General features: G+C 68.0%; 41 protein-coding genes, 1 tRNA gene and 1 pseudogene (1 of these 43 running past the window's edge). 24 read left to right on the plus strand and 19 right to left on the minus strand.

Features of this window, described 5'->3' with window-relative positions:
• Positions 1-652: pseudogene (locus tag QZM72_RS14410) on the minus strand (hypothetical protein); the annotation flags it as partial.
• A gap of 364 nt (positions 653-1016) precedes the next feature.
• Here QZM72_RS14410 and QZM72_RS14415 point away from each other — a divergent pair.
• The gene (locus QZM72_RS14415; RefSeq protein WP_089469436.1) at positions 1017-1415 is read left to right on the plus strand and encodes a carboxymuconolactone decarboxylase family protein; all 399 of its coding nucleotides are present in this window, start codon (positions 1017-1019) and stop codon (positions 1413-1415) included.
• A gap of 60 nt (positions 1416-1475) precedes the next feature.
• Here QZM72_RS14415 and QZM72_RS14420 read toward each other — a convergent pair whose 3' ends face one another.
• Genes QZM72_RS14420 through QZM72_RS14430 form a run of 3 tightly spaced genes read right to left on the minus strand, consistent with a single transcriptional unit; the run spans position 1476 to position 4946 of the window.
• Positions 1476-2459, minus strand: a complete 984-nt coding sequence (locus QZM72_RS14420; RefSeq protein ID WP_089469147.1) for an alpha/beta fold hydrolase — start codon at positions 2457-2459, stop codon at positions 1476-1478.
• 7 nt (positions 2460-2466) lie between these two features.
• Entirely contained in the window at positions 2467-4047 is a 1581-nt protein-coding gene (locus QZM72_RS14425) for an NAD(P)/FAD-dependent oxidoreductase (RefSeq protein ID WP_089469148.1), read from the minus strand.
• A complete protein-coding gene (locus QZM72_RS14430) occupies positions 4044-4946 on the minus strand; it encodes an SDR family oxidoreductase (protein ID WP_089469149.1) in 903 nt (300 codons plus the stop codon). Before QZM72_RS14430 ends, QZM72_RS14425 begins: the two co-directional genes overlap by 4 nt.
• A gap of 87 nt (positions 4947-5033) precedes the next feature.
• On the opposite strand from QZM72_RS14430, the gene QZM72_RS14435 reads away from it, so the two are divergent.
• Positions 5034-5690, plus strand: coding sequence for a TetR/AcrR family transcriptional regulator (locus QZM72_RS14435; protein WP_089469150.1), 657 nt, complete (start codon positions 5034-5036; stop codon positions 5688-5690).
• Between the two features lie 271 nt (positions 5691-5961).
• On the opposite strand, the gene QZM72_RS14440 is transcribed toward QZM72_RS14435, so the two are convergent.
• Positions 5962-6903 carry a LysR family transcriptional regulator gene (locus QZM72_RS14440; RefSeq protein WP_089469151.1) on the minus strand — a complete coding sequence of 314 codons (942 nt, stop codon included), beginning with the start codon at positions 6901-6903 and terminating at the stop codon, positions 5962-5964.
• Between the two features lie 126 nt (positions 6904-7029).
• On the opposite strand from QZM72_RS14440, the gene QZM72_RS14445 reads away from it, so the two are divergent.
• From QZM72_RS14445 to QZM72_RS14470, 6 genes are all read left to right on the plus strand, one after another.
• Complete coding sequence (locus QZM72_RS14445; protein ID WP_089469152.1) at positions 7030-7674, plus strand: glutathione S-transferase family protein; 645 nt, start codon at positions 7030-7032, stop codon at positions 7672-7674.
• Between the two features lie 37 nt (positions 7675-7711).
• Complete coding sequence (locus tag QZM72_RS14450; protein WP_089469153.1) at positions 7712-9784, plus strand: pyridoxamine 5'-phosphate oxidase family protein; 2073 nt, start codon at positions 7712-7714, stop codon at positions 9782-9784.
• A gap of 120 nt (positions 9785-9904) precedes the next feature.
• On the plus strand, positions 9905-10108 hold the full coding sequence (locus QZM72_RS14455) for a DUF2970 domain-containing protein (protein WP_050014477.1): 204 nt from the start codon (positions 9905-9907) through the stop codon (positions 10106-10108).
• Between the two features lie 626 nt (positions 10109-10734).
• A complete protein-coding gene (locus QZM72_RS14460) occupies positions 10735-12966 on the plus strand; it encodes a TonB-dependent siderophore receptor (protein WP_089469154.1) in 2232 nt (743 codons plus the stop codon).
• 59 nt (positions 12967-13025) lie between these two features.
• Entirely contained in the window at positions 13026-13658 is a 633-nt protein-coding gene (gene pnuC, locus QZM72_RS14465) for a nicotinamide riboside transporter PnuC (protein WP_089469155.1), read from the plus strand.
• Positions 13659-13694: 36 nt separating this feature from the next.
• Entirely contained in the window at positions 13695-14885 is a 1191-nt protein-coding gene (locus QZM72_RS14470; RefSeq protein ID WP_089469156.1) for a phosphotransferase enzyme family protein, read from the plus strand.
• A 163-nt stretch (positions 14886-15048) separates the two neighbouring features.
• Here QZM72_RS14470 and QZM72_RS14475 read toward each other — a convergent pair whose 3' ends face one another.
• Together QZM72_RS14475 and QZM72_RS14480 are read right to left on the minus strand one after the other, a co-directional pair.
• The gene (locus QZM72_RS14475; RefSeq protein WP_089469157.1) at positions 15049-15498 is read right to left on the minus strand and encodes an OmpA family protein; all 450 of its coding nucleotides are present in this window, start codon (positions 15496-15498) and stop codon (positions 15049-15051) included.
• Between the two features lie 15 nt (positions 15499-15513).
• Complete coding sequence (locus QZM72_RS14480; RefSeq protein ID WP_089469158.1) at positions 15514-16230, minus strand: M35 family metallo-endopeptidase; 717 nt, start codon at positions 16228-16230, stop codon at positions 15514-15516.
• A 302-nt stretch (positions 16231-16532) separates the two neighbouring features.
• On the opposite strand from QZM72_RS14480, the gene QZM72_RS14485 reads away from it, so the two are divergent.
• From QZM72_RS14485 to QZM72_RS14505, 5 genes are all read left to right on the plus strand, one after another.
• The gene (locus tag QZM72_RS14485) at positions 16533-17846 is read left to right on the plus strand and encodes a TolC family protein (RefSeq protein ID WP_089469159.1); all 1314 of its coding nucleotides are present in this window, start codon (positions 16533-16535) and stop codon (positions 17844-17846) included.
• A gap of 26 nt (positions 17847-17872) precedes the next feature.
• Positions 17873-19342, plus strand: coding sequence for an efflux RND transporter periplasmic adaptor subunit (locus QZM72_RS14490; RefSeq protein WP_301738449.1), 1470 nt, complete (start codon positions 17873-17875; stop codon positions 19340-19342).
• A gap of 128 nt (positions 19343-19470) precedes the next feature.
• Positions 19471-22683 (plus strand): efflux RND transporter permease subunit, encoded by a 3213-nt coding sequence (locus QZM72_RS14495; protein WP_301738450.1) that lies wholly within the window; start codon positions 19471-19473, stop codon positions 22681-22683.
• A complete protein-coding gene (irlR, locus tag QZM72_RS14500) occupies positions 22683-23366 on the plus strand; it encodes a heavy metal response regulator transcription factor IrlR (protein ID WP_006490455.1) in 684 nt (227 codons plus the stop codon). Before QZM72_RS14495 ends, irlR begins: the two co-directional genes overlap by 1 nt.
• On the plus strand, positions 23363-24787 hold the full coding sequence (locus QZM72_RS14505; RefSeq protein WP_301738451.1) for a heavy metal sensor histidine kinase: 1425 nt from the start codon (positions 23363-23365) through the stop codon (positions 24785-24787). Before irlR ends, QZM72_RS14505 begins: the two co-directional genes overlap by 4 nt.
• A gap of 82 nt (positions 24788-24869) precedes the next feature.
• On the opposite strand, the gene QZM72_RS14510 is transcribed toward QZM72_RS14505, so the two are convergent.
• Positions 24870-25154, minus strand: coding sequence for a DUF4148 domain-containing protein (locus QZM72_RS14510; RefSeq protein WP_089469163.1), 285 nt, complete (start codon positions 25152-25154; stop codon positions 24870-24872).
• Positions 25155-25360: 206 nt separating this feature from the next.
• Between QZM72_RS14510 and QZM72_RS14515 the strand changes: the two genes are divergently transcribed.
• Positions 25361-25690, plus strand: coding sequence for a hypothetical protein (locus QZM72_RS14515; RefSeq protein WP_301738452.1), 330 nt, complete (start codon positions 25361-25363; stop codon positions 25688-25690).
• Positions 25691-25805: 115 nt separating this feature from the next.
• Here the strand turns inward: QZM72_RS14515 and QZM72_RS14520 are convergent, their stop codons facing one another.
• From QZM72_RS14520 to QZM72_RS14550, 7 genes are all read right to left on the minus strand, one after another.
• On the minus strand, positions 25806-27101 hold the full coding sequence (locus tag QZM72_RS14520) for an O-acetylhomoserine aminocarboxypropyltransferase/cysteine synthase family protein (protein ID WP_301738453.1): 1296 nt from the start codon (positions 27099-27101) through the stop codon (positions 25806-25808).
• Positions 27102-27259: 158 nt separating this feature from the next.
• Positions 27260-28555: a nitrite reductase gene (locus tag QZM72_RS14525; RefSeq protein WP_301738454.1), complete on the minus strand. Its 1296-nt coding sequence runs from the start codon at positions 28553-28555 to the stop codon at positions 27260-27262.
• Between the two features lie 62 nt (positions 28556-28617).
• Entirely contained in the window at positions 28618-29769 is a 1152-nt protein-coding gene (locus QZM72_RS14530) for a DUF1176 domain-containing protein (protein WP_301738571.1), read from the minus strand.
• 258 nt (positions 29770-30027) lie between these two features.
• Positions 30028-30843, minus strand: coding sequence for a nucleotidyltransferase domain-containing protein (locus QZM72_RS14535; protein ID WP_089469167.1), 816 nt, complete (start codon positions 30841-30843; stop codon positions 30028-30030).
• A gap of 55 nt (positions 30844-30898) precedes the next feature.
• On the minus strand, positions 30899-32122 hold the full coding sequence (locus QZM72_RS14540; RefSeq protein WP_301738455.1) for an RtcB family protein: 1224 nt from the start codon (positions 32120-32122) through the stop codon (positions 30899-30901).
• Positions 32123-32184: 62 nt separating this feature from the next.
• Complete coding sequence (locus QZM72_RS14545) at positions 32185-33324, minus strand: slipin family protein (RefSeq protein ID WP_301738456.1); 1140 nt, start codon at positions 33322-33324, stop codon at positions 32185-32187.
• A 259-nt stretch (positions 33325-33583) separates the two neighbouring features.
• A tRNA-Phe gene (locus QZM72_RS14550) sits at positions 33584-33656 on the minus strand.
• A gap of 336 nt (positions 33657-33992) precedes the next feature.
• On the opposite strand from QZM72_RS14550, the gene rtcR reads away from it, so the two are divergent.
• Positions 33993-35609, plus strand: a complete 1617-nt coding sequence (gene rtcR / locus QZM72_RS14555; RefSeq protein ID WP_301738457.1) for an RNA repair transcriptional activator RtcR — start codon at positions 33993-33995, stop codon at positions 35607-35609.
• Between the two features lie 34 nt (positions 35610-35643).
• Here the strand turns inward: rtcR and QZM72_RS14560 are convergent, their stop codons facing one another.
• Both QZM72_RS14560 and QZM72_RS14565 read right to left on the minus strand, forming a co-directional pair.
• A complete protein-coding gene (locus QZM72_RS14560) occupies positions 35644-36396 on the minus strand; it encodes a bifunctional 2-polyprenyl-6-hydroxyphenol methylase/3-demethylubiquinol 3-O-methyltransferase UbiG (protein ID WP_301738459.1) in 753 nt (250 codons plus the stop codon).
• Between the two features lie 13 nt (positions 36397-36409).
• Complete coding sequence (locus QZM72_RS14565; RefSeq protein WP_301738460.1) at positions 36410-37036, minus strand: LysE family translocator; 627 nt, start codon at positions 37034-37036, stop codon at positions 36410-36412.
• 163 nt (positions 37037-37199) lie between these two features.
• Here QZM72_RS14565 and QZM72_RS14570 point away from each other — a divergent pair, with 163 nt between their 5' ends.
• The 3 genes from QZM72_RS14570 (at position 37200) to QZM72_RS14580 (ending at position 39651) form a co-directional block, all read left to right on the plus strand.
• The gene (locus QZM72_RS14570) at positions 37200-38000 is read left to right on the plus strand and encodes a helix-turn-helix domain-containing protein (RefSeq protein WP_089469172.1); all 801 of its coding nucleotides are present in this window, start codon (positions 37200-37202) and stop codon (positions 37998-38000) included.
• A 120-nt stretch (positions 38001-38120) separates the two neighbouring features.
• The gene (locus QZM72_RS14575; protein WP_301738461.1) at positions 38121-38540 is read left to right on the plus strand and encodes an ATP--cob(I)alamin adenosyltransferase; all 420 of its coding nucleotides are present in this window, start codon (positions 38121-38123) and stop codon (positions 38538-38540) included.
• Positions 38541-38646: 106 nt separating this feature from the next.
• The gene (locus QZM72_RS14580) at positions 38647-39651 is read left to right on the plus strand and encodes a LysR family transcriptional regulator (RefSeq protein ID WP_301738462.1); all 1005 of its coding nucleotides are present in this window, start codon (positions 38647-38649) and stop codon (positions 39649-39651) included.
• Between the two features lie 52 nt (positions 39652-39703).
• Here the strand turns inward: QZM72_RS14580 and QZM72_RS14585 are convergent, their stop codons facing one another.
• Entirely contained in the window at positions 39704-40624 is a 921-nt protein-coding gene (locus QZM72_RS14585) for a LysR substrate-binding domain-containing protein (RefSeq protein WP_301738464.1), read from the minus strand.
• A 108-nt stretch (positions 40625-40732) separates the two neighbouring features.
• On the opposite strand from QZM72_RS14585, the gene QZM72_RS14590 reads away from it, so the two are divergent.
• Positions 40733-41815, plus strand: a complete 1083-nt coding sequence (locus QZM72_RS14590; protein ID WP_089469176.1) for a tartrate dehydrogenase — start codon at positions 40733-40735, stop codon at positions 41813-41815.
• Positions 41816-41984: 169 nt separating this feature from the next.
• Positions 41985-43295: an MFS transporter gene (locus QZM72_RS14595; RefSeq protein WP_301738466.1), complete on the plus strand. Its 1311-nt coding sequence runs from the start codon at positions 41985-41987 to the stop codon at positions 43293-43295.
• A gap of 77 nt (positions 43296-43372) precedes the next feature.
• Here QZM72_RS14595 and QZM72_RS14600 read toward each other — a convergent pair whose 3' ends face one another.
• Positions 43373-43888, minus strand: a complete 516-nt coding sequence (locus QZM72_RS14600; protein ID WP_301738468.1) for a shikimate kinase — start codon at positions 43886-43888, stop codon at positions 43373-43375.
• 245 nt (positions 43889-44133) lie between these two features.
• Here QZM72_RS14600 and QZM72_RS14605 point away from each other — a divergent pair, with 245 nt between their 5' ends.
• The 4 genes from QZM72_RS14605 to QZM72_RS14620 form a co-directional block, all read left to right on the plus strand.
• Positions 44134-46272: a filamentous hemagglutinin N-terminal domain-containing protein gene (locus QZM72_RS14605; protein WP_301738471.1), complete on the plus strand. Its 2139-nt coding sequence runs from the start codon at positions 44134-44136 to the stop codon at positions 46270-46272.
• Positions 46272-48098: a ShlB/FhaC/HecB family hemolysin secretion/activation protein gene (locus QZM72_RS14610; protein ID WP_301738473.1), complete on the plus strand. Its 1827-nt coding sequence runs from the start codon at positions 46272-46274 to the stop codon at positions 48096-48098. The genes QZM72_RS14605 and QZM72_RS14610 overlap by 1 nt, the downstream gene beginning before the upstream one ends.
• Positions 48099-48109: 11 nt before the next feature.
• Positions 48110-49030, plus strand: coding sequence for a peptidyl-prolyl cis-trans isomerase (locus QZM72_RS14615; RefSeq protein WP_301738474.1), 921 nt, complete (start codon positions 48110-48112; stop codon positions 49028-49030).
• 146 nt (positions 49031-49176) lie between these two features.
• Positions 49177-57671, plus strand: the 5' portion of a protein-coding gene (locus QZM72_RS14620; protein ID WP_301738475.1) for a filamentous hemagglutinin N-terminal domain-containing protein. Its footprint extends 3361 nt past the window's final position; only the first 8495 of its 11856 coding nucleotides appear in the window; it begins with the start codon at positions 49177-49179; its stop codon lies off the right edge, out of view.

Raw genomic sequence — 57671 nt, forward strand, 5'->3', positions numbered from 1 at the left:
CGGAAGTGCCCGACGTGCCGGAAGTGCCCGACGTGCCGGAAGTGCCCGACGTGCCGGAAGTGCCCGACGTGCCGGAAGTGCCCGACGTGCCGGAAGTGCCCGACGTGCCGGAAGTGCCCGACGTGCCCGACGTGCCGGAAGTGCCTGACGTGCCTGACGTGCCGGAGGTGCCTGACGTGCCGGAGGTGCCCGACGTGCCGGAGGTGCCCGACGTGCCGGAGGTGCCTGACGTGCCGGAGGTGCCCGACGTGCCGGAGGTGCCCGACGTGCCCGACGTGCCGGAGGTGCCCGACGTGCCGGAGGTGCCTGACGTACCTGACGTACCTGACGTACCGGAAGTACCTGACGTACCGGAAGTGCCCGAAGTACCCGAAGTGCCCGAAGTGCCCGAAGTGCCCGAAGTGCCCGAAGTGCCGGAAGTGCCCGAGGTACCGGAAGTGCCCGAAGTGCCGGAGGTACCCGACGTGCCAGAAGTACCCGACGTACCGGAACTGCCCGACGTACCCGAAGTCCCCGAACTACCACCCGTCCCGGACGTGCTCGGCTTGATGGTCGGCGGGGTCGTCGGTCCATCGACCGAGCCGCAGCCGTACAGCGCGAGCAGTGACGAGACGGCCATCGTTACCGTCGTCTTCTTGAGGAGAATGTGCATGTTGGCCTCGACATTGGAAGTGTGTCCAAGCCTTCACTGCAAATTCCGAGCCACGACATGTTTCGCGAAACGGTGTCGTGATTTGTTGCGGAAATCGGGAATATCGATGCGATTTAAACGGAGGAATGGCGATTTCGCGCGACAGGCACGCGCGGCGCGCGAGCATCGCGGCCGTGATGTTCCCGTCAGGCGCCGTAACGCGCGACGGGATGTTACGTAGCGCTCGATCGCACGTGACGCGCCCGGCCGCGAATCGAGGCCCGCATCTTTGACGAAACGCGCCGTCCCGCCGAACATGACGCGAACCCCGGCCGCCGGCGCGGCAGCGGCCACGGCCACGACGCCAAATCACCAGGACACCGACATGAGCGAACAGGACAGGGAATATGGCAAGGCGCGGCGCATCGACGTGATGGGCGAGGCGTTCGTCGAGCGCGCGATGAGCGATCTCGACGGGTTCTCCCGCCCGCTGCAGAACTGGCTGAACGAGCATGCGTGGGGCAGCACGTGGCAGCGGGGCGGGATCGACCTGAAGACGCGCAGCCTGTGCACGTGCGCGATGCTGGCGGCGCTCGGCCGCGGCACGGAACTGAAGGGGCATATCCGCGGTGCGCTCAACAACGGCGCGAGCCTCGTCGAGATTCGCGAGGTATTGCTGCACAGCGTGCTGTACGCCGGCGCGCCGGCCGCGGTCGAGGCGTTTCGCAGCGCGCGCGAGGTGCTCTCGGAGCGCGGGCTGTCGATACCCGACGACGAAGCCTGATTGCGTCGCGGCGTTGGCTCCCCGCGACGGAAACCGGCCGCCGCGCTTCGCCGCCGCGAGCTACGCGATGCGCACGGGCTGCGCCGCAACGTCGGCCGGCGCGGCGGCGACTTCGAGAAGCCAGTCGGCCGTCGCTTCGGGCATCGTGACCGGCAGCATGTGCCCGCCCTCGACGACCTTCAGCCGCACGCGCGCCGATTTCTTCGCGAGCGCGTCGCCGTGCTCGCGCCAGTTCAGGATCGGATCGGCGTGGCCGTACAGCACGTCGACCGGCAGCGCGAGCGCCGCGTAGCGACGCTCCATTGCTGGCAGGTCGACGGGCGCCGACAGCAGGTCCGTCGCCGTCGCGTAGAACACGTGCGGGCGCATCCCGAGCAGGCCGCCACCCTTGACCGGGAAGTCGCGCGGCACGTCCTCCGGCGCGAACACCTGGCGCACGGCGCTGCGGCCCGTCAGGATCGTCAGCGGGATCGCGAAGGTCCACGACACGAAACGGCGCACGAGCGGCGACGGCAGCATCAGCGGCTTAAACGGCGCGGGCGGCTCGGTCTGCTCGTGCGACAGCGGCGCGATCAGCGCGAGCCGGCTCACGCGGTCCGTATGGTTGAGGCCGACCGCGAGCGCGATCGCGCCGCCGAGCGAATGGCCGACCAGCACGGGCTTGTCGAGCTTGAGCGCGTCGATGAACGCGGCGACGGTGCGGGCCTGCGCGAACACGTTCGCCTGCGAGGCCGCGCCGCGCAGCGAGCGGCCGGCGCCGGGGCGGTCGATCAGGATCACGCGATGCTGCTGCGCGAGCCGCGTGAGCGGCAGGTACGCGAAATTGCGCCATTGCCCCGCGAGCCCGTGGACGAACACGATCGGCGGGCCGTTGCCGTATTCGACGTAGTGGATACGATCGCCGTCGATGTCGACGAAGCGGCCTTCGGGCGGAAACGCGCGCGTCACGCGACGGGCCACGTAGCCGGAAAACAGCGCGAGCGCGGCGAGCACCGCGACGACGCCGAGCAGCACGTTCTGGATCAGGTGGAGCGTAGGAGTCATGTCGGCCTCAGCGGGTTTCGAGTGCGGGTTCGGCAGCCGGTGCGGTGGCGGCCGCGCCGGTTTTTGCGCGGCGTTCGAAATGCATCGCGGAATCGGCGAGCGTGCTGAACTTCAGCGACGCGAGATCGAGCACGTAGTTCTGGTGGAATTTCCACGGCTTGCGGTGCCCCTGCTTCGGCAGGATGCCGGCCGCGCGCTGGATGTAGCCGGAGCTCAGGTTGACGGCCGGCACGTCGCCGAGATCGCCCGCGCCGAGCCGCGGCACGCACGTGTCGTACCCGTTCGCGCGCATGTGGTTGAGCAGCCGGCACACGTAGCGCGCGATCAACTCGGCCTTCAACGTCCACGACGCATTCGTGTAGCCGAACGACGACGCGAGGTTCGGCACGTCGCTGTACATCATCCCCTTGTACGACACCGTTTCCGGCAGATCGACCGGGCGGCCGTCGACGGTCACGCGCGCGCCGCCGAGCATCTTCACCTTCAGCCCCGTCGCGGTGACGATCACGTCCGCGTCGAGCTGCTGGCCGCTCTTGAGCTGGAGGCCGGTCGGCGTGAAGCGTTCGATCTCGTCGGTGACGATCGATGCGCGGCCCGCGCGAATCGCCTTGAACAGGTCGCCGTTCGGCACGAGGCACACGCGCTGGTCCCACGGCATGTAGCGCGGCGTCAGGTGCTTCGCGACGTCGAAGCCGGGGCCGAGCTGCTTGCTGGCCGCGCGGATGATGAATTGCTTCGTCCGGTCGGGCTTGCGGCGCGACACGTTGTACAGGTACATCGTCAGCAGCACGTTCTTCATGCGCACGAGCCGGTGCGCGAGCCGCGACGGCAGCACGCGGCGCAGCGCGTTCGCGATCTTGTCGCGCGCGGGCAGCGACACGATGTAGGTCGGCGAGCGCTGCAGCATCGTCACGTGCCGCGCGTCGGCCGCCATCGATGGCACCAGCGTGACGGCCGTCGCGCCGCTGCCGATCACGACCACGCGCCGGTTCGCGTACGACAGGTCTTTCGGCCAGTGCTGCGGATGCACGAGCTTGCCTTCGAACGTATCCATGCCTGGCCAGTCGGGCAGGTAGCCGGCGTCGTAGTCGTAGTAGCCGCTGCACATGAAGAGGAAGCGGCAGGTGTAGACGAGCGTGTCGGTCGCGCCGTTTCGCGTGCGCTCGATGCGCACCGTCCAGCGCGCGCGGTTCGAATCCCAGTCGGCCGCGACGACCTTCCGGCCATAGCGGATCGTCTTGTCGATGCCGTAGGTGCGCGCGGTGTCGCGGATGTAGTCGAGGATCGTCTGCCCGTCGGAGATCGCCTTCTCGCTGTGCCACGGACGGAAGCTGTAGCCGAGCGTGAACATGTCGGAATCCGAACGAACGCCCGGATAGCGGAACAGGTCCCAGGTGCCGCCGATCGCGTCGCGCGCCTCGACGATCGCCACGCTCGCATGCGGGCAGCGCTGCTTCAGGTGATACGCGGCGCCGATGCCGGACAGGCCGGCGCCGACGATCAGCACGTCGAGGTCGCGGCGATCGTCACTGTCGTGGCGGGCGTCGGCAGCGGGCGGCGCGTCGCGCCGGTCGGTCGTCGAGGTCATGCGGGGTCCTGGGTCGGCGTGGTCGGGCGCGCGGCCGGAGCGTGGGCGCGTTCGAGGTTGCGTGCGCGGGCGCGGCGCACGTGGCGCAACATCAGCCACTGGTAACCGGCGCCGAGCAGCCGCGCGATCCTGTCGAGCCGGCGCGCGTCGGCGCCGACCAGCACGCGGCGCGCATTGCGCTCGACGCCCGCGAGGATCTGCCGCGCGGCCTCGTCGGCCGTCGTCGCGTTGATCAGGCGGTTCGCCTGGCGGCGATGGGTCGCTTCGTCCTGGCCCGTCAGCGCGTGGATGCTGGTATCGACGCGGCCCGCGTCGACGATGCTCGTCGCGACGCCGCCCGGATGCACGCAGGTCGCGCTCACCGGCGCGCCGTCGAGTTCGAGTTCCATGCGCAACGCCTCGGTGAAGCCGCGCACCGCGAACTTGGTCGCGTTGTACGCGCTTTGCGTCGGCATCGCGACGAGCCCGAACAGGCTCGACGTGTTGACGACGTGGCCGTCGCCCGACGCGCGAAGATGCGGCAGGAACGCCTGCGTGCCGTGCACGACGCCCCAGAAATTGATGCCGACGATCCACTCGAGATCGGCGAGACGCGCGGTTTCGGCGCTGGCGGCCAGCGAGACGCCCGCATTGTTGAAGATCAGGTTGACCTTGCCGTGCTCGGCGCGAACGAAATCGGCCCACGCGAACACCGCGTCGCGGTCGGCGACGTCGAGCCGGCGCGTGCTTACGCGTACGCCGTGCTGCGCGCAGGCAGCCGCCGTGCCGGCGAGGCCGGCTTCGCTGACGTCGGCGAGCGCGACTTCGCAACCGCGCCGCGCGAGCTCGACCGCGAGGCTGCGGCCCATGCCCGAACCGGCGCCCGTGATCGCGGCGACCTTGCCGGAAAACCCCTTCATTCGTCGTCCTCCCGTTCCGCTTGCGCTGCACCGGCGGCGCATCTATTGTGGTGTTGCTCGTCACCACTTTAGTTTTCGGGTGTCCTGATGTCAAATAGCGGAATGGAGAAAGCACTCGAAACGGAAAAAAAGGGCCGGTCGTATGGCGGCGTGGCGCCCGAGGTGCGGGCCGCCGAGCGGCGCGACGCGTTGATTCGCGCGGCGACGCGCGTGTTCGGCACGGTGGGTTTTCGCAAGGCGACCGTGCGGTCGATCTGCCAGGAAGCGAAGCTGAACGACCGCTATTTCTATGCGGCGTTCGACAGCACCGAGGATCTGTTGCGCTGCACCTACCTGCATCACGCGCAGCAATTGCATGACGCGGTCGCGCGGGCGGTCGCCGCGCGCGGCGGCGATTTGCGGGAGCGTGTCGACGCGGGGCTCGCCGCGTTCTTCGCGTTTCTGCGCGATCCGTGCGCGGCGCGCGTGCTGCTGCTCGAGGTGATGGGTGTGAGCGCGGATACCGACATGACGTACCAGCGCATGCTGATCGACTTCGGCAAGCTGATCATGGCGATCGGCGCGCCGGGAGAAGTCGTCACGCCTGCCGAGCGTACCGAGCAGCGGCTGATCGGGCTCGCGCTGGTGGGCGCGATGACGAACGTGGGCGCGGCGTGGCTGCTGACCGACTATCGCGATCCGGAGGCGCAGATGATCGCGAGTTGCAGGAAGGTGCTGCTGGGGACGTTGCGGGAGGCGGGGTAGCGGCAATGCGTGACGTGACGGTTCGCCATCAATCATGCGTTGATACGGGCGGCCATCCGGATCTTGGCCGATTGCAGGCAATGAGCGGTATGTCGTCGATATCGAATCGTCGGGAGCGTCTCAGGCGACGCTGGTGTTGGCGACGCTGCTGTCTTCAGGCGAGCGCGAAATCGAGCAGGGCCGTTTTCGTCCTGTCGAGTGCGTGTTCGCCGATATCGAGGGCTGCGACGAATGAGTCCCGAATGTAACGTCGTCCGGTTCGACTGACACGCTAACGCGTGCGGCGTCGCTTCGCGGGTACGACCACGGGCGTCTCCCCGATCCGCGCCTTCATCGCCTCGATGAACGCGCGCACCTTCGGCGACGGCAGCCGCGTCGACGGATACACCGCATGGATCCCGGCCGGCGCCGTGTGCCAGCCCGGCAGCAGCCGCACGAGCCGGCCGGCCGCGACGTCGTCCGCGGTCGAGAAATCCGTCAGCAGCCCGAAGCCGCCGCCCGCGAGCACGATCGCGCGGCACGCGGTCGCGGTGTTCGACACGACCGGCGCGACGCAGCGCACCGATGCACGGCCGCCCCGCACGTCATCGAGTTCGAGCGTATGCGGCCGCGGCAGCGACGACAGCATCACGAACGGCAGCGCGGCGAGCGCATCCGGATCGCGCGGCAGCCCGTGTCGCGCGACGAACGCCGGGCTCGCGACCAGCCATTTCTCATAGGTGCCGAGCTGCACCGCGCGATAGTTCGAATCGGCGAGACGGCCGATGCGGATCGCGACGTCGAGGTTGTCCGCGACCAGGTCGACGACGCGATCGTTCGCGACGAGTTCGACGGCGAGCGCCGGATGCCGGTCGCGCAGCGCGACGACGGCCGGCGCGACCACCAGCGCGCCGTAGTCGATCGGTACGCTCACGCGCAGCGTGCCGCGCAGCGGCCCGGCGTCGGACGACACCGTGTCGAGCGCGGCTTCGGTGGCGCGCACGATGTCGCGGCACGCGTCGTAGAACACGCGGCCGGCATCGGTCACGCTCAGCCGCCGCGTCGTGCGCACCAGCAGGTTCGCGCCGACCTCGGATTCGAGGCGCTGCATGTGCGTGCTGACGACCGTCTTCGCGAGGCCGAGCCGCTCGGCGGCGGCCGTCAGCGAGCCGGCGTCGACCACCGCGACGAAGATCGCCAGCCGGTTCAGGTTCACGTCGCGCAGATCGGCCATCGTCGATTGTCCTATGAAAGCGGAGAATGTTTCCGCGATTATCCGTCTTCTGGCGACGAACGGCGAGCGTTACGCTGGAGCCGTTCGTCGCCGATCCCCGGCGGCGCGAGATTCCGGAGTGTTTCCATGTCTGCCGCCAGCAAGCCCGCCTCGCCCATTCGCGTCTATTCGTTCCTGCTGTCCGGGCACGCGCATCGTGTCCGGTTGTTCCTGTCGCTGCTCGGGTTGCCGTCCAGGACCATCGACGTCGATCTCGCGGCCGGCGCGCAGCGCGAACCGGCGTTTCTCGCGCTCAATCCGCTCGGGCAGGTGCCGGTGATCGACGACGGCGGCACCGTGATCGCCGATTCGAACGCGATCCTCGTGTACCTCGCGAAGCGCTACGGCGATGCGCACTGGCTGCCCGACGATCCGGTCGGCGCGGCCGTCGTGCAGCGCTGGCTGTCGTACGCGGCCGGGCCGATTGCATCGGGCCCCGCGGCCGCGCGGCTCGTGACCGTGTTCGGCGCGCAGCTCGACCCGGAAGCGGCCAAGCGCACGGCCGGGAAGGTGCTCGACGTGATCGATCGCGAGCTGGCCGGCAAGCCGTTCGCGGCCGGCGCGCAGCCGACGATCGCGGACATCGCCGCGTACACGTACATCGCCCACGCGCCGGAAGGCGGCGTGTCGCTCGAACCGTATCCGCACGTGCGGGCGTGGCTGGCGCGTATCGAGGCGCTGCCGGGCTTCGTCGCGATGCCGACGACGCGCGCGGGTCTGCTCGCCGCTTGATACTCACGGCTGCCGCGCTTGTTCGGGAGAGAACGCGATGAATGCGCCAACCGCCGTCGTACCGGGGTGGGAACTCGATACCGCGCCGTTTCACGCGGGCGAGCTTGCCGTGCAGCAGCGCGCAGGCGTGACGGACGCGGCGAGCGCGGCCGGCCGGCGCGGGATCCGGCGCTTCATGCCGGATCAGCACCGGACGTTTTTCGCGCAACTGCCGTTCTTCGTGCTCGGCGGCGTCGATGCAAACGGCCAGCCGTGGGCGACGCTGCGCGTCGGTACGCCGGGGTTCGTCACGTCGCCGGACGCCCACACGCTGCGCATCGCGGCACCCGCGCTGCCGGGCGATCCGCTGGCCGGCGCGTGGCAGGCGGGCGCGCCGCTCGGCGGGCTCGGGATCGAATTCGATACGCGGCGGCGCAATCGCGTGAACGGCGTCGTGCGCGCGGTCGACGGCGACGCGCTGACGATCGCGGTCGAGCAGAGCTTCGGCAACTGCGCGAAGTACATCCAGGGCCGCAAGCCCACTTTCGTCGCGCGGGACGTCGGAGCGTCCGTCGCGCCCGACGTGTCGGACGCATTGAGCGACGCGGATCGCGCGCTGCTCGCGCAGGCCGATACGTTCTTCGTCGCGAGTGCGAACACGTCGGCGGAGGCGGGCGCGGCGCGCGGCGCGGACGTATCGCATCGCGGCGGGGTGCCGGGCTTCGTGCGCGTCGACGATGCGCGTACGCTGACCACGCCCGATTTCAGCGGCAACCGGTTCTTCAATACGCTGGGCAACCTGCAGCACGATCCGCGCGCGGGGCTGCTGTTCGTCGATTTCGACAGCGGCGATCTGCTGTACGTCGCCGCGCACGCGGAGATCGTGTGGGACGGGCCGCTCGTCGCGTCGTTCGACGGCGGGCAGCGCGTCGTGCGTTTCCACGTTCGGGAAGTGCGGCGCGTGCGGGCCGTGCTGCCGTTCCGGTGGTCGGCGGTCGAGCGTGCGCCGCAGTTCGCGGCGATGGCGACGGCGGCGTCGGCGTCGGGCGGTGCGGCGGCAACGGCCGAACCGGCGCCATCCGCCGCCGTGCCGGCATCGGCTCCCGCATGGCGAACGCTGCGCATTGCGAAGATCGTCGACGAAACGCGCGCGATCCGGTCGTTCCATTTCGAACTGGCGGATGGCGGCGTATTGCCTGCGTACGAAGCCGGTCAGCATCTGACGCTGCGCATCGCGCTGCCGGGGAGCGACGCGCCCACGATTCGCAGCTACACGCTGTCCGACGCGCCGGGCGGCGCGCATTACCGGATCACCGTGAAACGGGAAGGGCGCGTATCGGCGTGGCTGCACGATCACGCGCAGGCCGGCATGACGCTCGACGCGCAGATGCCGCGCGGCCGCTTCACTTTCGATCTCGCGAGCCCGCGCCCGGCCGTGCTCGTGTCGGCCGGCATCGGCATTACGCCGATGGTCGCGATGCTGCGCCGCGCACTGGCCGGCGACGCGCCGTCGCGCCGCGTCGTGTTCGTGCATGGCGCACGCGAAGCGGCCGACCGGCCGTTCGCCGCCGAACTGGCGCGCATCGCGGCCGCCGATGCACGCGTGTCGCTTCACTGGTTCGACAGTCATCCTCACGACGGCTCGGCCGCGCGGGCCGGGCGCATCGACATCGGGCAACTGAAGCGGGTCCTTTCATTCGACGATTACGATTTCTATCTGTGCGGGCCGGCGGCATTCATGCGCGACCTGTACGACGGGCTGCGCGCGCTGAACGTGCCGGACGAACGCATCCGTTTCGAGGCGTTCGGGCCGTCGAGCGTCTCGCGCAGTGCGACCCGCGCGGCTGTCGCGCCAGCGGCGCCGAGCGTGCCGGTCGTGTTCCGGCGCACGGGGCGCGAAGCCGCGTGGACGCCCGCCGACGGCACGCTGCTCGAATTCGCGGAAGGGCAGCGCGTGGCCGTGCCGTCCGAATGCCGCTCCGGTTCGTGCGGCACGTGCGCGACGCGCGTGCTGTCCGGCGCGGTCGACTACGAGCAGATGCCCGATGCGGCGATCGAACCCGGTTGCGCGCTGCTGTGTGTCGCACGGCCCGCGCAACGCGCGACGGAGCCGCTCGTGCTCGACCGCTGACGCGTGTGCGACATGCCGCCGCAGACGGCCTGCTGCGCGAAAAGCGCACGCAACTGCTGCTTTTTTCGAATGCTGTCCGGATCGACGATAGGGTCAACCGATTCGATAAAGGAGCCCATCATGAAACTGCTCGGCATGGTTCGCCTGGTCCTGTGGAGTTTCTTCGGCGTGCGCAACAGCAAGGCGCACGCGAACGATCTCGCGAACGCCAACTTCACGCTGCTGCCGTTCGTGGCGCTGCTGCTCGCGCTGCTGGTCGGCGCGGTCATTTACGGCGTCGTGCATCTGGTTGTCGATCCGACTGTGACGATGCAGGGGTTTTGAGCGAGCGGACGGTGAGCCGTTAGCGGGCCGCCGTTCCCGCTCCCGTTTCCGGCCACCTGACCGGTGCATGACGACGCCGGCATCAGCGCCGGCACGCACGACGCGAATCGCGACCGCATCGTCGCCGTCGCCGCCGTTATCGCGCCGCCTGCACCGTTCGTCCCCGTCCCCGCCTTCCCCGTCTCCCATTCCGCCCGATTCCGCGGCCCTTTGCCGCGCCCGGGGTAAAATGCGCGCCACGCCGCGATGTCGCGCGCGACGGGCAGGCCGCCGTTCCGATGAACGGCCGGCGCGACTGCCCGCCGCCCGCACCGGGGCGTTCGAAGCGTCCCCCGCATGACACGACCGCGCGACGCAGCCGGCCGCCCGACAGGCATCCGACGAACCCGTCGGCCGCTGCGTCGGCTTCCGGCGCGTCATCCGAATCCGATGTCCCATCCTGCGTTGTTCCGACCGGTCGGCCCGCTTGCACGCCGCAGGGTCCGGTTCGTCCGATGAATATCGTGTCGACGGCTCGTGTCCGGCGATGGGCGCGGATGCGGTTGCGGTTGCAAGCGCACGCTTCGCAGCTTCGTAACGGCTTTCGGGTTTCGACAGGTCGAATGGCGAGTTTTCCCTCCAGAACAATGACGGTGAATAGAACAACAGCGGCGCGCGCACGGCGGCGGCGCGCGAAGGTCGGGCTCGGCGTCGGTCTCGGCGTCACGCTTTTCGCGGCGCAGGCGGCCGCGGCTCAGGGCGACACACCTGCGCCGGGCGCCGATGCGACCGCCAGCACGACGCTGCCCGCGATCACGGTGAGCGGCGAGCGCGGCCATGCGTTGCGGGCGCGCGAAGCATCGGTCGCGGGGTTCGACGACGCACCGTTGCGCGACACGCCGGCGTCCGTGAACGTCATCACGCGCGCGGTGATCGACGATCAGCAGGCGAAGCGGCTGAGCGACGTCGTGCGCAACGATGCGTCGGTCGTCAACGACTACGCGCCGGTCGGTTATTTCGAGGGCTTCGCGATCCGCGGTTTTCCGGTCGATCTCGCGAGCGCGATCCGGATCGACGGGCTGACGGTGTCCGGCGAGCAGAACGTGCCGCTCGAGAACAAGGAGCGCGTCGAGATCCTGAAAGGGCTCGCGGGCATCGACAGCGGCGTCGTCGCACCGGGCGGCGTGATCAACTTCGTGACCAAGCGCTCCGCGAACGTCGCGAGTGTGACGGGGGGCGTCGACAGCCGCGGCTCGACGTCGGCGGCCGTCGATCTCGGCCGCCGCTTCGGCCCGGACAACCAGTTCGGGTTCCGGATCAATGCGGCGAAGGAGAACATGCACTCGTATATCGACGGCACGAACGGACGGCGCACGTTCGGCTCGATCGCCGCCGACTGGGACATCAGCCCGCGCGCGAGCCTGCAGCTCAATGCCGAGTTCCAGCAGTGGATCCAGCGTTCCGCGCCTGGCTACCAGTTGCTCGGCGGCACCGTCGTGCCGTCGGTGAAGACGACGTCGAAGGCGCTCGGCACGCAGCCGTGGGCAAAACCGGTGACGACCGACGCGCTGAACCTGAACGCGCGTTTCGACTACCAGTTCAACGACGACTGGAAGGCCTATATCGCTGCCGGCCGCAGCCGCACGATGATCGACGACAACAGCGCGTTCGCGTACGGCTGCTCGTACGCGGCGAGCTGCGCGGCCGGCGCGACGTCGCCGTTTTTCTTCGGCGCGAACGGCGACTACGACGTGTACGACTTCCGCAGCCCCGGCGAATACCGGCGCAACGACGATCTGCGCGCGGTCACGACCGGCAAGTTCGCGACGGGGCCGCTGCGGCACGAGCTGACGCTCGGCGTGAGCGTGCAGCGCCGCGTCGTGCACATGGCGACTGCCGTGTACGACTATGTCGGCAGCGAGAACATCTACGGGCCCGACGTCGCGTTTGCACCGTCGCCGAACACGCCCGGGCCGTCGTATCCTCAGCTCGATTCGTGGCAGTACGGCGTGTTCGGGCTCGACCGCATCAGCCTCGGCGAACACTGGCAGGTGCTCGCGGGCGGCAAGGAAGTGCTGCTGCGCCAGCGCAGCTGGAGCAGCCTCGACGGCGAGGCGACGCATACCGACCGCTCGGTGTTCCTGCCGCAGGTCGCGCTCGTCTACAAGCCGGTGAACGTGCTGTCGCTGTATGCGTCGTACAGCAAGGCGCTGTCGCTCGGCGATCAGGCGCCGGTGCGCGCGACCAACGCGTATGCGTTCCTGCCGCCCGTCGAATCGCACCAGATCGAGGTCGGCGCGAAATACGACTGGCTCGACCGGCTGAGCCTCACGGCCGCGGTGTTCTCGATCAGCAAGCCGTTCCAGTTCGCCGATCCTGACGCGTCGGGCACGAGCTACACGTTCGTGCAGCGCGGCACGCAGCGGCACCAGGGGATCGAACTCGGCGCGGCCGGGCGCGTGACCGAGCGGCTGGGCCTCACGGCCAGCGTCGCGGCGATTCGCGCCCGCGCATACGATTCCGGATCGCCGGCGTACGAAGGGCACCAGATCATCAACGTGCCCGCGCTGCGCGCGTCGCTGTATGCGGACTACGCGGTGCCGGGCGTCGTGGGCCTGAACGTGCTCGGCGGCGTGGAATACAGCGCTGCGCGCAACGCGAACGAGGAGGGCACCGCGCGCGTGCCGTCGTGGTTCGTGTTCAATCTCGGCGCGCGTTATACGACGAAGATCGGCGGCCATCGTACGGTGTTGCGCGTGTCGGTGGACAATCTGTTCAACAAGTTCTACTGGCGCGACGCAGGCGAGCAGCAGGGCGATGCGTACCTGTTCCCGGGTGCGCCGCGCACCGCGCGCGTATCGTTGACCTATGATTTCTGACCGACCGGAGGCAGCCGCGTGACGCGCGGCCCCGGCAGTTCACCAGGAGAGCACAGACGATGTCCCCACTCGAAATCGCCGGCGTGATCGTCAGCGCGCTCGCGATCTGGCTGACCGCGAAGCGGCGCATGCTGTGCTGGCCGGTCGGCCTCGCGTCGGTCGCGCTGTACGGCTGGATCTTCTTCGATGCGAAGCTGTACTCGGACATGCTGCTGCAGGGCGCATTCGCGGTGCTGCAGGTGTACGGCTGGCAGCGCTGGCTCGCGCAGCGCGCGAGCGAGGCCGGCGGCGGCGCGGTGACGGCCGGCGACGTCGCGCCCGTGACCGGCGTGCAGCCGCTCAAGATGCTGCCCGACCTGATCGCGGCCGTCATCGGCAGCGCGCTGCTCGGCGGGATGATGGCGCGCTGGACCGACGCGGCGCTGCCGTTCGTCGATGCGTCGCTGACCGCGTTCAGCCTCGTCGCGCAATACTGGACCGCGCGGCGCTACATCGCATCGTGGGGGCTGTGGATCATCGTGAACGTCGTGTACGTCGGGATGTTCGTGTTCAAGGAACTGTATCTGACTGCCGGGCTCTATGCGCTGTTCATCGGGCTGGCCGTCGTCGGCTGGCGCGACTGGAGCCGCACGGCCGCCGCATTGCGCGCGGCCGCTGGCGGCCCGCTCGCATCGGGCGGCGGCGCGCGCTGATCCGCGCACGGATTCAACCACGGAGCAACGTCGTTCATGTCATTCCCCCTCGAGCCGGACGGCCCCCTGTCGCGCGACGTCGCACCGCCGCAATTCGGCGTGGACGGCGAGCAGGCCGAACGCGACTGGCCGCTGATCACGCACGACGAGGTGGCGGCCGTGCTCGCGCGGATCGACGGCGCGGGCGAGCCGGTGCGGCTGACGTGGCACAGCCCGCGACAGTTCGCGGCAGCGGTGCTCGTGCGAATGGCGGACGGGCGCGGGTTGTTCGTCAAGCGACATCACGCGAGCTTGCGCGATGTCGCGGGGCTCGAGGAAGAGCATCGCTTCATCGCGCATCTGCGCGAACGCGGGATGCCGGTGGTGGACGTGCTGGCCGATCGTCACGGCGCGACCGCCTTTGCGTTTGGCGAGTGGACGTATGAGGTGCACGTGCTCGCGCCCGGCGTCGATCCGTATCGCGGCGTGATGTCGTGGCAGCCGTTCACGCATCCGTCGCACGCGTACGCGGCCGGCCGCGCGCTGGCCGAACTGCATCGCGCGTCGGCCGGCTACGATGCGCCCGCGCGGCCCGTGCGCACGCTGCTGTCGAGTTTTCGCGTGCTGTCGTCCGCCGATCTGGCGGGCGCGCTCGAACGCTGGGTCGATGCGCAGCCGCTGCTCGTGCGTGCGCTCGGCTCGCGCGACTGGCGTGGCGACGTGGCCGAGGCGATCGGCCTGTATCACGCGCGTCTCGTGCCGTTGCTGCCCACGTTGACGCCGCTGTGGACGCACGGCGACTGGCATGCGTCAAACCTGCTGTGGACCGAAGCGGGGCCCGGCGCGCAGGTGCGGACCGTGCTCGATTTCGGCTTGTCGGATCGCACCTGTGCGGTGATGGACCTCGCGCTGGCGATCGAGCGCAATACGGTCGACTGGATGGCGCCGGCCGATGCGCGGCGCGTGGAATACGAGCAGATCGACATGCTGCTCGACGGCTATGAATCGCTCGAACCGCTGAGCGACGATGCGTATGCGGCGCTCGTCGCGCTGCTGCCGATCGTGCATACGGAGTTCGCGCTGTCGGAAGTCGCGTATTTCGGCTGCATCATCGATGCGCCGGCGACCGTGGATATCGCGTACGACGGCTACCTGATCGGGCATGCGCGCTGGTTCGGCGAGCGCGACGGGCGGCAACTGCTCGACTGGCTCGTGCAGCGGCGGCGGGGGAAGCAAGGGCGCGTTTGATTCTCGAAAATGCGCGGATAGCTTCCCGGGTTCGGTGATCGACATATCGCTCGAATCGAACATCGAAATCTCGTTCGGATGGATTCGATGGACCGTCGCACGCGAGCGTTGGAGGTACACGGGTCAACGCAAGCGCGGCGGCGGTAAATGAGCCGATTTCATGTCAATGGCCGGTACAGCAGTTGTCGAGGCAGCCGGGGCTCACTTGAATGGCGACTTCGCGTGTTTCCGATGTCGATCCAGCTGCACTGCTGGCTGGATAAATTTGCGTTTTTATCTGAATCGGTGCGTTTGTCAGACCGTCGTCTATGACGACTTTCGCCGTCTCGGAAGCTCGCTTCGTTGCGAGTCGTTCAGGATCAGCCTCAATCTTGGAAGCGCTGCCAATTACAGTGATCCAGTTTTGTATCGGATAATCGAAATTCATTGCTGAAATCCATCGTCCAATTCGTATTTTCTCGGATTCGGAGATCTCGTGACTGTTGTGGGAGAAGGCCACGAAAAATTGCCGTGACGGCAGATTTTGTGACCCCTGACATTCCGCCGCAGAGCTTGCCGGGAAAAGGAGCAACGTTGCGATAGGCACGATTAGTGACGTGATAAAAATTCTCATGCTGAATTCGGCTCCTTACTCCGCAAATAATTCTTCGCCGTAGATCACGAACCCTGTGAGGGTATCCGCGTTCCTCAATGCCTGGTCGGGATTGGTCCTTGCCCATGCGGCCGCTGTGGGATCGAGCCCGTAACGAGGGTCGCCGCTACCGAAGGTGTCGACGAAGTGAGTGACTTCGTGAATGAGCGTGGATAGGCGGGAATCTCCGAACATATTCTGATCGCGCAAGCCGGTACAAAACTTCATCGCAATGCTGATAAGCCTGCGCTCCGTGTTGGGCCCGCAAACGTGAGCGGCTTCATTCTCGATGTCGATCATGTTCGGAACACAGCCTAACATTCTATCGAGCTTCGGATCGCTTCGAACGAAATGGTGTGGCGTCAGCGTTTTGAGAACGGAGAGATGTCGTGAGAAGCCGATGAGAAGGTATTTTCGTGTATTTTCATCGCATCGATTGAACCAATATATCATTCTGTCTTTGGTTGTTTTGTCATACCGCTTCAGATCGGTGATCCTGCGCTCAACCAGAATTATGGACCACTTAAGCAGCCGAGATACCATGATTCTAAATTCTCGATTGGTCATATTAGGGCAGATGGGTGTTGTGTTGATGTAAACGTCAACCACCGATCCCGGGTTTGTGTTGGTGACGGCCCCGGAGTGAACGAGAAACCATTCTTTGTCTTCGCCGGTGTCAAAGTCGTACTCGTTGTGATCGAAGAGGTTTTTCACTGATTAAAAGTCTCGATTCGCAGGTTTTCAAGGAGGCAGCACGACCGTGATGTCATAAAACAGCATGGTTTTGTTCATGTTGCCGGGACCTTGAACAGTCATCTTTTCGAGCGAATACGTCTATAGAACTAGTTCTAAATTTTGAAACGTATTTTTTATGCTGACGTGACCGGCAGGGCAGATATGCACGTCGATTCGGCGAGTACACCGCGCCCAACATGACGGAAATATCATCTTCGCCTCATGTTCGCACTGCGGCAGGTCCGTAGCATCGGTCGCGAACCGTTACCGCAGAACCGAACATGCTCAAGCTCAACCTCGTCGCGGCCATCGTCCTTGCGATGGCCGCGACGGCTCATGCGCAGTCGTCGCTGTCGCCGGGGCCGATCACGATCGCAGCCAGCAGCGCGACGCCGATCGGCGCTCTCCCCTCCGATACGCTCCCTGCATCGTCATTGACGCTCTCCGATGCGCTCGCGGTCGCGGCCCGCAACAACCCGGCGCTGCGCGGCGCGCGCGCGGACGTCGATGCGTCGGCCGGCGCACTGATGCAGGCCGGCGCCCGTCCGAACCCGGAAATCTCGTTCCTGCAGGAAGGCTTCAGTCGCGCCGAGCGCACGTCCACCGCGCTGATCAACCAGACCATCGAACTGGGCGGCAAGCGCCGCGCGCGGCTCGACGTCGCGTCGTACGGCCGCGAGGCGGCCAACGCGTCGCTCGACGACCAGGGCGCGGCCGTGCGCGCCGATGTGATCGCCGCGTTCTACGGGCTGCTCGCCGCGCAGCGCCAGCTTCAGGTGACCGAGGAATCGGCCGCGATCGCCGCGCGCTCGGCCGATCTCGCGGGGCGCCGGGCGCAGGCCGGCAAGGTGTCGCCGGTCGAGGCGACCAAGGCGCAGGTGGCGGCGGCCGGCGTGCAGATCGAAGTCGTGACCGCGCGCGGCCGTGTCGACGTCGCGCGCGAAAAGCTGAACGCGGTGATGGGCGAAGCGCGCAACGACCGGCTCGCGGTACGTGGCGACCTGGAAACGGTGCCGCCGGTCGAGCCGCTGTCCGCGCTGACCGCGCAGCTCGACGATTCGCCGCTCACACGGATCGCGCGTGCCGAAATGCTGCGCTCGAATGCGGCCGTGTCGCTCGAACGCGCACGGCGTATTCCGGACGTGACGGTCAGCGCGGGCGTGAAGCGCGTGACCACGGGCGGCGTGCCGGACAACCAGGCCGTGGTCGGCGTATCGATCCCGATTCCGCTGTTCAACACGAACAAGGGCGCGCTGCTCGAGGCGACGCACAAGGCCACGCGCGCGAACGCCGATCTCGATCGCGAACGCACGCGCCTGCGACTGGAACTGACGCAGGCATACGCGAATTTCGAGGCCGCCGAGCAGGAAGCGCAGCGCTTGAAGTCCGACATCCTGCCGGCCGCGCGCCTCGCGCTCGATGCGATGTCGCGCGGCTACGAACTCGGGAAGTTCGGCTTCCTCGACGTGCTCGACGCACAGCGCACGCTGTTCCAGGAGCAGTCGCAATACGTGCGTGCGCTCGCCGGCGCCCATGCGGCCCGCGCCGACATCGGCCGGCTCGTCGGCACGCCGCTCGCGGCCGTCGCGCAATAAGCGCTCCTCTTACCGGAAGGATCATCATGTCACGCAGCAGAATCTTCGTTATCGCGGCGGCCGTGCTCGGCGGCGCCGGAATCGTGATCGGCGCGCTCGCCGTCACGCGGAGCGTCAACGGCGCATCGGCGCCGACGGCCGCCGAAGCCGTGCAGCAGGCCGATGGTGCCGGCGCGCGCGGCGGTGTCGTGCTCACGCGCGGCAAGCTGTCCGTCGAGATCGTGATGACGGAAAAGCCCGGCGACGCGCGGCTCGTCGTCTATCCGTCCGTCGACGGCAAGCCGCTGGACAAGGGCGTGACCGTGTCCGGCACGCTGGTGCGGTACGACCACACGCAGGAACCGTTGCGATTCGACGCGGCCGGCCAGAAGTTCGTGTCCGCGCAGTCGATCGCGAAGCCGCACGTGTTCGATGCGACGATCGACGTGAAGGCCGGCAACGATGCGGCGTCGTTCCCGTACGCGCTCGCCGACGGCGCGATCGCGCTGACCGACGCGCAACTGGCGACGTCGAAGATCGCGCTCGCGAACGCCGGCCCCGCGCAGATCGCGACACCGTTCCAGCTTCCCGGCGAAATCAAGTTCAACGAGGATCGCACCGCGCACGTGGTGCCGCGCGTGGCCGGCATCGTCGAGCAGGTGTCGGTGTCGCTCGGGCAGAACGTCGCGAAGGGGCAGGTGCTCGCCGTGATCGCGAGCACCGATCTGGCCGACCGCCGCAGCGAGCTGCTGACGGCCGAGCGCCGGCTGTCGGGCGCCCGCGCGACCTACGAGCGCGAACGCACGCTGTGGCAGGAGCGCATTTCGGCCGAGCAGGACTACCAGCAGGCCCAGGTGCAGTTGCGCGAGGCCGAGATCGCGGTGCAGAACGCGCGGCAGAAGCTCGCCGCGCTGAATGCGCCGGTGGGCGCGGGCGTGCTGAACCGCTACGAACTGCGCGCGCCGTTCGCCGGCACGATCGTCGAGAAGCATGCGACGCCGGGCGAGGCGATTGCCGCCGACGCGAGCATGTTCGTGATCTCCGACCTGTCGACCGTATGGGCCGAAATGGCGGTGCCGGCGCAGCGGCTCAACGACGTGCGCGTCGGTCGCGAGACAACGGTGATCGCGACCGCGTTCGAATCGCGCTCGAGCGGCCCGATCGCGTACGTGGGTTCGCTGCTCGGCGAGCAGACGCGCACCGCGCCGGCGCGCGTCGTGCTGCCGAACCCCGATCGTGTGTGGCGTCCCGGGATGTTCGTCAACGTATCGGTCGACGCGGGCACGCAACGCGTGCCGCTCGCGGTCGCGAGCGACGCGCTGCAGGACGTCGACGGCGCGCCGTCGGTGTTCGTGCGTTCGCCGAAGGGCTTCGTCGCGCAGGCCGTCGAAACGGGGCGGCGCGACGAACGCGCGACCGAAGTGCTGAAGGGGCTCAAGCCCGGCCAGGAATACGCGGCGTCGAACAGCTTCGTGCTGAAGGCGGAGCTCGGCAAGGGGAACGCGGAACATGAGTGAGCAGCAATACGCATGCACCGTGGCGCGACTGGCGGCCCGCCACGCAGCCCGCTTTCCGATTCGCCGGGTGACCGGCCGCGCGGCCCGTCCGGTGCGCTCGACCGTTACCCGTGTCAAGGAATCCCGACATGTTTGAGCGCCTGATCCGCTTTGCGATTGCGCACCGCTGGCTCGTGATGCTGGCGATCGCGGCCGTGGCCGCGTTGGGCGTGTTCAGCTACCAGCGGCTGCCGATCGACGCGGTGCCCGACATCACCAACGTGCAGGTGCAGATCAACACGTCCGCGCCCGGCTACTCGCCGCTCGAGGCCGAGCAACGCATCACCTACCCGGTCGAGACCGTGATGGCCGGGCTGCCGGGGCTGGAACAGACGCGCTCGATCTCGCGCTACGGGCTGTCGCAGGTGACCGTGATCTTCAAGGACGGCACCGACATCTACTTCGCGCGGCAGCTCGTCAACGAGCGCATCCAGGAGGCGAAGGACAAGCTGCCGGCCGGCATCGCGCCGGCGATGGGGCCGACGTCGACCGGCCTCGGCGAGATCTACCTGTGGACCGTCGAAGCCGACGCCGGCGCGCGCAAGCCCGACGGCACGCGCTATACGGCGGCCGACCTGCGCGAACTGCAGGACTGGGTCGTGCGGCCGCAACTGCGCAACGTGCGCGGCGTGACGGAGGTCAACTCGATCGGCGGCTACGTGAAGGAATACCGCGTCGCGCCGAACCCGACGAAGCTGATGTCGTACGGGCTGACGCTCGCCGACGTCGTGCGGGCGCTCGAGCGCAACAACGACAACGTCGGCGCCGGCTACATCGAAAAGCGCGGCGAGCAGTATCTCGTGCGCGTGCCGGGCCAGGCGCGCACCGTCGACGACATCGCGAACGTCGTGCTGACCAACGTCGGCGGCGTGCCGGTGCGGATGAAGGACGTCGGCGTGGTCGACATCGGCCGCGAACTGCGCACCGGCGCCGCGACGTCGAACGGCGAGGAAGTCGTGCTCGGCACGGTGTTCATGCTGATGGGCGAGAACAGCCGGACGGTGTCGAAGGCCGTCGCCGCGAAGATGGAAGACGTAAACCGCACGCTGCCGGCCGGCGTGAAGGCGGTTCCGGTGTACGACCGCACGGTGCTCGTCGAGAAGGCGGTCGCCACCGTGAAGAAGAACCTGCTCGAAGGCGCGGTGCTCGTGATCGCCGTGCTGTTCCTGTTCCTCGGCAACATCCGCGCGGCGCTGATCACCGCGCTCGTGATTCCGCTGTCGATGCTGATGACCTTCACCGGGATGGTCAACGCGAAGGTGAGCGCGAACCTGATGAGCCTCGGCGCGCTCGACTTCGGGATCATCGTCGACGGCGCGGTGGTGATCGTCGAGAACTGCGTGCGGCGGCTCGCGCATGCGCAGTCGGCGGCGGGGCGGCCGCTCACGCGCGACGAGCGTTTCGCCGAAGTGTTCGGCGCATCGCAGGAGGCGCGTCGCGCGCCGATTTTTGGGCAACTGATCATCATGGTCGTGTACCTGCCGATCTTCGCGCTGACCGGTGTCGAGGGCAAGATGTTCCATCCGATGGCGATTACCGTCGTGATGGCGCTCGCGGCCGCGATGGTGCTGACCGTCACGTTCATTCCGGCGGCCGTCGCGTTGTTCATCGGCGAGCGGGTCGAGGAGAAGGAGAACCGGCTGATGGGCTGGGCGCGGCGCGCGTATGCACCGGTGCTCGCCGCGTTCATGACGCGCCCGGCGCGCGTGATGATCGGGGCGGGCGCGATCGTGCTGGTCACGCTCGGGCTCGCGACGCGGCTCGGCAGCGAGTTCATCCCGAGCCTGAACGAGGGCGACCTGGCCGTGGCCGCGCTGCGGATTCCCGGCACGAGCCTGTCGCAGTCGGTCGAGATGCAGAAGTCGATCGAGAAGACGCTGAAGGCGCGCTTCCCCGAAATCGAGCGCGTGTTCGCGCGCACCGGCACGGCCGAGATCGCGGCCGACCCGATGCCGCCGAACCTGTCGGACGGCTACATCATGCTGAAGTCGGCCGACACGTGGCCCGACCCGAAGAAGCCGCGCGAGCAGCTCGTGCGCGAGATCGAGGACACGCTCGCCGAGCTGCCGGGCAACGCTTACGAGTTCTCGCAGCCGATCCAGCTGCGCTTCAACGAACTGATTTCCGGCGTGCGCAGCGACGTCGCCGTGAAGATCTTCGGCGACGACATGGCCGTGCTGAACCAGACCGGCGAGCAGATCGCGGCTGCGTTGCGGAAGGTGCCGGGCGCATCGGAGGTAAAGGTCGAGCAGACCACGGGCCTGCCGGTGCTGACCGTCAACCTTGACCGCGACAAGCTCGCGCGCTACGGCGTGAGCGTCGCCGACCTGCAGGACTCGGTAGCCGCGGCCGTCGGCGGGCAGAAGGCCGGCACGCTGTTTCAGGGAGACCGCCGCTTCGACATCGTCGTGCGGCTGCCCGACGAACTGCGCACCGACATCGAGGCGATCGAGCGGCTGCCGATCGCGCTGCCCGCGCCGGCCGCCGGCGCCAGCGCGCCGCTCGCGGCGGCGCCGTACGTGCCGCTGGCCGAACTCGCGACGATCGACGTGGTGCCGGGCCCGAACCAGATCAGCCGCGAGGACGGCAAGCGGCGGGTGGTCGTCAGCGCGAACGTGCGCGGGCGCGACGTCGTCTCGTTCGTCGCCGATGCGCGCGAGCAGTTGCAGCAGGACGTGCGCGTGCCGGCCGGTTACTGGATGTCGTGGGGCGGCCAGTTCGAGCAGCTGCAAAGCGCGAGCGAGCGCCTGAAGCTCGTCGTGCCGCTCGCGCTGTTCATGGTGTTCGTGCTGCTGTTCGTGATGTTCAACAACGTGAAGGACGGGCTGCTCGTGTTCACCGGCATTCCGTTCGCGCTGAGCGGCGGTGTCGTGTCGCTGTGGCTGCGCGGGATTCCGCTGTCGATCACGGCGGCGGTCGGTTTCATCGCGTTGTCCGGCGTGGCCGTGCTCAACGGCCTCGTGATGATCTCGTTCATCCGCAACCTGCGCGACGAAGGGATGCCGCTCGACGCGGCGGTGCACGACGGCGCGCTCACGCGGCTGCGGCCGGTGTTGATGACCGCGCTGGTCGCGTCGCTCGGCTTCCTGCCGATGGCGTTCGCGACCGGCACCGGCGCCGAGGTGCAGCGCCCGCTCGCGACGGTCGTGATCGGCGGTATCCTGTCGTCCACCGCGCTGACGCTGCTGGTGCTGCCGGTGCTGTACCGCGTGAGCCACGCGGTGTCGTGGCGCGCGGCGTTGCGCGGCGGTTTCGCCGCGGGCATGATGCGCCGGCTGGGTTTCTTCAAGGGTAACGCGTGATGCGAATTCTGATTGTCGAGGATGAACCGAAGACGGGCGCGTATCTGCGCAAGGGGTTGACCGAGGCCGGCTACGTCGTCGATTGGGTCGAGGACGGCATCACGGGCCAGCATCAGGCCGAAACCGAGGAGTACGACCTGCTCGTGCTCGACGTGATGCTGCCCGGGCAGGACGGCTGGACGCTGCTGCAGAACCTGCGGCGCAGCAAGTCGACGCCCGTGCTGTTTCTCACCGCGCGCGACGACGTCGGCGATCGCGTGAAGGGCCTCGAACTCGGCGCGGACGATTATCTCGCGAAGCCGTTCGATTTCGTCGAGCTGACCGCGCGCATCAAGTCGATCCTGCGGCGCGGCCAGCCGCGCGATTCGAACACGCTGCGCGTGGCCGATCTCGAACTCGACCTCACGCGACGCAAGGCCACGCGGCAGGGCGACACGATCCTGCTGACCGCGAAGGAGTTCGCGCTGCTGTGGCTGCTGATGCGCCGCGAAGGCGAGATCCTGCCGCGCGCGACGATCGCGTCGCAGGTATGGGACATGAACTTCAACAGCGACACGAACGTCGTCGATTCGGCGATCCGCCGGCTGCGCTCGAAGATCGACGACGCGTACGAACCGAAGCTGATCCATACGGTACGCGGGATGGGCTACGTGCTCGAAGCGCGCGGCGGCGCGGCCGCATGATCGCGCGCCTGCTGCCGCGGACGCTGCGCGGCCGGCTGACCGCGCTGATCATCCTGTCGACGTCGGTGATCCTCGCGTCGAGCGGCGTCGCACTGTACGAAGCGCTGAGCAACCGCGTCGAAACGACGGCAGCCGAGCAGATGGCCGGCATTTCCGCCGCATTGGGCGCGCATCTGGCCGAGGCGCGCACGACGGACGACGTCGCGCGCAATGCCGATATCTGGATCGACCAGTTGCACGGTCATCCGAACATGGATCTCGCGATCTTCGATGCAGCCGGCACGCGCGTCGTCGGCACGCCCGGCTTCCGCCCTTATACGCCGCTGTTGTCGATGAACGTCGGGCGCGCGCCGTCCGGCGTCGCGCCGCCCGGCGCGCGGCACCAGTATCTGGTGACGACCGTGCCGCTCGCCGGTGCAGGTGCGCCCGTGGTGCGCGTCGCCGTGCAGTACGACCGCAGCGCCGACATGCTGCTGTTGCGCACGCATGCTTATACGATCGTCGTGATCCAGGTGTTCGGCGTGGTGATCGCGGCCGCGATCGCGTACGGCATCGCCGCGCTCGGGCTGAGCCCGCTGCGGCGGTTCGCGGCGCGGGCCGAACAGATGTCGACGAGCCGGCTCGCGCATCCGCTGCCGGAACTCGATACGTCCGGCGAGCTGAAGGAGCTCGAGCATGCGTTCAACGGGATGCTCGCGCGGCTGAGCGAATCGTTCACGCGGCTGAGCCAGTTCTCGTCGAATCTCGCGCACGACATGCGCACGCCGCTGACGAACCTGCAGGCAGCCGCGCAGGTCGTGCTCTCGCAACCGCGCAACGCGGACGAATACCGGAGCGTGATCGAATCGAGCATCGACGAATACCAGCGGCTGTCGCGGATGATCGAGGACATGCTGTTTCTCGCGCGCTCGGAACAGGCCGGCACGTCGATCAGCGTGCGGCGGCTGAATGCGGCGCGGGAGGCGGAGCGGGTGGCCGGCTACTACGAGCCGCTGGCGGAAGATGAAGGCGTGACGGTGAAGGTCGACGGCTACGCGTGGGTCGATGCGGATCTGACGCTGTACCAGCGTGCGTTGAGCAACCTGCTGTCGAATGCGCTGACCTATGCGCCGCGCGGCAGCGTCGTGACGATCGATTGCGTCGAGCAGGGCGGCGCGACGACGATCGCCGTGTCGGATACGGGGCCCGGCATCGCGGCGGAACATGTCGGGCGGATTTTCGAACGCTTTTATCGCATCGATCCGTCACGCCACAATTCGGCGTCGGGCACGGGGCTCGGCCTCGCGATCGTCCGGTCGATCATGGACAATCACGGCGGCGAATGCGGCGTCGACAGCGAGCCGGGCCGCCGCACGACCTTCTGGCTGCGCTTCCCGCGACGGCCGGCCGAGCCCGAACGGCCGGCCGCCATCGGCACCTGACAGCGCGGGCGGATACGCCCGCGCATTCGCCGTCAGGCAGCCCCGCGCGGCGCGTTGCCGGCGGCCGTCTGGCCGCGCATCGTTACTTCGCGGCGAGGTCGTCGTGGTTGTCGGCCGGCGGCTTTTTCTCGCCGCCATGCACCGAAATCACGTGAAGCGCCTTGTTGCGCGCGACGACCTCGGCGGTCGGCGGGTACTGCGTCTTGCTGATCGGCACGATGCCGTCGTGCTGCGCCTGCTTCAGTTCGTTGACGACCTGCGTGCGGGTCTTGCCTTGCGTTTGCGTTTGGGCGAATGCGGCCTGCGTGGCGATGCCGAGCGACAGCGTGGCGGTGACGAACAGTGCTGCGAGTTTTGCCGTTTTCATCGAGTGCTCTCCTTGATCGGGGCCGCCGGGTGGCGAACCATGGACCCAGTATGCGAAAGCAGCCGTGCGTGATCGTGATCGCGAGATGAAAAATGCGTCAGATTTCGGCGCGCGCGGGAGTGCGGGGCGGATTCGATCGACATGACGCAACCGTCATGTTCGCGTCATGGGGGCGATGAGCGGGAAGCGGAACATGCAGTCTGCCGTTGGCTGAGCGCGCCGGCGGAATTCGTGTCGCCCGCGACAGCAGCATCGATAGAGGCGGCGCCGTTCAGACCTTCATCCCGGACCGAAAATTGCGTCGTCCCGCCATTCGTTTCTCCTTGATCGCAGTCCTGATCGTCACGTTGTTCGCGGGCTGTGCATCGACACGTTCCGGCACCACGGCCCTCGCTTCCGCCGCCGCGCGCAAGCCCGTGCCGGCCGACCTGCCGCCGGGCGAGCAGGTCGACTATGCGGGGCATCGTTGCGGCAATCCGAACCTGTATGTGAAAACGCATCCGTGCGTATACCCGCAGCGCAATTCCGCGCGGTGATCGTTGGACCCGCGCGTCGCCCGGCATCAACCGGCGATTGACCACCTTGAAGCCGCTCCAGGGGCAAGCGGTTTGACGCGGGCGCATCGGCGAGTGGCCGGCGCGCCCGTTCCGCTCAAAGCTGCGCGAGCGCCTGGTCGAGATCGGCGAGCAGGTCGTCGATATGCTCGATGCCGATCGACAGCCGCACCGTTTCTTCCTTCACGCCGGCCTTCGCGAGTTCGGCCGGCGACAACTGGCGGTGCGTCGTCGATGCCGGGTGCGTCGCGAGCGACTTCGTATCGCCGATGTTGACGAGCCGCGTGAACAGTTTCAGCGCATCCTGGAACTTCGCGCCGCCGTCGCGGCCGCCTTTCACGCCGAACGTCAAGATGCCCGGCGCACGGCCCGACAGGTAGCGGGCGACGAGCGGATGGTCGGGGTGATCGGGCAGGCCCGCATAGTTCACCCATTCGACGTGCTCGTGGCGCGCGAGATGCTGCGCGATCTTCAGCGCGTTGTCGCTGATCCGCTCGACCCGCAGCGCGAGCGTCTCGATGCCCTGCAGGATCTGGAACGCATTGAACGGCGAGATCGCCGCGCCCATGTTGCGCAGCGGCACCACGCGGGCGCGGCCGATATACGCGGCCGGCCCGAACGCTTCGGTATAGACGACGCCGTGATAGCTGACGTCCGGCTCGTTCAGCCGCTTGAAGCGGTCGGCGTGCTCGGCCCACGGGAACGTGCCCGAATCGACGATCGCGCCGCCGAGGCTCGTGCCGTGCCCGCCGAGATACTTCGTCAGCGAGTGCACGACGATGTCCGCGCCGTGCTCGAACGGGCGCAGCAGATACGGCGACGGCACCGTGTTGTCGACGATCAGCGGGATGCCGTGGCGATGCGCGACCTCGGCGAGCGCGGCGATGTCGGTCACGTTGCCGAGCGGGTTGCCGACCGATTCCGCGAAGATCGCCTTCGTGCGCGCATCGATCAGCGGCTCGAACGACGCGGGGTCACGCGGATCGGCGAAGCGCGTGGTGATCCCGTATTGCGGCAGCGTGTGCGCGAACAGGTTGTAGGTGCCGCCGTACAGCGAACTCGCGGACACGATGTTGTCGCCGGCTTCGGCGATCGTCTGGATCGCATACGTGACGGCGGCTTGTCCCGATGCAAGCGCGAGCGCGCCGATGCCGCCCTCGAGCGCGGCGATCCGCTGCTCGAGCACGTCCGTCGTCGGATTCATGATCCGCGTGTAGATGTTGCCCTGGACCTTCAGGTCGAACAGGTCGGCGCCGTGCTGCGTGTCGTCGAATGCGTACGCAACCGTCTGGTAGATCGGGACGGCGACCGCGCGCGTGGTCGGGTCGGGACGATAACCGCCGTGCACGGCGATGGTTTCGAGACGCCAGTTCGAATGGGCCTGATCGGTCATGGGTGCTCCGTTTGTTGTTGTGAAGGTCGAGGGGGCCTGCCGTCCGGCGATTATAGGAGCACGTGTGCAGGTGCCTTTAGAACGAATCGTGGGTTGCTTATGGGGGCGCGGCGCATAGAATGCGTCTTTCCGCAGACGGCGTGCGGGCGCACCGCACACTAGTTCTTGTCGGGATTCGAGTCGCTGCACTGGTCGGGATCGTCGCGCAACAGGACGCGGCGGATGCGGCCGTTGTCGTAGAACGGCACGTCCGGGCAGAACTTCATGCCGGCGCGCGTCGACGTCCGTTTCCAGGCGACCTTTTCGGTACGCGCGAGCGTCGGCGCGCCACCCGGCGCGCCCGGTTTCCAGATGTCGATATACACCCGCGACATCTGAGGCGAATCGCCTGTCTCGCAGTCCTTCAGCGCGCCCAGCGTCGAGCGCAGCCCGGTATCGGTCTGCTCGATGCGTTGCGGATACTCGATATGGCCGTTGCCGTAGCCGGGCACGACGTAGCAATAGCGACGCGTGTTTCCGTCGAGCACGGGCAGCAAGTAGCTGCTCGCCGAGTCGACCTCCTTCACGTCGTTGCCCTGCCAGCGGTAGGTCGTCACGCCGTGCTCGCAGCAGCTCGCGCGCCAGCTCTTCCAGATGAGCCGGTGGACCGGGTCGAAATCCGGCGACGTGATGTCTTGCAGTCCCTGCGGCGCATCGGCGAAGCGCCGCGTTTTCGGGTTGAAGATCCACGTCTGGTACGGGGTGTTCGGACCGGCCCCCATCGATTGCGCGAGCATCAGGTCGGGCCAGCCATCGAAGTTCGCGTCGGCGAAATCCGGTGTAAACAGGTTGCAGGTGCCCCGCGAATCGGTCTCGAGCGTCTGGACGAGGCGGCCGTGGTCGTACAGGCGGATTGCGGTGACTTCAGGCACGTCGGTGCACGAACCGCCATCGTCCGGCAGATGGTCGGCGACGAGGCGGATGTCGTAGGGGAACGGCCTGCCGTCCTGTTTCGGCGCGAGCGACACGGGCAGCGTACGCTTGCCGTCCGGCGAAGCCCATGTGCCGGCCACCGCGTTGTCGAGGGACGCAACGCGCCACGTGCCCGTCACGCGATCGGCGTCGGCTTTCGCCCCGCTATCGCGTTCCGACAGCGTCGCACCGTGCGCGTCGAGCGTTCCCTTCAATGCGAGCCGATAGCGTTTGTCGGACGTGCAGGGGGCGTAGCAGTACCAGCCCGATACCGTGTCGGCGACGCGCGACAACGAGACTTCGACGTGCCGGTTGCCGATCGTGCCGGCCCAGTTGCGCGACCAGAACGGGATCTCGACCGGCTCGTCGGCGTTTGCCGCGCGCACCGGCATCGACGCGAATGCGGTGATGGCGATCAGCGCGAGCGCAAGCGCGCTGCGCCAGCCGCGCGTGCGCCGCATCGCGGCCGCGTGGCGCGACGCGGTGATGAACGGGTGATGCATGGTTCGGCCCCTCGGTTTGTTATCGGTTATGTCTGCCGGTGTGTTTCGGTGCGATACGTGCGTCAGCGGCTTCCGGTCGCATCGGCGCGTCGATACAGGCGTGGCCACTGATCGTCGAACAGGCCGTTGCACGTGCCGTGCGTCGCGATATCGCCGAGCATGAAGCGCCGGCCGTCGAAGATCCACGATGCGGTCGAGCCGCAATCGCCGGCACTGCGCAGCCTCACCTTGCTCGACAGCGTCGCGCTGGCGGGATCGTAGCCGGCGTCGGTCAGTTCGTTCGCGAACGACGCCGAATCGAGTCCCGCGTTTGCGTTCTCGCCGAAATTCATCGCCGTCGGCGAGTAGGGCGCGGTTCGCCGCACGCGATACCACAGGTCGGTGTGGTTATACAGGCTGCTGGTCTGGCACGGGATCGCGACGAGCGCCTCGTCGGCCGAAATCGCCACGGCAGTGGACGCCTTGCTGCGATCGCGCGCGGGCATTTCGTCTTCGACCTCGGCCGCACATTGCTTCACGTCGCCGCCGAACTTCGCGAGCACCGCATCGACGAGCGGGCGCCGTTCGGCGCTCGACAGGGGCGAGGCGGGCGGCGGCGCGGGCATGACCGCGGGCGGCAGCGCTGGCGCGGCCGGCACCGCCGACGCCGGCCGGGTGCCCGGGCGCAGCAACGCCGTGACGGTGCCGACACGGCCCTGCGTGTCGTCGATCAACAGCAGCGCGGCACTCAATCCCGTCAACGGTGTGCGGGCGGTTTGTGCCGACGCCGGATCGCCGAAGCTCAGCAGTTGCCCATTGCGCGACGCGGTGAGCCAGGCGGCAACCGTTGCCGGATCGTCGGTCCGGATACGGAACGGGTGCGCGTCGTCATCGTCCGGTTTGCCGCCGAACGCATGCCATCGGGCCGCCATTGCATCGAACGGCCGGCCATCCACGCGTGCGGTGCGCAGGTCCAGCGGCGCCGAGGCGTAGAGGTCGAGCGAGGCTTGCGCGTCCGGGCCGGCATCGCGCGTCACGCGCAGAATGAGGTGGGGGCGTGCGTCGTCGATATCGTCCGCGTGGCTTTCGGCAATGCAGCGGTTGCCGTTGTCGCAGACGACCGACCAGTTCTTGAAGTCGCGTTCGACCGGTGGCCGCGCGAGCGGCAGAGCCTCGGCAACGAACGGGGAAACGGCGAGGAGGGCGGCGATGGCGAGCGAAAGGCGGTGCGACATGACGGTTCGTATCGACTGTGGATGGACGGGCGGAAGACGTCGGACTGCAAGCGTATCGTCAGCAAGCGGGGCAGGTCGAAGGCTGCGGCGCATGCGGCGGCGCGCTCTGGCGAACGGCATCGAGTATACCGCCGAGATGGGCTGCGATCGTGACTGCGACACGTAGCAAGCGGGCACGGTCGTTGCTCGCAGGCATCGATCGGACGCGTGCGGATGCAAAAACGGCGCGATCCCCGGAGGCGTCGCGCCGTTCACTTTTCATCGGCCGTCGACCACGTCGCGCAGGAACGCGTCGAGCATCGCCACGTCGCCCCACGGCCGCTTGTATTCGCGATCGTGTTCGGCATCGGCGAGCATCGTCTCGACCAGCGCATGGATCGCCGGCCGGCGCGGCCCGTATTCGCTTTCGTTCGCGCTCATCTTCAGCGCGAGCAACGCATCGAGCTCCGCGCGCACCGTCGGCTCGTGCACGGTCCCGTCGACGAGATCGACGAAGCGCATCGGCGGCATGCCGAGCCCCATGTCGATCCAGCGCACCGCGAGCAGCGGACGCAGTACGTACAGGTACTTCTTGTAACGCACCGTGTCGCCTTGCAGATAGCCGCGAAAATTCTTCTTCGCCATCGCGAGGTAGTGATGACGCCCGCGTACCGGCGAGAAGAACGCCGATGCGAGCGACCTGAGCCGCGGCGCCCAGCGCGTATCTTCGCGATACACGACGGGCGAGTCGAGCCATTCGAGCAGCGTCGGATTCGAGCGTCGCAGCAATTGCAGCGCCTTGCGCAATTCCCAGCCGCCGACGTCGAGTTCGTCGTCGAGCGGCCGTTCGATCACGTCGCGTTGCGGTTCGACGCTCAGGTACCAGTCGCGCCGGTGTGCATACACGAAGCGTACGTCGTAATCGCTGTCCGGCGACGCGAATCCCCAGCCGCGGCTGCCCGATTCGCACGCGAACAGTACGCTCACATCGTGGCGGCGCTCGACTTCCGCGAGCTCCGCCATCACGCGCGCCCGCACCGCCGGGTCGATCGGGTGCGCGCTGCGCACGGTCGTCATCGTCTTGTCGGTTTTCATCGTTGTCGTTTTCCTTTCGTTGTGCGCGGCCGCCGGCCATCGGCCGCGCACCGCGCTAACCCTTCACGCACACCACCTGGCGCAGCGTGTGCACCACTTCGACGAGGCTGCGCTGGGCCGCCATCACCGCGTCGATGTCCTTGTAGGCCATCGGGATTTCGTCGACGACGCCCGCGTCCTTCCGGCATTCGACGCCCTGCGTCGCCTTCGCCTGATCGTCGGCCGTGAAGCGGCGCTTCGCTTCGGTACGGCTCATCGTCCGGCCCGCGCCGTGGCTGCACGAGCAGAAGCTCTCCGGGTTGCCGAGCCCGCGCACGATGAAGCTCTTCGCGCCCATCGAGCCCGGGATGATCCCGAGTTGCCCCTTCTGCGCGGACACCGCGCCCTTGCGCGTGACGAGCACGTCTTCGCCGAAGTGGCGTTCGCGCTGCACGTAGTTGTGGTGGCAGTTCACCGCATGCTCGTCGACCGAGAACGGTGTGCCGATCACGCCGCGCGCCGCGCCGATCACCGCGTCCATCATCGCCTGCCGGTTGCGCCGCGCGTAGTCCTGCGCCCAGCCGACCGCCTCGACGTAATCGTCGAAGTGCCGGCTGCCTTCGGTGAAATACGCGAGGTTGCGGTCCGGCAGGTTCGCGATGTGTTGGCGCATGTCTGCCTGCGCGAGTTCGATGAACAGGCTGCCGATCGCATTGCCGACGCCACGCGAGCCGCTGTGCAGCATGAACCACACGCGGTCCGCCTCGTCGATGCACACCTCGATGAAGTGGTTGCCGGTGCCGAGCGTGCCGAGATGCGCGTAGTGGTTCGTCTTTTCCAGCTTCGGATACTTGTCGACGATCCGCTGGAAGCCCGGTTGCAGCGACTTCCACGCGTCGGTCACGGCGGCCGGCGTGCGATCGCCCCATGCGCCCGGATCGCGGCGGCCCGGCGCGCGGCCGTGCGGCACCGCGCGCTCGATCGCACTGCGCAGCCCACCCAGCGAATCCGGCAGGTCGGACGCCGTCAGCGTCGTGCGCGCGGCCATCATCCCGCAACCGATGTCGACGCCGACCGCGGCCGGAATGATCGCGCCCTTCGTCGGAATCACGCTGCCGATCGTCGAGCCCTTGCCGAGGTGCACGTCCGGCATCACCGCGACGTGGCCGAAGATGAACGGCATCTGCGCGGTGTTGCGCAGTTGTGCGCGTGCTTCCTCTTCGACGGCGACGCCTTGCGTCCACATCTTCACCGGCTTGCCGTTCGCCAGTTCCATCACCTGATAATCCATGTCTGTCATCTGCTTCACCTGATTCATTTCGGGGTCCGACGCGAGTCACCTGCCTCGCGCCGGATGCCGCATTACGCGCCCTTGATGCTGACGAGTCCGTTCAGCACCTGGTCGAGACCGCCGAACACCGAGATGCGGTCGATCCGTTCCGCGACGCGCTCGAGCGTTTCCAGCTCCTTGAGCCGCAGCGCGGTCGGGTTCTCTTCCATTACCTTCGCGGTGTTCAGCAGCGAACGCGTGGCCGCCGTTTCCTCGCGGCGGCGAATCACGTTCGCCTGCGCGGACTTCTCCGCCTCGACCACCTGCGCGAGGATCGTCTTCATGTCGCCCGGCAGCACGATATCCTTCACGCCGACACTGCGCACGTCCACGCCCGAATCGCCGAGACGGGCACGCACTTGCGCGATCACGACGTCGTCGATCGACTGCTTGTCCTCCAGCAGCTCGTCGAGCGAGCGCGTGCCGACCGCCGAACGCAGCGCGAACTGCAGCTCGCGATACAGGTGTTCGACCGGTTTCTGCAACTGGCCGAACGCATGCAGCACGTCCGCATAGCACCACGTCGCCGACAGGTTCAGCCGCAGCGCGACCTTGTCGCGCGTCAGGATTTCCTGTCCGCCGACTTCGATCGCCTGCAAGCGCAGGTCGACGAGTTCGACCGCGACGTCGCGATTGAAGCGCCAGAACGCCGACGTACCCGCGTCCAGCAGCCGCTCGATCCTGCCGTCGATCTTCAGTACACCGACGTGGTACGCCGGCACCTGCGCCAGCAGCACGCCCGTCAGCCCCGCCACGCCGCGTGCACGCAGCGCCGGCTGCGCGATGCGCTTCACGAGCGCGGCCGGCAGCATGCTGTCCTGCGCGAGATCGATGCGCTCGAGACGGTGCGCGATCAGGCCGCGCCAGTACAGCCGGCGCGTGCCGGGCGCCAGGATCTCGACGAGCACGTCGTCTTCGTAGCGCAGGCCCGCTTCATCGTCGGCGAGATCCATCGCGACGAAATACTGCGCGAGCACGTCCTGTGCGTCGTGACGCAGGTAATCGGCCAGTGCGGCGTCGGCGAGCGGCGCATCGAGACGCGCGGTCTGCACCGACAGGCGCTTGAACGGATCGAAGGCCTTGTACACGCCCGGTTCCAGCACCTTCACGAAATCGCCCTCGTTCATCAGCAGCGCGCGTTCGTTCTTTTTCACGACATGTCGCATCCACATATTCTTGTCCTTATCTTCAATGGCCGCCGGGTGACACGCATCGTGCGGATCGCGGGGCGACGCAACCGGGCGGGCGGCGCGCCGGCCCGGCGTCGAAGTGCACGACGACGCATCCTGCATCGCGTCGTCGTGCGCCTTCGCGCGGGCCGTGCGGCCGTCCGGCCGATCGCGCGGAACCGCAACCGGTCCGACGCGCGGCGGGCCTTGCGGCCCGCACCGGCGGGTACTGCTTCTATCAAGATGACTGTCCTTGCGGACAGCGTTCGGGCGGGATTCGAACCCGCCACCGGCCGGCTTTCGCCGGCTGCTCCACCCGACTGAGCTTCCGAACAATGGGGCGCCCCGGGATTCGAACCCGGGCGAGGCATCCTGGCGCGCCCCCTGCCTTCGTCTGTCCATGGCGGCATGCGCTGCCGCGACGAACGAGGTTCGGCGGCGGCGCACCAGCAGGGCTTTGTGAACCCTGGCTCGTGGGCCAGCGGGACATCCGGCGCTTTGTATTCAGCGAGGAGCGTGCCAGTGCGCGCACTTGACCTTCAAATATTTTTTAAGTTTTTGAAAATAAACAGTATTTTTCTTTGATGCGTGATCGGGTGTGAATGCCTCCTGCCGCGCGTCGTCCGAAAAATCCGATAGAATTGGATCGCCTCTTATCTCATGAGATAAACATGCGAAAGACTGTCGCGATCGGTTTTCTCGGCACCGTGCTCGACCAGGGTGGCCGCGCGCCGCGCCGTTACCGCAAATGGCGGCCGACGATTTCGCTGTGCGAGCAGCCCGCCCTCCCGATCGACCGGCTCGAACTGCTGCATTCGCTGGACTACACGCGTCTCGCCAACCAGGTGCGAGACGATCTCGCGCGCGTGTCGCCGCACACCGACGTGCGGCTCACGCCGGTCACGATCCACGATCCGTGGGATTTCGAGGAGGTCTATGCGACGCTGCACGACTACGCTCGCGCGTATCCGTTCGACCTCGAACACGAGGATTACCTGATCCACATCACGACCGGCACGCACGTCGCGCAGATCTGCTGGTTCCTGCTCGCGGAAGCGCGCTACCTGCCCGCGCGCCTCGTGCAGACGGGGCCGCCGCAGCGAACCGACGAAGGGCCGAGCGGGCCGGGCACGATCTCGGTGATCGATCTCGACCTGTCGCGCTACAACCGGATCGCGCAGCGCTTCACGCGCGAGCGCGACGAAACGGTGTCGTTCCTGAAGGCCGGCATCGCGACGCGCAATGCACGCTTCAACGCGCTGATCGAGCAACTGGAGCGCGTGGCCGTGCGGTCGCGCGCGCCGATGTTGCTGGTCGGGCCGACGGGCGCCGGCAAGTCGTTTCTCGCGAAGCGCGTGTACGAGCTGAAGCGCGGCCGGCATCGGCTCGCCGGGCCGTTCATCGAGATCAACTGCGCGACGCTGCGCGGCGACGCGGCGATGTCGACGCTGTTCGGTCACGTGAAGGGCGCGTTCACCGGCGCGCAATCGGCGCGCGCGGGGTTGCTGCGCGCGGCGGACGGCGGGCTGCTGTTTCTCGACGAGATCGGGGAACTCGGGCTCGACGAGCAGGCGATGCTGCTGAAGGCGATCGAGGAGAAGCGCTTCCTGCCGGTGGGCGCGGACGTCGAGGCGACCAGCGATTTCGAGCTGATCGCGGGCACGCACCGCGACCTGCGGCAGATGGTGGCGGCCGGGACGTTCCGCGAGGATCTGTATGCGCGGATCAACCTGTGGACTTACGAATTGCCGGGGCTCGCGGAGCGCCGCGAGGACATCGAGCCGAACCTCGAATTCGAACTCGACCGTTTCGGCCGCGAGCAGGGCGAGCAGGTGCGTTTCAACGTGGAGGCGAAGCGGCGCTATCTCGCGTTCGCGGCGTCGCCGCGCGCGACGTGGGCCGGCAACTTCCGCGAGCTGTCGGCGTCGGTCACGCGGATGGCGACGCTGGCCGACGCGGGGCGGATTACCGAGGCGCTCGCCGAGCAGGAAGTCGAGCGGCTGACGCGCACGTGGTCGTCGCCGGGTGGGGCGGGGGCATCGGATGCGTGCGTCGACGCGGTGTTCGGCGTGCGTGCGGCGGAACTCGACCTGTTCGACCGTGCGCAACTCGAGCGCGTGCTCGACGTGTGCCGCACGTCGGCGAGCCTGTCGGAAGCCGGACGCACGCTGTTCGCCGTGTCGCGGCAGAGCAAGAAGCAGCCGAACGATGCGGACCGGTTGCGCAAGTATCTCGCGCGGTTCGGACTCGATTGGGATGCGGTGCGGCGCGCGCTCGATGGCGTGTGAGCGCGAGGGGCGCGTGATGTCTGCGTTGCGCCCGTTACGCGTGGCAGATCGCGATGATTTCCGCGCTGCTCGCCTCGTCGAACGGGGCATGCTCCCAATCGCCGTACCAGTCGGCCGCCGCGAAACCGGCCGCCGTCACGCGCGCCCGCAACTCAGGTTGCGCGATGAAACGCAGCCGGCTTGTATTCGTCAGCACCGTATCGTCGCGGCGGAAGCGGTAGCGCGTGTCGAACGTCACGATCGCGTCGTCGATCGCACGCACCGCGTGATGGAGATCGACGATGCCGAATGCGTGCGACTCGACGCTGCGTGCCGACTGCGCGGGCGTCCATGTTCGCCATGGTTCGGTGCGCGGGTTGCGGGTGTCGAACAGGAAACGGCCGCCGTCGGCGAGCACGCGTCGCACGCCGCGCAGCGTCGCGTCGACGTCGTCGTCGCTCAGCAGGCACTGGAACGCGTGCCCGGTCATCACGACCGCATCGAACGGCGCGCCGGGCGGCAGGCCGTCGAGCGCGCACGCGAGCCAGCGTACCGCGTCGGCGCCCGGCTGGCGTCGCGCGTAATCGATCATCGCCGGCGCGGGATCGATCGCGACGACATCATGCCCGGCCGCCGCGAGCCGTCGCGCGAACGTGCCGGTGCCGCAGCCGAGATCGAGGATGCGTCGCCGGCCGGCGCCGATCGCGGTGGCGTAGAACGCGAAGTCCCGATCGCCCGCGTTGAACAGGTCGTACACCGCGACGAGGCGCGGGTCGGTGTAGAGCAGGTCCGCGTCGGCGCGCGTCATGCGGCCGCGCGCATCAGCGCTGCTGCACGGCCACGCGCAGCCCGAGCGCGATGAAGATCGAGCCGATGATCTTGCCTTGCCAGCGCGTGAGCCACGTGAGCCGCTTCACGATGCGGCCGAGCGGGCGGATCGAGCACGCGATCAACGTCGTGTAGAGCGAACTGAGCACGACGAAGATCAGCCCGAGCACCGCGAACTGCACGAACGTCGAACCGCGCTCCGGATGCACGAACTGCGGCATGAACGCGAGGAAGAACAGCGCGGTTTTCGGGTTCAGCACCTCGGCGGGAATCGCCTGAAGGTACGCCCTGAGCGGCGTGACGGGCGACACCTTCGGCAGCGACGGATCGGCCGCCTTCTCGAGCAGCGCGCGCACGCCGAGATAGATCAGGTACGCGGCGCCGGCCAGCTTCACGACGTTGAACGCGAGCGCCGACGTCATCAGCAGCGCGGACAGCCCGACGGCCGCGAACAGCGTATGCACGAAATCGCCGCTCGCGACGCCGAGGCCGGTCAGGATGCCGGTCTTGCGGCCGCCCTGCACGGTGCGGCTCAGCACGAGCAGCACGGCGGGGCCGGGGATCAGGAACAGGCCCAGAACGACGGCCGTGAAGGTGGTCAGCGTGGTCAGGTCGAACATGGCGGCTCCGGCAGGTGGCGCAGCGGCAGGGGATCGGCGCATTGTATTCCGTCCGGTGCACGGCCGCAGACGCGCGTCGAACGGCGCGGCTGCGCTGGCGCGTTTCTGGTATAAGCACGACAGGACGCGCCGGCGTCCTGCCTTCTTCACAGCCCGTCGTTCCATGCGCGACCTTCCACCGATCACCGATCCCGCCGCGGACGCCGACGTCTATCACGTGCCGCGTCCGCTCGTCGTGTTCGGCGGCTCGGTCGTCGAGCCCGAATGGCGGCTCGAGCGGCACAGCCATCGCCAGGCGCAACTGCTGTACACGTTGAGCGGCGTCGTCTATTGCGAGATCGACGGCGGCGTGTGGACCGCGCCGCCGCAATGCACGGTCTGGATTCCGGGCGATGTCCCGCACGCGGCGCGCGGCTCGGCCGGCGCGACCTTCTACGCGGTACTGGTCGAACCCGACGCGGCGCTGGACCTGCCCACGCGCTGCTGCACGCTGGCCATGTCGCCGCTGTTGCGCGAGCTGCTGCTGAAGGCGGCCAGCTTCCCGAACCTGTACGACGTCGACGGGCCGCAAGGGCGGCTGGTGGCGACGCTGCTCGACGAACTCGTCGCGGCGCCGGTCGAGGATCTGTACCTGCCGATGCCGACCGACCGCCGGCTGCGCAAGCTGATCGACCATCTGCTCGCCGATCCGGCCGACAAGTCGCCGCTGGCCGAACTCGCGCGGCGCGCGGGCATCAGCGAGCGCAGCCTCACGCGGCTCGCGACGAAGGAGCTCGGCATGAGCCTCGGCGACTGGCGCCGTCGGCTGCACGTCGCGCTGTCGCTGCGGATGCTGACGACCGGCCGCCGCGTTCACCAGATCGCGATCGATCTCGGCTACGAGAGCGCGAGCAGTTTCGTCACGATGTTCCGCAAGGCGACCGGCAAGTCGCCGACCCAATACCTGACCGACCGGCAACGCTGACCGTCCACGCTGCACGCTCACGCACGTTTGGCCGGATTGAAAAAGCAGTTGGCCGGGATGAGAAATGACGCATCGGGTCTCGATCCATAAGATGAGAATCGTTCTCATCTGGAGGTCGACATGCAAATCGTCACGACTGAATTCCCGTTTGTCTGGCTGCGTTACAGCGGCTCGACCCACACCGATCCCGCTCGCCTGATCGCCGAACTCGACGCGTTGCTCGCGCGCCGCGAACGCTTCGTCTTGCTGACCGACGATGCGCCGTCCGGCGACGATCGTCCGGACAACGATCACGAGATGCGCAAACAGCTCGCGAAGTGGAGCAAGGCCAACCGCGCGCTGTCGCGCGAACGGATCCCCGGGATGATCGCGATCGAGCCCAACGCGGCGCGCCGCGTGGCGCTCAATGCCTTTTCGGGCGCCTTCGAGAAGGTCTGGGGCTATCCGCTGAACGCGACGGCGAGCCGCGACGACGCACTGGCGCTCGCGCAACGGCTGCTCGCCGAACCGGCGCCCGGCGTCGCGGCGGCGAACGCCTGACCCGAGGGCCGCGCGGGTCGCGCGGCTTGCGTCGACATCGACATCGACACGCCGCACGGTGCGCGAATGCGCGCGGCGGCATATCGCAACCACGCAGAGGTGTTGGGTGGACAATCCGATCCGCGCGATGCGCATCTTCACGCGCATCGTCGAAATGAACAGCTTCACGCGCGCGGCGCAGGCGCTCGGCATTTCGCGCGCCACCGCGACGCGCACCGTGCAGGAACTCGAAGCGGCGCTCGGCATGCCGCTGCTGGTGCGCACGACGCGCGCGCTGCGGGCGACGCCCGAAGGCGACGCGTATTACCGGCGCTGCGTCAGCATCACCGCGGACGTCGACGAGCTCGAAGCGAGCATCCGCGGCGCCGCGCTGCATCCGAGCGGGCCGTTGCGCGTCGAATTGCCGGCGTCGGTGGCGGGCGCGATCGTGTTGCCGGCGCTCGGCGAATTTCATGCGCGGCATCCCGATCTCGAGCTGATCCTCGCCGTGGCCGGGCGCGCGGGCGATCGCATCGGCGACGCGATCGACTGCAGCGTCCGGCTCGGTGCGTTGCCCGATTCGTCGCTCGTCGCGCGCCGACTCGGCTCGCTCGAGCGCGTGACGTGCGCGAGCCCCGCGTATCTCGACCGCTTCGGCGTGCCGTGCACGCTCGACGATCTGGACGCGCATCGCGCGGTGGCCGGCGCGCACGTGTGCGGTCAGCGTCCGGCCGAACTCGAGTTCGTGGTGGACGACGCGGTGCGCAAGGTGCAACTCGACGGCATCGTCAGCGTGGACGACGAGCAGGCGTATCTCGCGTGCGGCGCGCACGGCCTCGGGTTGATCCAGCCGACGCGCGTCGCCGCGCAACCGCTGATCGACGCGGGGCGATTGCGGGAAGTGCTGCCGCGCTGGCAACCCGATGCGCTCGCCGTGTCGGCCGTCTATGTGAAGCGCCCGCATGTGTCGCCCGGCGTGCGGGCGTTCGTCGACTGGATCGCGGAGCGCTTCGTGCAGGCCGGGTATGAGCAGGCAGGACTGGCGGCGGCGGGGGCGGTGGGATGGCGGCCGGCGTTGGCGGGTGCGGCCGCTAGCGGCGACCGCTACGGCGGGCTGGTAGCGGTGGCCTGACGGCGGGATGCGAGCCGTGCCTGACGCTGCCATGCACAAGTGACCGACACCCCTACGTCGCCTTCAGCCGCCCCAAATCCTCCGCCAGGAAATCGACGAACGCGCGAATCCGCGTGGACATCTGGTGACGCTGCGCATACACCGCGTAGATGTCGGCGCTCGGCGTTTCATGGTCGGGCAGCACGACGACCAGCCTGCCGTCGGCAAGATAGTCGCGCAGATCCCATTCCGCGCGCATCAGGATCCCGTGCCCGTCGAGCGCCCACTTCACCGCGATCTCGCCGTCGTTCGTCGTCAGGTTGCCGTTGATCCGTACGGCTTCCGTGTGGCGGCCCGCGCCGCGCCCGCTCGTCAGGCGCCATACGCCGTAACCTTCGTCGCCCTGCCGGATGCCGATGCAGTTGTGTCGCGTGAGGTCGTGCGGCGTGCCGGGCGTCCCGTGCCGCGCGAGATACGCGGGCGCCGCGCACAGCAGCCGGCGGTTCGGCGCGAGCCGCCGCGCGACGACACGCGTGTCGGGCGGTTCGCCGAAGCGGATGCACACGTCGAATGCGTCGTCGGTGAGCGGCGGCGGCATCACCGACAACTGCAACTGCACCGACACCTCCGGATAGCGCGCGACGAAGCGCGAGATCGCCGGGCCGACATGGCTGCGCCCGAAACCGAGCGTCGCATTCACGCGCAGCAGGCCTTTCGGCCGCTGCTTCGCGCTGCCGAGCAGTTCGCCGAGTTCGTCCATCTGATCGAGGATCCGGCGTGCGTACTCCAGATAGACGTCGCCTTCCGGCGTCAGCATCATCCGCCGCGTCGTGCGGTTGACGAGCGTCACGCCCGCGCGCCGCTCCATCTGCGTGAGCCGCTTGCTGACGGCCGCCGCGGTCAGCCCGAGTTCGCGCGCGGCCGCGCTCAGGCTGCCCGAGGCGGCCAGCGTCGAGAAGAAGCCGAGATCGGCCGGCTGGACGGTATCCGCCATGACGGGATTCATGAATTGAAGTTAAAGATGCTTTGAGTATAGCCCCGGTTTACGTACTTCCAGTTCGGTAAAGTGCGTACACGCTCACGATCGATCGAGGATGTCCGCATGAAGACCTACCGTATCGCAACGATTCCCGGCGACGGCATCGGCAAGGAAGTGGTGCCTGCGGCCAAGCAGGTGCTGGAAGCGCTGGCCCGCGGCAGCGACCGCTTTGCGTTCGCGTTCGAGGATTTCGACTGGGGCGCCGATTACTACCGCCGGCACGGCGCGATGATGCCGGCCGACGGCCTCGACGCGCTGCGCGGCAAGGACGCGATCCTGTTCGGCTCCGCGGGCGACCCGGACGTGCCCGACCACGTGACGCTGTGGGGGCTGCGCCTGAAGATCTGCCAGGGCTTCGACCAGTACGCGAACGTGCGTCCGACGCGCATCCTGCCGGGCATCGATGCGCCGCTGAAACGCTGCGGGCCGGACGACCTGAACTGGGTGATCGTCCGCGAGAACTCCGAAGGCGAATATGCGGGCGTCGGCGGCCGCGTGCATCAGGGCCATCCGATCGAGGCCGCGACCGACGTGTCGATCCTCACGCGCGCCGGCGTCGAACGCATCATGCGCTTCGCGTTCCGGCTCGCGCAGTCGCGACCGCGCAAGCTGCTGACCGTGATCACGAAGAGCAACGCGCAGCGGCACGCGATGGTGATGTGGGACGAGATCGCGAAACAGATCGCGCAGGAGTTTCCCGACGTGACGTGGGACAAGGAGCTCGTCGACGCGGCGACCGCGCGCATGGTCAACCGTCCGGCGTCGCTCGACACGATCGTCGCGACCAACCTGCACGCGGACATCCTCAGCGATCTCGCCGCCGCGCTTGCGGGCAGTCTCGGCATCGCGCCGACCGGCAACATCGATCCCGAGCGGCGCTACCCGTCGATGTTCGAGCCGATCCACGGCTCCGCGTTCGACATCATGGGCAAGGGGCTCGCGAATCCGGTCGGCACGTTCTGGTCGGTCGTGATGCTGCTCGAGCATCTCGGCGAGACGGAAGCGGCCGCGCGCGTGATGCACGCGATCGAGGCCGTGACGGCCGACCCGTCGCTGCATACGCGCGACCTCGGCGGCAGTGCGACGACCGCGCAAGTGACGGCGGCCGTTTGCGAGCGCGTCGCGAACGCGGCAGTCGCGGCCTGACGGCGGCGACGCGGCGGCGGCCGCGCGTGCGCGCCGCCGAGCGCCGAGCGCTCGCTTCATTCAGGCATTTTCAGCCCGCGACTCGCGCATGCGACGCGAGCCGGGCGCCGGCCGGCGCGCGGGGTCCAACGACCGACGGCGCACGGCCCGACCTCGAAGGAGGAGACACATGCAAGCGGATCTGGAAACCCGCGTCGCGCGGAAACTGATGTGGCGCATCATTCCGTTCGTGATGCTGCTTTACTTCGTCAGCTTTCTCGATCGCGTCAACGTCGGCTTCGCGGCGATGACGATGAACAAGGCGATCGGCCTGTCGCCGACCGCGTTCGGGTTCGGCGGCGGCCTGTTCTTCATCGGCTACTTTCTGTTCGAAGTGCCAAGCAACCTGATTCTCCATCGCGTCGGCGCGCGCATCTGGATCGCACGCGTGATGATCACGTGGGGGATCGTGTCGGCGGTGTCCGCGTTCGCGGCCGGGCCGACGAGCTTCTACGTGCTGCGCTTCCTGCTCGGCATGGCCGAAGCCGGTTTCTTCCCCGGCGTCATCCTGTACCTGAGCCTGTGGTTTCCCGCGAAGCAGCGCGCGGTGGCCGCCGCGTGGTTCATGGCGGCAGCGCCGATCTCGACCGCGATCGGCTCGCCGCTGTCGGGCGCGATCATGCAGATGCCGCCGATGTTCGGGCTCGCCGACTGGCAAGTGCTGTACATCGTCGAGGCGCTGCCGGCGGTCGTGCTGGGCTTCGTCGTGCTGAAGCGCCTGACCGATGCGCCGTCGCAGGCCGCGTGGCTGCGGGCCGACGAACGCGACTGGCTGATCGCGAAGCTGAAGGCGGAAGCGGACGCGCGCCACACGCACGCCGGGCACACGGCCGGCGCATGGCAGGCGCTGCGCGACCCGCGCGTGCTGGCGCTCGCGCTGATCTACTTCGGCACGTCGGCGGGGCTGTACACGCTCGGCCTGTGGGCGCCGCTGATGGTCAAGCAGTTCGGTTTCACTGCATTGCAGACGGGCATGCTGACCGGCATTCCGAGCATCGCCGCCGTGGTCGCGATGATCGTGTGGGCACGGCATTCGGATCGCACCGGCGAGCGCACATGGCACGTCGTGATTCCATGCGTGCTGGCCTGCATCGGCTTCGTGTTCGCGGGGCAGGCGAGCACGGCGTTGCTGACGGTGCTCGCGCTGGTCGTCGTCAACATCGGCATCAGTGCCGCGAAGGCGCCGCTGTGGGCGATGCCGAGCGCGTTCCTGTCGGGGGCCGGCGCGGCGGCGGGGATCGCGATGATCAATTCGATCGGCAATCTCGGCGGGTTCGTCGGGCCGTTCGCGATCGGCTGGTTGAAGCATGTGACGGGCGGGTATGCGGCGGGGCTGTATGTGGTCGCGGGGACGCTCGCCGTGTCGGCGGTGGTGACGTTGATGTTGAGCCGGACGGGGGCGCGCGAGCAGGTCGTGTCGGGCGTACGGCAACATCATTGAGAGCGGCGCGCGTTCGCTTGCATGCGTCCGACGTGCATGCGGTGCGCCGACGACGGCGCACGACCGAAGCCGCCGCGTCAATGGGCGGGAAGGGCCACGCGGCGAGCGATCTCCGTCGCGCACCCATCGGCCGACGCGTTCGACGTATCGATCACGCAATCGCTGAACGCGCGCGACGCGTAGCCTTCGCGATACATTTGCGCGACGCGTTCCCGCTCCCAGTCCGTCAGGGCGCGCGTGCCGCGATTCGACGCCGCAACCGCCTCGGGCGGCGCGAGCGTCACGACGAAAAGACGCGCATCGCGTGCGTTGCACGCCGCGCGCAGCCGCTCGAATTCCGCTTCGCCGATTGGATAGGCGATCACGAGGTGGCGTTCGCGCGCTTGCGCGATCCGCGTGACCAGCCGCTCCAGCGCGATCGCCCATTGCACGTCGAACGGCGCGTCTTCAGGCGCGTCGTGATCGTCGCCGTCGATGAAGCGCGCATCGGGCAGCACGCGTGCGAGTGCGCGGCCGATCGTCGTCTTGCCGCTGTTGATCGGGCCGTTCAGATGGATGACGGTGAGCGGCGTGTTCGTCGATGTAGAGGACATGAGGAGCAGGATGGATCGGACGCCTTCATTGTGCCTCGACGTGAAATCTATTTGTAATGTCGACTCCGAAGCGATTAGAAAAATTATTCGATCAAGCACCCTAAAGAAAGGCGTGGCCCCGCCGTTACTCTTCCTCGGTATCGCAAAAAAAGTATGACGAAAGCAGTACAACCACACGACCAAAAAACCGAGGGCGCACGGCCGGCGAAGCCGTGCGCGGGACCAGAATGGGATGCACTGATTCAATGGGGCGCGCAGGCACCGGGGGCTGGCGCGCGCTGTGCCTTTGCCTTGCCGTAACGGGACTGCTACCGCATTGCGCCGCCGCCGCGGGGATCGTCGCGGACGGCGGCACGCCCACGAGCGTGTCGGTCGGGCCGAATGGCCGGCAGCTCGTCAATCTTGCGCCGGCGGTCGCCGGCGTATCGAGCAACACGTATTCGTCGTTCAACGTGACGACCGCCGGTGCGACGCTGAACAACGTCGGCATCAACGCGCGCACGATCGTCAACCAGGTGACGAGCACGAACCGCAGCCTGATCGAAGGCGAGATCGCCGTGGCGGGGCCGCGCGCGAACGTCGTGCTTGCGAACCCGAACGGCATCACGGTCAACGGCGGATCGTTCGTCAACACGGGGCGCCTCGCGCTGTCGACCGGCAGCGTGAGCTTCAACGACCTGCAGATCACCCCTGGCGTCATCCAGCGCAACATCGTGCTCGATACGTCGACCGGCACGATCGTCGTCGGGCCGGGCGGCCTGGCCGGCGCGTTGATCGGGCTGGATCTGATCGCGAAGAACATCGTCGTCGACGGCGCGATCGACAACACGTTTTCGTCGGCGACGGCCGGTGTGCGCCTGCTGGCCGGACGCAGCCGTGTCGAGCTGAACACGGGGCTGTCGCCGAACGACAATGCCAACGACTGGCTCTCGCGTACCGCGACGACCCAGCCGGACACCGCATCGTCCTACGCGATCGACATCACTGCCGCAGGCAGCGTGACGAGCGGGCGCGTGCAGTTGATCGTCACGGATCGCGGCCCCGGCGTGCGCAGCGCCGGCGCGATGAATGCGTCGCTCGGGGATTTCACGCTCGCGTCGAACGGCAACGTCGAGATGTCCGGTGCGAAGATCGACGTCGCGCGAGACCTCGACGTCACCGTGCAGGGCGGCATGACGCTGACCGACACCGACCTGAAGTCGCGTGGCGGCCACGCGAATGTGTCGGCAGCCGATGCGATCGCGTTGACGGGCAGCAGCCTGATGGCGTCGGGCAGCGTCAAGCTGAATGGCGCGGGCATCGCGCTGAATCCCGACGACGCGATGAAGGGCGCCACCGTGGCATCGTCGCAAAGCGGCGTGGTGCTCAAGAGCGCGGCGGACATCGTGAATGTCGGCTCGCTGGTGCAAGGGCAGGCCGCGATCGACGCGGACCCGGATTCGGCGGGCGCGGTGACGCTGAATGCGGCGGGCCGCATCCTGAACCAGTCGCTGCCGCAGACGGGGATCGGCATCCTGTTCGGCGTGAAGGGCGACGTGTCGCTGACCGCGGGCGCCGATATCGTCAACCGGAATGCACGGATCCTGTCGAACCAGAGCGTGTCGATCGACGCGGGCGGAGATCTGCAGAACATCGTCGACCACAGCACCGGCGTGCAGAACGGTGCGGTGGTCGGCTTCTCCGAGCAGGGCGGCCGCTTCCTGTTCTTCAAGCATCGTAGCGACGGCTTCACCGTCGACTATGGCGCGCTGGCCGACGCATCGAAACTCGCGTACATCACGGCCGATGCGGGCAACGTGAGCGTGCGCGCCGCGAACGTGACGAATATCGGCGGATCGATCCTGTCGAATGGCGGCGCGATCGACATCGCTGCGCGTGACAACATCCTCACGCAAGCCATTCTCACCGGGCAGGCATCGTACCGGCGCTCGTGTTTCGTGTTCTGCCGCGCGAGCGCATCGTCGAACGTGCAGGCGTTCGGCGGTGCGATCGAGGCCAAAGCCGACATCCAGTTGAAAGCCGGTACGCAGATCACGAACACGGGCGGAACCGTGCTTGCGTACGGCGCATTGACGCTCGACGCGCCGAAGACGCTCGCGCAGGGCGTGCCGGGCTACACGGTGATCAATCGCGATCACGACCTGAAGGCGTGGTTCGGCAATCGTTGGGCGGCGATCTATGCGGCCGACACCGGCGGCGTGTTCACCGGAGGAACCGGCAAGGTGCGCCTGACCGGCGAGGCCGACATCGACGGCGGCGCGTACAGCGCGCCCGACGGTGTGCTCGCTGCAGGCGGCATCGTGACGATCCGGCCGCCGCATCGCGATCTCGTGACGATCGGCAACCGCAATCACATGGGTCTCGTGTCGTGGTTCGGCCTGTGATGTCGCACAAGGATCACCGCATTGCCGCCGCGCTCGCGTTGACGATCGGCGCAATGTCGCCGTGCGCGCATGCACAGCTCGCGGGCGCGCCGCCGGCCGGCGCGCTTCCGGGCCTCGGCGCGCTCCCGGCCGGGTTGGCGGTGCCGCGTGCGGAACAGGATCCCGCGCAGCGTCTGCTGCAGGAGCAGCGCGACCGGCAGCGCCGCGACGAGATCGCGCAGCCGCCGGCGCAGATCGCGGTGCCCGAGCAGCCGGCGATGCCCGACCTGCCGCCGGGCGCCGACGTCGACACGCTGCCGGACGTCGCGCCGACGTTCCTGATCGAGCGGATCGAATTCACCGGCGACGCGATGCTCGGGCAGCACGAACTGGACCGTATCGCGGCGCCGTTCATCGGCAAGCAACTCGGGCGCAACCGGATCAACCTGCTGCTGCGCCGGCTGACCGAAGCGTTCATTGCGCGCGGCTACATCACGACGCGTGCGTACCTCGGCCCGCAGAATCTCGCGTCCGGCACGCTGAAGATCAATCTCGTTCCCGGCCGCGTGGCCGCGTTGACGCTGAACGGCAAGCCGCTGAGGCCGCGCGATCCCGACGAGAAGTGGTACGAAGTGCGCGGCGGCGGGCTGCTGACCGAAGCCGGTACCGCATGGGCGTTCGCGAGCACGCCGGGCGACGTGCTGCGTCTGCCCGATCTGGAGCAGGGCGTCGACCAGATCAACCGGTTGCGGCGCAATCAGGCCGAAATCCGGATTCTCCCCGGCGAAGCGCCGGGCGATTCGATCGTCGCGATCTCGAACCGCTACGGCGACCGTCTTCATTACGATTTCGGCATCGACAACTACGGCAGCTCGCAGACCGGCAAGACGCGCTATCGCGCCGGTGTCGAAGCCGACAACGTGATCGGACTGCAGGAATCGCTGTCGTTCAGCTACGTCGGGACGACCGACACGAATGCGCTCGTGTTCTCGGCGGCGGTGCCGTACGGCTATCAAACGTTCAGCTACACGGCGTCGATGTCCGAGTACCAGCAGGCGATTGGCGACGTCGCGCTGATCGCGGGGCGCACGTTCAGCCAGATGCTCGGCTGGAACGACGTGCTGATGCGTTCGCCGCGCGGGCGCATGAGCGTCGACGTGACGCTCAACAAGCTGCGTACCGAGCGCGACCTCAACGGCATGCCGTTGTCGCCGCAGAACCTGACGGTGTTGCGTGTCGCGCTGAACGGGCTGTCCCGCTTCGTCATGCGCGATCAGGGCGCAGCCGCGACCTGGGATGTCGGCCTGTCGCAGGGTTTGCCTTGGCTGGCGGCCAGCCACGATGCGTCCGACATCGGCATCGACGATGCGCACAGCCAGTTCACGAAGCTCGATGCCACCGGCACGCTGCAGTTCACGTTCGGCAATTTTGCCGGTTCCAGCTGGGCGTATCGGGGCACGCTTCGCGCGCAGTACAGCCGCGTCGCGCTGTTCGGCAACGAGCAGATCTTTCTGGGCGGCATGGGCTCGGTCCGCGGGTTTACCGAAGGCGGGATCGCCGGTGACAGCGGCGCATTCGTGCGCAACGAGCTGGCCTGGCAGAACGTACCGGCGTGGCACGACGCGCGCATCGAACCGTACGTGTTTCTGGACGGCGGCAAGACGCACCTGAACGCGCAGGGCGGCTGGCCGTCGCTCGTCGGCACGGGGGTCGGCACGCGTGCGCAATGGCGTTTGAAAGGCGGGACCCTGTCGACCGAAGTGCTCGTCGGGCAGGCGCTCGCGCAACCGGCGGCGCTCGGCAAGAAAGCCAGCGTGTTGCTGGCAACACTCAACTGGACGGACTGATGGAGAACTTCATGAATCGCCTGTCGAACGGTCGCGAGCTCGCGATGCAACCCAACCTGCCGGCGCGTATTCGCAAGATCGGCGTCGCGCTCGTCGCGGCGATGCTTTGCGGCGCTGTCGTCCCGCACGCGTACGCGGTCCCCAAGGCGGCGAAGAAACCCGCCGATGCCACCGCCACGATGCCCGCCGATGCGATCGCGAGCGTAAACGGCGTGCCGATCCTGCAAGCGCAGGTCGACGAAGCCGTGCGCGCGTCGAAGGCACCCGATACGCCGGCGCTGCGCGCGGCGCTGAAGAACCAGTTGATCGCACGCGAGCTGTTTCGACAGGCGGCGCTCAAGCAGCACTACGACACGAAACCGCAGGTCGTTGCCGCCACCGAGCAGGCGAAGGCGCTCGCGATGACGCAGGCGTACCTGCGCGATCAGGTCAAGCCGGCGCCCGTCACGGATGCGGACGTCAAGGCGCGCTACGACGCGGTTGTCGCGACGCTCGGCGAGAACGAATACAAGCCGAGCGTGATCGCGGTCAACGACGCGGACACCGCAAAGCAGATCCTCGCGCGGCTCAAGAAAGGCGAGGACTTCGGCGGGCTCGCGCGTCAGTTCAGCAAGGGGCCGGCCGCGGCGCAAGGCGGCGCGCTGAACTGGATCTCGTTCAAGACGCCGATCGAAGCAGGCCACACGCAGAACTGGCCGCAGCCGCTCGCCGAAGCGCTCGTGAAACTGCCGCGGGGCGGGCTGACGCGCGAGCCCGTGCAGGTCGGCGATGCGTACTGGATCGTGCGTGTCGACGACAAGCGCCCGACGCAGGTGCCGCCGTTCGACCAGGCGAAAGACACGCTGCGGCAACAACTCGAGCAGGTCGCGATGGAGAAGGCGACCGCGCAGGTGGTTGCGGATCTGATCCGCAACGCGCGGATCCAGCAGTAAGTAGCCGTAGCAGGTAGCAGCGTCGGGCAGCCGCCCGGCGAACACGCATGCGATGCCGGGCGGGGAAACCCGGCATCGCTCGGCGCCACGGTCGGCCGGCCGATGGCGTACGGCGCGGGGCCACGAAACGAAGCGAACAACAGAAGATGAACACGTCCAAGCGTAAGACCTTGCAGCAGCTTGCCGCCGCCGGTGCGGCGCGAATCGGTGCACGTGCGCGGTCGGCGGCAAGTGCGCCGCGATTCCTCGCGGTCGAGCCGGTCGCGGGATCGTACCGCTGGTGGCAGCGTGCGACGAGCGCGCTGCTCGCACTGACGATGTTCATCGGGCCGATCGCGGTCACCGTCGAGCAGGGCCGCGATGCAGCCGGCGTGCTCGGCGCGGGCAATCGCCGTCTCGACGACGACGCATGGCAGCGGCTGCTCGATCTCGCGTCGCTGCGCGTCCGATTCTCGATGCAGCTCGCGGCCGCCGCGCCCATCGTTGATCCCACGGCGCCGATCTCGTTTCAGCCTGCCATCACGCAGTCGACCGGCGCAGGCGGCGGCGTGCCGGTCGTCAATATCACCGCACCGAACGCGGCCGGCATTTCGCTGAACCAGTATCAGCAATTCAACATCGATCCGGTCGGGCTGATTCTGAACAACAGTCTGATGTCAGGCACGTCGCTGACGGGCGGCAACGTGCAGGCCAACCCGAACCTGAACGGCCGCACGGCGAGCGTGATCGTCAACCAGGTCACGTCGACCGGCAATGCATACGCGAGCTTGCTGAATGGCCCGCTCGAAGTATTCGGCGCACCCGCGACCGTCGTGATCGCGAATCCGAACGGGATCACGACACGCGGCGCCGGCTTCACCAACACGATCGGCGTGACGTTGTCGACCGGCGCGCCGCAGTTCCTCAATGGCGTCGGCGGCAGCGCGGCCGACTTCGCGAACGCGAAGGCGCTCGGCTACAACGTGACCGGCGGTCACCTGCAGATCGAAGGCAATGCCGGCGTCAACGGGCCCGGCGCGGGGATCGAGGGAACCGTGGGCACGATCGACCTGATCGGCGAGACGATCGGTATCAACGCGCCGCTCTATGCCGGCACGCGCATCAACGTGATCGCCGGGCGTCAGTTCGTGACACCGGCCGCCGTCGACACGTACGGCACCACGTACGGCACGGCGTCGAACGGCTCGGACAACTCCGCCGCGGCGATCAATGCCGCGAACGGCGGCGCGAATCGTTCGCTCGCGATCGACGCGACCGCGTTCGGCGCGATGACGGCCGGGCAGATCCAGGTGGTCAGCACCGCGGCGGGGATGGGGGTGCGATCCGACGCGCAGCTTGCCGCGAACGCAGGGGACTTGCTGCTGTCGGCGAACGGCGACGTCTCGGTCGCGGGCTCGGCCGCGCAGCAGCAGGCGACGGTCCATAGTGCCGGCAACGTGTCGATGACCGGTACGCACATCGGGGTCGGCGGTTACGCGATCGACGCGAATGGCGACGTGACGTCGACCGGATCGATCCAGTCCGGCGGCAAGCTCACGGTGGCGGCAGGCGGCAACGTGAACGTCGCGAATGCCCAGGCGCACGGCGACATGACGGTCGCGGGCGGCGCGAACGTCACGCTCGGCGACGTACAGGGCGGCGGTGCGTTGTCCGTTACCGCGCGCGGTACCGACGGCACGGGCGACGTGAACCTGAACGGCACGTCGGTCGTGACCGGCGCAACGACCGTGCAGGCGGCCCGCGACGTCAACGTGAACGGCCAGACCAACAGCGACACGCTGCGCGTCACCGCGCAACGCGATGCGACGGTCAACGCGGCGCTGCAGACCTCCGGCGCGCTGGCGTTGACGGCGACGCAGGGCAGCGTCGTCACGCATGCGACGGTGAAGAGCGGTGGCGATCTTGCGCTGACGTCCGGACAGGACACCGTCGTCGCGTCGCAGGCGACCGCGCAGAACGCGGTCAGCGTGCAGGCGGGGCGCGACCTGAGCGTGAGCGGATCGCTCGCGAGCGGAACGACGTTCGCCGCCGATATCGCGCGCGACGCGTCCGTCGGCGGTTCGCTGATGGTGGGGACCGATGCACGCGTGGACGCGGGGCGCAACGTCGATACGTCCGGTGTCGTGATCGTCCAGCGCAACGGGTTACTGAGCGCACGCAACGACATCACGGGAAGCGGTTCGATCGCGTTCGGCCAGAACGGCGCGTTGAGTGCCGCGCATGACGTCGCGCTGACCGGCAAGCTGCTCGCCAATGGCCTGCAGGTCGATGCGGGCAACAGCGCGAATCTCGCGACGGTCCAGGCGGGCGGCGCATTCGGTGTGACGGCAAACGGTAACGCCGGCGGCGGCGACGTCGTATTCAACGGCAACGCGGCGGCACTCGGCGCCGCCGACGTGCGCGCGTCGCGCGACGTCGTCGTGAACGGCACGCTCGCCGGCGGCGCGCAGGTCGCGCTTGCCGCGCAGCGCAACGTGATCGTCGGCGGCAGCGGCACCGTGCAGGCCGTCGGCGATCTGGCGATGACGGCGGCCAGCGGCAGCGTCGCGTCGGCCGGCACGTTGAACGGCGCGGGCGCGCTAAGCGCGCAGGCTGCGCAGGATGTCTCGCTGACCGGCGCGACGACCGTGACGGGCGACGTGAGCGCCACGGCGGGCCGGGATCTCGTGATCGGCGGTGCGTTGGCCGGGCAGGGGGGCGCGACGCTCACGGCCGCGCGTGACGTCGTCGCCGGCGGCAACAGCGGCTTCGCACAGGACACGACGTTGAGCGCGGGGCGCGATATCGGCGTGACCGGCGCGTTCCAGGGGCGCGCCGTCTCGATGACGGCAACCGATTCGATCGCGCTGAACGACGTGCAGGCCAACGCGGGGCTGCGGCTCGCGACGCGCACGGGCGACGTTTCGATCGGCGGCAACGTGAACTCGCTGACGAACGGAACGATCGACGCGGCGCGCGACGTGTTCGTCAATGGCACGTTGCGCACGGCAAGCGGCCTGACCATCGGCGGCGGTGGCAATACGTCGATCGCCGGGACGGTCCAGTCGAACGGTGACGTCGCGCTGACGAATGCGGCCGGCTCGCTGACGAGCACCGGCAATATCCAGTCGGGCGGCAATCTGTCGGTGAACGCCGCGCAGTCCGTGGATCTCGGCACGCACTCGACGTCGTCGCTCGGCGACCTGACCGTCGACGCGGGACGCGACCTGACGATGAACGGCTCGGTCGTCGCGCAGGGCAACGGCACGCTGAACGCCGGCGGCGCGATAGGCGGCGCGGCCGCCGTTGCGTTCGGTCTCGCGGCGAACGTCGGTTCCGGCGGCGATACGACTCTCACCGGTTCGCTGCGCGGCGGCAACGTGCGGACGACGGCCGGCGGATCGGCCACGCTGCACGACGTGCAGGCTGCCACGACGCTCGCGCTCGGCGCGGCGAACGACCTGAGCGTGACCGGCGCGGTGACGGGCGGCGCGGACGTGGTGCTGGCCGCCGCGCGCAATATCGACATCGGCGGTTCGTTGCAGTCCGCCGGCAACACGTCGCTCCTGGCGACCGGCGGCACGATCGGGTCGACCGGTGCGATCGCGAGCAACGGCGCATTCGACGCGCAGGCAGGCAATGACATCAACCTCGGCGGCAACACGACCGTGTCGCGCGACACGACGCTTGCGGCCGGACGCGACGTCAACGTAAGCGGATCGCTGGCCGGGCAGGGACAAGGCGTCGTCAATGCGGCGCGCGACATCGTCGGCGCAGGCACGTTGACGTTCGGTCAGCAGGCGATGCTCGAAGCCGGGCGCGACGTCGCGCAGCGAGGACTGATCCAGGGGCAGTCGGTCAGCGTGACGGCGGCCGGCAATGCGGCCGTGAACAACGTCGAGTCGACCGGCACGATCGCGCTGCGCGCGAACGGGACGAACACCGCGACGGGCGCGGGCGATCTGCGCATCGACGGTTCGGTCGCCGCCGCGGGCGCGATCACGGCGTTCGCGCAGAACGACGTTGCAATCGGCGGCAAGGCCGCGAGCGGTTCGACGATCGGCGTGACCGCGCAGCGGGACATCGCGGTGAGCGGCGCGATCGAGTCGGTCGGCGATACGGCGCTGGCTGCGCGGCAAGGCAGCCTCAACGCGACCGGTGGCATCAACAGCGGCGGCAAGCTCGCTATCGCGACGGGCCTCGACCTGTCGCTCGGCGCGAGCACCAGCGCGATCGGCGACGCGACGCTGACGGCCGGCCGCGATGCCACGCTGAACGGCACGATGGTCGGACAGGCGAACGGCACGGTGACGGCCGCGCACGACATCAACGGCGGCGGCAAGCAGGCGTTTGCCGCGACCGCGACCTATGCGGCGCAGCATGACGTCGCGCTGACCGGCGGCACGCAGGCGGCGGCGATCACGGTGACGGGCGGGAACAACGCGACGTTGCACGATGCGTCGTCGTCGACCACGTTGACGCTGACCGCGAACGGCAACGCCGGCGAAGGCGATGCCGGCATCACGGGTGCGGCGTCCGCACTGGGGGCGGCGAACGTGACGGGCGCGCGGGATGTGTCGATCGGCGGCACACTCGGCAGCGGCGATGCGCTCGCATTGACCGCGCAACGCAACGTGGCGGTCAGCGGCGGTGTGGAGTCGAACGGCGATCTGAAGGCAACCGCGGCGAACGGTAGCGTCATGCTTACGGGGTCGACCACGACGGCGGGCGCGTTCAACAGCCTGTCCGGGCTCGATACGCAGCTCGGCGGCCAGATCGCGGTGGCGAAGTCGACGAACGTGCAGGCCGGTCGCGATATCGCGTTGACGGGCACACTCGCGGGTCAACGCGACGGCACGCTGAGCGCGGGCCGCGACATCATCGGTGCGGGCGCCGCGGCATTCGCCCAGGCGGCGACGCTCGATGCCGCGCACGACGTCGCGCTGACCGGCGCGCTGCAGGCCGCGGCCGTCAGCGCGACGGGCGGCAACAATGCGGGGCTCGGCACGGTCCAGGCCGTCAACGGCAATCTCGACGTCACGGCGAAGGGCGGTGCCGGCGGCGGCGATGTGACGCTCGGCGGAGCGGCCACCGCGTTCGGCGCGATGCAGCTGCAAGCCGCGCGGGACGCTTCCGTTGCGGGCGCAATCAACACCGGCGGCACGACGACGATCAATGCGGCGCGCGGTGTCGCGCTGTCGGCGGTCAATTCGGCGGGCGATCTCGCCGTAACCGCTTCGGGCGGCAACGCGCGTGCGGCGAGCCTGACGACGCAGGGCAACCTGAACGTCGGCGCCGCACAGGACATCGCGGTGACGGGGCAGAGTGTCGCGGGCGGCAATGCTTCGCTGAACGCGGGCCGCGACATGACGCTCGCCGGCGTCGGCGCGCAGCAAGACGGAACGTTGACGGCGGGTGGCTCGGTGACGGCCGACGCGATCGCGTTCGCGCACCAGGCGAGCGTCACCGCGGGCGGCAATATCGCGGTGACGGGCAACGTCGCGACCAACGGCGATCTCGCGATGACCGCCGGCAACGATTTGTCGGCCGGCTCGGTGCAAGCGGGCGGCGCGATCGGATTGCGGGCGCAGGGCCGCAACGGCGCCGGCGACGTGATGGTGAACGGCGCGGTGACGTCGGGTAACGCGACGACGATCGCGGCCGCGCGCGATGTGGGGCTCGGCGCCGCGTCCAGCGGCGGTGCGCTGAACGTGACGGCCGGACGCAGCCTCGGTGTCGCGGGCGCGATCAATTCAACCGGCGACGCGACGCTGACCGCGACGGCGGGCAATCTCGGCGTCGGCGGCGCGGTCATGTCGACGGGGAATGTGCGGGCCAGTGCGGGCGGCGGACTCGCGCTGCTTTCCGGCGGGCTCGTGAACGGCGATACGGCGTTGACGTCGGGCGGCACGATGACGCTCGGCGGCGCGCTGTTCGGTCTCGGAGCCGCGAGTATCAACGCGGGCGGTACGCTGGGCGGCGGCGCGGCACTGACGTACGGCAAGGACATCGCCGTCAATGCCGGAAACAGCATCACGCTCGGCGCGATTCAGGGCGCCGGCAAGTTGACGGCGGTGTCCGGCGGCGACATGTCGCTCGGTGCGACCACCGCGGTCGGCGACGTATCGGCAAAGTCGACGGGCGGCAGCGTGTCGTTCGGCGGCCTGTTGCAGTCGGGCGGCAATGTCGCGGTTCAGGCCGCGAACAACGTGTCGCTCGCGGGTGGCGTGGGGTCGATGGGGACGGTCGACGTCAACGGCATCGGCGGCAACGTGTCGGTCGCGGGCGTGTCGGCGAACGGCGACGCGACGCTGCATGCCGGACAAACCGTCGCATTGAGCGGCAACAGCATCGTTGCGGGCCAACTGGGCGTGTCGGGCGGCAACGTCACGCTGAGCGGTTCGGCCGTCGGATCGAAGAACGTAACCGTTTCCGCGCTGGGAACGGTCGATGCCGGCAATGCATCGCTCGTCGCATCGCGGAACCTGCAGGTGAACGGCTCGAACGTGACGCTTGGGAATGCGACGGTCGGTGGCGCGCTCACCGCGCAGGCATCGAACCAGCTCACGCTGGCGGGCGGCAAGGCAGTGAACGTCGTCGGCAACGCGACGCTGGCTTCGCAGAACGGGCTGTATAACGCCGCGAACGTGCTGGCCGGATCGCTCAACGTGTCGGCGACGAACCTGACGAATGCGGCGGGTGCGTCGCTCGCGTCGATCGGCACGACGACGATCAACGCGTCGAGCTTCGCGAACGCCGGGCTGGTGAACGGAACGACGACCAACGTCACCGTCGGGGGCGCGCTGACGAACGTGGGCGGCTCGCTGATGGCGGTGAACGCGCTCAACGTCAATACCGGGACGCTTAATAATCAGAACGGGATCGTCTTTGCCGGCAATCCGCAGGCCGCGACCGGTGCGACCGGCGACGTGTCGTTGACGATCAATGGCGGCAACGGCGCGTTCTACAACGCGGGCGGGCAGTTGCTCGCGCAACGGAACATGGGGATCAGCGCTGTCAACATGGCGTTCGATCCGTCGCAGGGGACGATCAGCCAGGGCGGCAACCTGTCGATCACGGCCGGGTACGTGAACGTCGGCGGCACGTGGAATTACGGCGGGCAGAGCGTTGCGTTGACGGGACTGAACGGGATCACGAACAACGGCACGATCACCGGGACGTCGCCGTTGACGCTGACGGCAGGCGGCAGTTTCGAGAATCACGGGCAGGTCACCGGGGCGGATGTGACGTTCAACGGCACGCTGAATAACGCGGCCGGGGCGGTGGTGCATGCGGATAACGCGTTGACGCTGAACGGCGATACGACGAATCGCGGGACGGTCGAGGCGGGTAGTGTGCTGACCGTGAATGGGGGGAATTACGACAACCAGGGTGCGACGACGCAGTCGAAGGGCGACGCGGTGTTTCGCTTGAGTGGGACGTTGCAGAACACGGGTGGGTCGATTGTTGCCGGGCGGAATGTCAGTATTTCCGCAGGTGCGGTGGTGAACGACCAGACGGCGCCGGGCGCGGCGGTGACGACGACGCAGGACGTCGTCGATCCGGGATTGCTGTGGTCGGGGGCGGTTGGCGCCGAGACATACTGGTATCAGTACCGGATTCCAGGGCCGGGGGATTCCGGTCTGACTCTCGGCGATACGACGTTCAGCTTCAATACGACACTCGGCAATCTGCTGTCGCCGACGGGGGCGCAAGCTGCCATTACGTCGAGGTCATCGACGAATCCGTGTCGGGAGTATTGCGACCTGAGCGTTTCGTCGCCCGTCGCGGGATCCGGAACGGTCACGTTTAACAAATTCCAGGTGTACGTTGGCGACAATTCTCGCGGCAATCCTCAGTATCAGACCGTATGGTACGTCGGCAACGGGCCGCAACCGGGCGCATTAGGCACGCGCACGTTTACACTGCCGACCGTCCACGAAACCACGACGACCCAGACGCCCGGGACGTCGGGCGTCATTTCGGCCGGCGGGTCGATTTCGCTGTCGGCCGGCTCATTATCCAATCGCGGTGGCCAGATTGCCGCGCAGGGGGATGTCGGGCTGAACATCGGGTCGCTCGGTAATGGCGCGGTCGCGCCGACGATGATCAATCAATCGGTGCGCACCGTCGATCAGGGCGAATACACGGCGTTCCTGAATCAGTTGAAATCGATCGGCACGATTGCCGCCAAGGACGCGCAGCGTGAGGCTGACGGCATTAAGCCGACCGTGTTCAGCATCTTGCCGAATTCAGCGGCGCCGACTTCAGTCGGAACGGTCAATTCGTCCACGCCGACCGGCATGATCGCCGCCGGTCACAACCTGACGGTAGGCGGCGGAAATCTCGTCAACGAAGGCCTGATGTACGCGGGCAACGACGTCGCCATCGCGTCGGGTACGCTCACCAACCAGGGCGGCAATCAGCAAAACTATTCGAGCCAGGTCGGCTGCGCATCCGGCGTGCCGAACTCCGCCTGCGGCAACGCAGGCCAACCGCGCGGCAACAACCCGACCACGACGACGTTCGGCTACAGCCAGAACGACGCGACGATCTATGCGGGCCACGATCTCGTGATCGCAGCCGGCCAGATCAACAATACGTACGGCAACCTGCTCGCGGGCCACGACATCGTCATCGGCGGTGTCGGCACGACCGCAAG

It is taken from the genome of Burkholderia sp. AU45388, from assembly GCF_030481585.1.
In the GTDB taxonomy this organism is placed as follows: Bacteria; Pseudomonadota; Gammaproteobacteria; order Burkholderiales; family Burkholderiaceae; genus Burkholderia; species Burkholderia sola.

Excerpts from the sequence above, each read along its gene's own strand:
- QZM72_RS14435 (WP_089469150.1), top strand. The coding sequence starts at position 5,034 with ATGTCAAATAGCGGAATGGAGAAAGCACTCGAAACGGAAAAAAAGGGC.
- QZM72_RS14510 (WP_089469163.1), bottom strand. The coding sequence starts at position 25,154 with ATGAAAACGGCAAAACTCGCAGCACTGTTCGTCACCGCCACGCTGTCG.
- QZM72_RS14610 (WP_301738473.1), top strand. The coding sequence starts at position 46,272 with ATGTCGCACAAGGATCACCGCATTGCCGCCGCGCTCGCGTTGACGATC.
- rtcR (WP_301738457.1), top strand. The coding sequence starts at position 33,993 with ATGCGAAAGACTGTCGCGATCGGTTTTCTCGGCACCGTGCTCGACCAG.
- QZM72_RS14495 (WP_301738450.1), top strand. The coding sequence starts at position 19,471 with ATGTTTGAGCGCCTGATCCGCTTTGCGATTGCGCACCGCTGGCTCGTG.
- QZM72_RS14545 (WP_301738456.1), bottom strand. The coding sequence starts at position 33,324 with ATGTGGATGCGACATGTCGTGAAAAAGAACGAACGCGCGCTGCTGATG.
- QZM72_RS14445 (WP_089469152.1), top strand. The coding sequence starts at position 7,030 with ATGTCTGCCGCCAGCAAGCCCGCCTCGCCCATTCGCGTCTATTCGTTC.
- QZM72_RS14540 (WP_301738455.1), bottom strand. The coding sequence starts at position 32,122 with ATGACAGACATGGATTATCAGGTGATGGAACTGGCGAACGGCAAGCCG.
- QZM72_RS14590 (WP_089469176.1), top strand. The coding sequence starts at position 40,733 with ATGAAGACCTACCGTATCGCAACGATTCCCGGCGACGGCATCGGCAAG.
- QZM72_RS14460 (WP_089469154.1), top strand. The coding sequence starts at position 10,735 with ATGACGGTGAATAGAACAACAGCGGCGCGCGCACGGCGGCGGCGCGCG.
- QZM72_RS14520 (WP_301738453.1), bottom strand. The coding sequence starts at position 27,101 with ATGACCGATCAGGCCCATTCGAACTGGCGTCTCGAAACCATCGCCGTG.
- QZM72_RS14415 (WP_089469436.1), top strand. The coding sequence starts at position 1,017 with ATGAGCGAACAGGACAGGGAATATGGCAAGGCGCGGCGCATCGACGTG.
- QZM72_RS14450 (WP_089469153.1), top strand. The coding sequence starts at position 7,712 with ATGAATGCGCCAACCGCCGTCGTACCGGGGTGGGAACTCGATACCGCG.
- QZM72_RS14525 (WP_301738454.1), bottom strand. The coding sequence starts at position 28,555 with ATGCATCACCCGTTCATCACCGCGTCGCGCCACGCGGCCGCGATGCGG.
- QZM72_RS14420 (WP_089469147.1), bottom strand. The coding sequence starts at position 2,459 with ATGACTCCTACGCTCCACCTGATCCAGAACGTGCTGCTCGGCGTCGTC.
- QZM72_RS14425 (WP_089469148.1), bottom strand. The coding sequence starts at position 4,047 with ATGACCTCGACGACCGACCGGCGCGACGCGCCGCCCGCTGCCGACGCC.
- QZM72_RS14430 (WP_089469149.1), bottom strand. The coding sequence starts at position 4,946 with ATGAAGGGGTTTTCCGGCAAGGTCGCCGCGATCACGGGCGCCGGTTCG.
- QZM72_RS14615 (WP_301738474.1), top strand. The coding sequence starts at position 48,110 with ATGAATCGCCTGTCGAACGGTCGCGAGCTCGCGATGCAACCCAACCTG.
- QZM72_RS14605 (WP_301738471.1), top strand. The coding sequence starts at position 44,134 with ATGGGGCGCGCAGGCACCGGGGGCTGGCGCGCGCTGTGCCTTTGCCTT.
- QZM72_RS14485 (WP_089469159.1), top strand. The coding sequence starts at position 16,533 with ATGCTCAAGCTCAACCTCGTCGCGGCCATCGTCCTTGCGATGGCCGCG.
- pnuC (WP_089469155.1), top strand. The coding sequence starts at position 13,026 with ATGTCCCCACTCGAAATCGCCGGCGTGATCGTCAGCGCGCTCGCGATC.
- QZM72_RS14595 (WP_301738466.1), top strand. The coding sequence starts at position 41,985 with ATGCAAGCGGATCTGGAAACCCGCGTCGCGCGGAAACTGATGTGGCGC.
- QZM72_RS14440 (WP_089469151.1), bottom strand. The coding sequence starts at position 6,903 with ATGGCCGATCTGCGCGACGTGAACCTGAACCGGCTGGCGATCTTCGTC.
- irlR (WP_006490455.1), top strand. The coding sequence starts at position 22,683 with ATGCGAATTCTGATTGTCGAGGATGAACCGAAGACGGGCGCGTATCTG.
- QZM72_RS14560 (WP_301738459.1), bottom strand. The coding sequence starts at position 36,396 with ATGACGCGCGCCGACGCGGACCTGCTCTACACCGACCCGCGCCTCGTC.
- QZM72_RS14475 (WP_089469157.1), bottom strand. The coding sequence starts at position 15,498 with ATGAGAATTTTTATCACGTCACTAATCGTGCCTATCGCAACGTTGCTC.
- QZM72_RS14585 (WP_301738464.1), bottom strand. The coding sequence starts at position 40,624 with ATGGCGGATACCGTCCAGCCGGCCGATCTCGGCTTCTTCTCGACGCTG.
- QZM72_RS14535 (WP_089469167.1), bottom strand. The coding sequence starts at position 30,843 with ATGAAAACCGACAAGACGATGACGACCGTGCGCAGCGCGCACCCGATC.
- QZM72_RS14565 (WP_301738460.1), bottom strand. The coding sequence starts at position 37,036 with ATGTTCGACCTGACCACGCTGACCACCTTCACGGCCGTCGTTCTGGGC.
- QZM72_RS14490 (WP_301738449.1), top strand. The coding sequence starts at position 17,873 with ATGTCACGCAGCAGAATCTTCGTTATCGCGGCGGCCGTGCTCGGCGGC.
- QZM72_RS14570 (WP_089469172.1), top strand. The coding sequence starts at position 37,200 with ATGCGCGACCTTCCACCGATCACCGATCCCGCCGCGGACGCCGACGTC.
- QZM72_RS14505 (WP_301738451.1), top strand. The coding sequence starts at position 23,363 with ATGATCGCGCGCCTGCTGCCGCGGACGCTGCGCGGCCGGCTGACCGCG.
- QZM72_RS14455 (WP_050014477.1), top strand. The coding sequence starts at position 9,905 with ATGAAACTGCTCGGCATGGTTCGCCTGGTCCTGTGGAGTTTCTTCGGC.
- QZM72_RS14575 (WP_301738461.1), top strand. The coding sequence starts at position 38,121 with ATGCAAATCGTCACGACTGAATTCCCGTTTGTCTGGCTGCGTTACAGC.
- QZM72_RS14470 (WP_089469156.1), top strand. The coding sequence starts at position 13,695 with ATGTCATTCCCCCTCGAGCCGGACGGCCCCCTGTCGCGCGACGTCGCA.
- QZM72_RS14530 (WP_301738571.1), bottom strand. The coding sequence starts at position 29,769 with ATGTCGCACCGCCTTTCGCTCGCCATCGCCGCCCTCCTCGCCGTTTCC.
- QZM72_RS14600 (WP_301738468.1), bottom strand. The coding sequence starts at position 43,888 with ATGTCCTCTACATCGACGAACACGCCGCTCACCGTCATCCATCTGAAC.